Source organism: Streptomyces sp. NPDC007164, from assembly GCF_040634135.1.
In the GTDB taxonomy this organism is placed as follows: Bacteria; Actinomycetota; Actinomycetes; order Streptomycetales; family Streptomycetaceae; genus Streptomyces; species Streptomyces sanglieri.
In genome coordinates this window covers 1-54,062 of the sequence record NZ_JBEYFB010000045.1, presented here as the reverse complement: position 1 = coordinate 54,062, position 54,062 = coordinate 1, and the positions used below count along the sequence as shown (strand labels likewise).

General features: G+C 70.9%; 54 protein-coding genes, 1 other RNA gene and 1 pseudogene (1 of these 56 running past the window's edge). 29 read left to right on the top strand and 27 right to left on the bottom strand.

The features are described from left to right. Positions 1-877: the 3' portion of an NADP-dependent oxidoreductase gene (locus ABZ622_RS34445; RefSeq protein ID WP_360550062.1), read on the top strand. It extends 50 nt beyond the left edge of the window; 877 of the gene's 927 nt are visible here — the last part of the coding sequence; its start codon lies off the left edge, out of view; it ends in the stop codon at positions 875-877. A 113-nt stretch (positions 878-990) separates the two neighbouring features. On the opposite strand, the gene ABZ622_RS34440 is transcribed toward ABZ622_RS34445, so the two are convergent. Beyond that, positions 991-1,974 (bottom strand): acyltransferase domain-containing protein, encoded by a 984-nt coding sequence (locus tag ABZ622_RS34440; RefSeq protein WP_360550060.1) that lies wholly within the window; start codon positions 1,972-1,974, stop codon positions 991-993. Between the two features lie 227 nt (positions 1,975-2,201). Here ABZ622_RS34440 and ABZ622_RS34435 point away from each other — a divergent pair, with 227 nt between their 5' ends. Beyond that, the gene (locus ABZ622_RS34435) at positions 2,202-2,942 is read left to right on the top strand and encodes a TylF/MycF family methyltransferase (RefSeq protein ID WP_360550058.1); all 741 of its coding nucleotides are present in this window, start codon (positions 2,202-2,204) and stop codon (positions 2,940-2,942) included. Between the two features lie 34 nt (positions 2,943-2,976). After that, on the top strand, positions 2,977-4,152 hold the full coding sequence (locus ABZ622_RS34430; RefSeq protein ID WP_360550056.1) for a class I SAM-dependent methyltransferase: 1,176 nt from the start codon (positions 2,977-2,979) through the stop codon (positions 4,150-4,152). Positions 4,153-4,171: 19 nt separating this feature from the next. On the opposite strand, the gene ABZ622_RS34425 is transcribed toward ABZ622_RS34430, so the two are convergent. From ABZ622_RS34425 to ABZ622_RS34415, 3 genes are all read right to left on the bottom strand, one after another. After that, positions 4,172-5,296 carry an alpha-hydroxy acid oxidase gene (locus tag ABZ622_RS34425; protein WP_360550054.1) on the bottom strand — a complete coding sequence of 375 codons (1,125 nt, stop codon included), beginning with the start codon at positions 5,294-5,296 and terminating at the stop codon, positions 4,172-4,174. Between the two features lie 44 nt (positions 5,297-5,340). After that, entirely contained in the window at positions 5,341-6,177 is an 837-nt protein-coding gene (locus ABZ622_RS34420; RefSeq protein ID WP_360550074.1) for an AfsR/SARP family transcriptional regulator, read from the bottom strand. A gap of 244 nt (positions 6,178-6,421) precedes the next feature. After that, on the bottom strand, positions 6,422-7,516 hold the full coding sequence (locus ABZ622_RS34415) for an aldo/keto reductase (RefSeq protein ID WP_360550052.1): 1,095 nt from the start codon (positions 7,514-7,516) through the stop codon (positions 6,422-6,424). Positions 7,517-8,174: 658 nt separating this feature from the next. Between ABZ622_RS34415 and ABZ622_RS34410 the strand changes: the two genes are divergently transcribed. Next, complete coding sequence (locus tag ABZ622_RS34410; RefSeq protein ID WP_360550050.1) at positions 8,175-8,726, top strand: hypothetical protein; 552 nt, start codon at positions 8,175-8,177, stop codon at positions 8,724-8,726. A gap of 116 nt (positions 8,727-8,842) precedes the next feature. After that, positions 8,843-9,442, top strand: coding sequence for a hypothetical protein (locus ABZ622_RS34405; protein ID WP_360550048.1), 600 nt, complete (start codon positions 8,843-8,845; stop codon positions 9,440-9,442). A 67-nt stretch (positions 9,443-9,509) separates the two neighbouring features. On the opposite strand, the gene ABZ622_RS34400 is transcribed toward ABZ622_RS34405, so the two are convergent. Next, on the bottom strand, positions 9,510-10,745 hold the full coding sequence (locus ABZ622_RS34400; protein ID WP_360550046.1) for an AI-2E family transporter: 1,236 nt from the start codon (positions 10,743-10,745) through the stop codon (positions 9,510-9,512). Positions 10,746-10,891: 146 nt separating this feature from the next. Between ABZ622_RS34400 and ABZ622_RS34395 the strand changes: the two genes are divergently transcribed. The 4 genes and pseudogenes from ABZ622_RS34395 to ABZ622_RS34380 form a co-directional block, all read left to right on the top strand. Then, entirely contained in the window at positions 10,892-11,830 is a 939-nt protein-coding gene (locus ABZ622_RS34395) for an FAD-dependent oxidoreductase (protein ID WP_360550044.1), read from the top strand. A gap of 67 nt (positions 11,831-11,897) precedes the next feature. Next, positions 11,898-12,479 carry a hypothetical protein gene (locus ABZ622_RS34390; protein WP_360550042.1) on the top strand — a complete coding sequence of 194 codons (582 nt, stop codon included), beginning with the start codon at positions 11,898-11,900 and terminating at the stop codon, positions 12,477-12,479. A 114-nt stretch (positions 12,480-12,593) separates the two neighbouring features. Beyond that, positions 12,594-13,244, top strand: coding sequence for a DUF3592 domain-containing protein (locus ABZ622_RS34385; protein ID WP_360550040.1), 651 nt, complete (start codon positions 12,594-12,596; stop codon positions 13,242-13,244). Positions 13,245-13,386: 142 nt separating this feature from the next. Further along, positions 13,387-13,497, top strand: a pseudogene (locus tag ABZ622_RS34380) (GNAT family N-acetyltransferase); the annotation flags it as partial. A gap of 57 nt (positions 13,498-13,554) precedes the next feature. On the opposite strand, the gene ABZ622_RS34375 reads toward ABZ622_RS34380, so the two are convergent. The 3 genes from ABZ622_RS34375 to ABZ622_RS34365 all read right to left on the bottom strand — a co-directional run bounded on the left by ABZ622_RS34375 (position 13,555) and on the right by ABZ622_RS34365 (position 15,905). Next, positions 13,555-13,875, bottom strand: a complete 321-nt coding sequence (locus ABZ622_RS34375) for a hypothetical protein (RefSeq protein ID WP_360550076.1) — start codon at positions 13,873-13,875, stop codon at positions 13,555-13,557. Positions 13,876-14,278: 403 nt separating this feature from the next. Continuing rightward, on the bottom strand, positions 14,279-14,632 hold the full coding sequence (locus ABZ622_RS34370) for a hypothetical protein (protein WP_360550072.1): 354 nt from the start codon (positions 14,630-14,632) through the stop codon (positions 14,279-14,281). Positions 14,633-14,648: 16 nt separating this feature from the next. Further along, the gene (locus ABZ622_RS34365; RefSeq protein ID WP_360550038.1) at positions 14,649-15,905 is read right to left on the bottom strand and encodes a helix-turn-helix transcriptional regulator; all 1,257 of its coding nucleotides are present in this window, start codon (positions 15,903-15,905) and stop codon (positions 14,649-14,651) included. 347 nt (positions 15,906-16,252) lie between these two features. Between ABZ622_RS34365 and ABZ622_RS34360 the strand changes: the two genes are divergently transcribed. From ABZ622_RS34360 to ABZ622_RS34335, 6 genes are all read left to right on the top strand, one after another. Continuing rightward, the gene (locus tag ABZ622_RS34360; protein WP_360550036.1) at positions 16,253-16,543 is read left to right on the top strand and encodes a hypothetical protein; all 291 of its coding nucleotides are present in this window, start codon (positions 16,253-16,255) and stop codon (positions 16,541-16,543) included. Further along, positions 16,540-16,800 carry a putative ATP-grasp-modified RiPP gene (tgmA, locus tag ABZ622_RS34355; protein ID WP_360550034.1) on the top strand — a complete coding sequence of 87 codons (261 nt, stop codon included), beginning with the start codon at positions 16,540-16,542 and terminating at the stop codon, positions 16,798-16,800. The genes ABZ622_RS34360 and tgmA overlap by 4 nt, the downstream gene beginning before the upstream one ends. Before the next feature lie 5 nt (positions 16,801-16,805). Continuing rightward, complete coding sequence (tgmB, locus tag ABZ622_RS34350; RefSeq protein ID WP_360550032.1) at positions 16,806-17,765, top strand: ATP-grasp ribosomal peptide maturase; 960 nt, start codon at positions 16,806-16,808, stop codon at positions 17,763-17,765. Continuing rightward, positions 17,762-18,925, top strand: coding sequence for an ATP-grasp peptide maturase system methyltransferase (gene tgmC, locus ABZ622_RS34345; protein WP_360550030.1), 1,164 nt, complete (start codon positions 17,762-17,764; stop codon positions 18,923-18,925). Before tgmB ends, tgmC begins: the two co-directional genes overlap by 4 nt. Positions 18,926-18,942: 17 nt before the next feature. Next, positions 18,943-19,239, top strand: a complete 297-nt coding sequence (locus ABZ622_RS34340; RefSeq protein ID WP_360550028.1) for a DUF6087 family protein — start codon at positions 18,943-18,945, stop codon at positions 19,237-19,239. 348 nt (positions 19,240-19,587) lie between these two features. Continuing rightward, positions 19,588-20,022, top strand: coding sequence for a hypothetical protein (locus ABZ622_RS34335; protein ID WP_360550026.1), 435 nt, complete (start codon positions 19,588-19,590; stop codon positions 20,020-20,022). A gap of 196 nt (positions 20,023-20,218) precedes the next feature. On the opposite strand, the gene rnpB is transcribed toward ABZ622_RS34335, so the two are convergent. Continuing rightward, positions 20,219-20,620: RNase P RNA component class A (rnpB, locus tag ABZ622_RS34330), an RNA gene on the bottom strand. Positions 20,621-20,879: 259 nt separating this feature from the next. Between rnpB and ABZ622_RS34325 the strand changes: the two genes are divergently transcribed. Continuing rightward, the gene (locus ABZ622_RS34325; RefSeq protein WP_360550024.1) at positions 20,880-21,671 is read left to right on the top strand and encodes a MerR family transcriptional regulator; all 792 of its coding nucleotides are present in this window, start codon (positions 20,880-20,882) and stop codon (positions 21,669-21,671) included. Continuing rightward, on the top strand, positions 21,668-22,504 hold the full coding sequence (locus ABZ622_RS34320; RefSeq protein ID WP_360550022.1) for a hypothetical protein: 837 nt from the start codon (positions 21,668-21,670) through the stop codon (positions 22,502-22,504). The genes ABZ622_RS34325 and ABZ622_RS34320 overlap by 4 nt, the downstream gene beginning before the upstream one ends. 30 nt (positions 22,505-22,534) lie before the next feature. Here the strand turns inward: ABZ622_RS34320 and ABZ622_RS34315 are convergent, their stop codons facing one another. Beyond that, a complete protein-coding gene (locus tag ABZ622_RS34315; protein WP_360550020.1) occupies positions 22,535-23,977 on the bottom strand; it encodes an RNB domain-containing ribonuclease in 1,443 nt (480 codons plus the stop codon). Positions 23,978-24,106: 129 nt separating this feature from the next. On the opposite strand from ABZ622_RS34315, the gene yaaA reads away from it, so the two are divergent. Both yaaA and eda read left to right on the top strand, forming a co-directional pair. Further along, complete coding sequence (yaaA, locus tag ABZ622_RS34310) at positions 24,107-24,907, top strand: peroxide stress protein YaaA (protein WP_360550018.1); 801 nt, start codon at positions 24,107-24,109, stop codon at positions 24,905-24,907. Positions 24,908-25,082: 175 nt separating this feature from the next. Next, entirely contained in the window at positions 25,083-25,703 is a 621-nt protein-coding gene (eda, locus tag ABZ622_RS34305) for a bifunctional 4-hydroxy-2-oxoglutarate aldolase/2-dehydro-3-deoxy-phosphogluconate aldolase (RefSeq protein WP_360550016.1), read from the top strand. A 318-nt stretch (positions 25,704-26,021) separates the two neighbouring features. Here the strand turns inward: eda and ABZ622_RS34300 are convergent, their stop codons facing one another. The 4 genes from ABZ622_RS34300 to ABZ622_RS34285 form a co-directional block, all read right to left on the bottom strand. Beyond that, the gene (locus tag ABZ622_RS34300; RefSeq protein WP_360550014.1) at positions 26,022-27,281 is read right to left on the bottom strand and encodes a bifunctional RNase H/acid phosphatase; all 1,260 of its coding nucleotides are present in this window, start codon (positions 27,279-27,281) and stop codon (positions 26,022-26,024) included. After that, entirely contained in the window at positions 27,281-28,024 is a 744-nt protein-coding gene (locus ABZ622_RS34295; protein ID WP_360550070.1) for a C4-type zinc ribbon domain-containing protein, read from the bottom strand. The genes ABZ622_RS34300 and ABZ622_RS34295 overlap by 1 nt, the downstream gene beginning before the upstream one ends. Next, on the bottom strand, positions 28,021-28,863 hold the full coding sequence (locus ABZ622_RS34290) for a Nif3-like dinuclear metal center hexameric protein (protein WP_360550012.1): 843 nt from the start codon (positions 28,861-28,863) through the stop codon (positions 28,021-28,023). The genes ABZ622_RS34295 and ABZ622_RS34290 overlap by 4 nt, the downstream gene beginning before the upstream one ends. A gap of 131 nt (positions 28,864-28,994) precedes the next feature. Next, positions 28,995-30,035, bottom strand: a complete 1,041-nt coding sequence (locus ABZ622_RS34285) for an iron-siderophore ABC transporter substrate-binding protein (RefSeq protein WP_360550010.1) — start codon at positions 30,033-30,035, stop codon at positions 28,995-28,997. Positions 30,036-30,234: 199 nt separating this feature from the next. Here ABZ622_RS34285 and ABZ622_RS34280 point away from each other — a divergent pair, with 199 nt between their 5' ends. Next, positions 30,235-31,566 (top strand): hypothetical protein, encoded by a 1,332-nt coding sequence (locus ABZ622_RS34280; protein WP_360550008.1) that lies wholly within the window; start codon positions 30,235-30,237, stop codon positions 31,564-31,566. A 284-nt stretch (positions 31,567-31,850) separates the two neighbouring features. Then, the gene (locus tag ABZ622_RS34275; protein WP_360550006.1) at positions 31,851-32,018 is read left to right on the top strand and encodes a hypothetical protein; all 168 of its coding nucleotides are present in this window, start codon (positions 31,851-31,853) and stop codon (positions 32,016-32,018) included. 86 nt (positions 32,019-32,104) lie between these two features. Here the strand turns inward: ABZ622_RS34275 and ABZ622_RS34270 are convergent, their stop codons facing one another. The 3 genes from ABZ622_RS34270 to ABZ622_RS34260 form a co-directional block, all read right to left on the bottom strand. Next, positions 32,105-33,058 (bottom strand): 3-oxoacyl-ACP reductase, encoded by a 954-nt coding sequence (locus tag ABZ622_RS34270; RefSeq protein WP_360550004.1) that lies wholly within the window; start codon positions 33,056-33,058, stop codon positions 32,105-32,107. A gap of 40 nt (positions 33,059-33,098) precedes the next feature. After that, positions 33,099-34,175 carry a Zn-dependent alcohol dehydrogenase gene (locus ABZ622_RS34265; RefSeq protein WP_124717947.1) on the bottom strand — a complete coding sequence of 359 codons (1,077 nt, stop codon included), beginning with the start codon at positions 34,173-34,175 and terminating at the stop codon, positions 33,099-33,101. Between the two features lie 68 nt (positions 34,176-34,243). Continuing rightward, on the bottom strand, positions 34,244-35,116 hold the full coding sequence (locus tag ABZ622_RS34260; protein ID WP_360550001.1) for a MaoC/PaaZ C-terminal domain-containing protein: 873 nt from the start codon (positions 35,114-35,116) through the stop codon (positions 34,244-34,246). 278 nt (positions 35,117-35,394) lie between these two features. Between ABZ622_RS34260 and ABZ622_RS34255 the strand changes: the two genes are divergently transcribed. The 4 genes from ABZ622_RS34255 (at position 35,395) to ABZ622_RS34240 (ending at position 39,163) form a co-directional block, all read left to right on the top strand. Continuing rightward, positions 35,395-36,348 carry an ABC transporter ATP-binding protein gene (locus tag ABZ622_RS34255; RefSeq protein WP_360549999.1) on the top strand — a complete coding sequence of 318 codons (954 nt, stop codon included), beginning with the start codon at positions 35,395-35,397 and terminating at the stop codon, positions 36,346-36,348. Beyond that, a complete protein-coding gene (locus ABZ622_RS34250; protein WP_360549997.1) occupies positions 36,348-37,070 on the top strand; it encodes an ABC transporter permease in 723 nt (240 codons plus the stop codon). The genes ABZ622_RS34255 and ABZ622_RS34250 overlap by 1 nt, the downstream gene beginning before the upstream one ends. A 29-nt stretch (positions 37,071-37,099) precedes the next feature. Then, positions 37,100-38,374, top strand: a complete 1,275-nt coding sequence (locus tag ABZ622_RS34245; RefSeq protein ID WP_360549995.1) for a histidine kinase — start codon at positions 37,100-37,102, stop codon at positions 38,372-38,374. 156 nt (positions 38,375-38,530) lie between these two features. Next, complete coding sequence (locus tag ABZ622_RS34240) at positions 38,531-39,163, top strand: response regulator transcription factor (RefSeq protein WP_360550068.1); 633 nt, start codon at positions 38,531-38,533, stop codon at positions 39,161-39,163. Between the two features lie 114 nt (positions 39,164-39,277). Here ABZ622_RS34240 and ABZ622_RS34235 read toward each other — a convergent pair whose 3' ends face one another. Beyond that, the gene (locus tag ABZ622_RS34235) at positions 39,278-40,474 is read right to left on the bottom strand and encodes a lipid-transfer protein (RefSeq protein WP_360550066.1); all 1,197 of its coding nucleotides are present in this window, start codon (positions 40,472-40,474) and stop codon (positions 39,278-39,280) included. A gap of 38 nt (positions 40,475-40,512) precedes the next feature. Further along, on the bottom strand, positions 40,513-42,693 hold the full coding sequence (locus tag ABZ622_RS34230) for an acyl-CoA dehydrogenase (RefSeq protein ID WP_360549993.1): 2,181 nt from the start codon (positions 42,691-42,693) through the stop codon (positions 40,513-40,515). Between the two features lie 270 nt (positions 42,694-42,963). Between ABZ622_RS34230 and ABZ622_RS34225 the strand changes: the two genes are divergently transcribed. Then, positions 42,964-44,757, top strand: coding sequence for an MFS transporter (locus tag ABZ622_RS34225; protein WP_360549991.1), 1,794 nt, complete (start codon positions 42,964-42,966; stop codon positions 44,755-44,757). On the opposite strand, the gene pepE is transcribed toward ABZ622_RS34225, so the two are convergent. Both pepE and ABZ622_RS34215 read right to left on the bottom strand, forming a co-directional pair. Continuing rightward, on the bottom strand, positions 44,720-45,448 hold the full coding sequence (gene pepE, locus ABZ622_RS34220; RefSeq protein ID WP_360549989.1) for a dipeptidase PepE: 729 nt from the start codon (positions 45,446-45,448) through the stop codon (positions 44,720-44,722). The two genes, ABZ622_RS34225 and pepE, sit on opposite strands and share 38 nt — an antisense overlap. Positions 45,449-45,477: 29 nt before the next feature. Then, the gene (locus ABZ622_RS34215) at positions 45,478-46,305 is read right to left on the bottom strand and encodes an IclR family transcriptional regulator (RefSeq protein ID WP_360549987.1); all 828 of its coding nucleotides are present in this window, start codon (positions 46,303-46,305) and stop codon (positions 45,478-45,480) included. Positions 46,306-46,455: 150 nt separating this feature from the next. Between ABZ622_RS34215 and ABZ622_RS34210 the strand changes: the two genes are divergently transcribed. The 3 genes from ABZ622_RS34210 to ABZ622_RS34200 are packed head-to-tail and all read left to right on the top strand — an operon-like array spanning position 46,456 to position 50,122. Beyond that, positions 46,456-47,409, top strand: a complete 954-nt coding sequence (locus ABZ622_RS34210; RefSeq protein WP_360549986.1) for a DUF1177 domain-containing protein — start codon at positions 46,456-46,458, stop codon at positions 47,407-47,409. Further along, positions 47,409-48,797 (top strand): cytosine permease, encoded by a 1,389-nt coding sequence (locus ABZ622_RS34205; protein WP_360549984.1) that lies wholly within the window; start codon positions 47,409-47,411, stop codon positions 48,795-48,797. The genes ABZ622_RS34210 and ABZ622_RS34205 overlap by 1 nt, the downstream gene beginning before the upstream one ends. Continuing rightward, positions 48,794-50,122 (top strand): M20/M25/M40 family metallo-hydrolase, encoded by a 1,329-nt coding sequence (locus tag ABZ622_RS34200; RefSeq protein ID WP_360549982.1) that lies wholly within the window; start codon positions 48,794-48,796, stop codon positions 50,120-50,122. The genes ABZ622_RS34205 and ABZ622_RS34200 overlap by 4 nt, the downstream gene beginning before the upstream one ends. Before the next feature lie 135 nt (positions 50,123-50,257). On the opposite strand, the gene ABZ622_RS34195 is transcribed toward ABZ622_RS34200, so the two are convergent. The 6 genes from ABZ622_RS34195 to ABZ622_RS34170 form a co-directional block, all read right to left on the bottom strand. After that, the gene (locus tag ABZ622_RS34195; RefSeq protein ID WP_360549980.1) at positions 50,258-50,692 is read right to left on the bottom strand and encodes a VOC family protein; all 435 of its coding nucleotides are present in this window, start codon (positions 50,690-50,692) and stop codon (positions 50,258-50,260) included. A gap of 79 nt (positions 50,693-50,771) precedes the next feature. Continuing rightward, positions 50,772-51,401, bottom strand: coding sequence for a hypothetical protein (locus ABZ622_RS34190; RefSeq protein WP_360549978.1), 630 nt, complete (start codon positions 51,399-51,401; stop codon positions 50,772-50,774). A gap of 112 nt (positions 51,402-51,513) precedes the next feature. Next, positions 51,514-52,233, bottom strand: coding sequence for a hypothetical protein (locus ABZ622_RS34185; RefSeq protein ID WP_360549976.1), 720 nt, complete (start codon positions 52,231-52,233; stop codon positions 51,514-51,516). Positions 52,234-52,328: 95 nt separating this feature from the next. Beyond that, positions 52,329-52,544: a DUF397 domain-containing protein gene (locus tag ABZ622_RS34180; protein WP_360549974.1), complete on the bottom strand. Its 216-nt coding sequence runs from the start codon at positions 52,542-52,544 to the stop codon at positions 52,329-52,331. A 34-nt stretch (positions 52,545-52,578) separates the two neighbouring features. Then, positions 52,579-52,788 (bottom strand): DUF397 domain-containing protein, encoded by a 210-nt coding sequence (locus ABZ622_RS34175; protein ID WP_360549972.1) that lies wholly within the window; start codon positions 52,786-52,788, stop codon positions 52,579-52,581. Positions 52,789-52,793: 5 nt separating this feature from the next. After that, positions 52,794-53,666: a helix-turn-helix transcriptional regulator gene (locus ABZ622_RS34170; protein ID WP_360549970.1), complete on the bottom strand. Its 873-nt coding sequence runs from the start codon at positions 53,664-53,666 to the stop codon at positions 52,794-52,796. Positions 53,667-54,062: the final 396 nt, after the last annotated feature.

Here is a 54,062-nt window from a genome sequence, read left to right as displayed (position 1 = left end):
GGTGTTACGCGTGGTGGAGCGCGAGGTGCCCCGCCCGGGGCCCGGCCAGGTCCTGGTGGCGGTCCGCGCCGCCGGGGTGAATCCGCTGGACTGGCAGCTGCGCAGCGGCGCCGTCGCGGCGATGATGCCGGTGGAGTTCCCCTCGGTGCCCGGCGGTGATGTCGCCGGTGTCGTCGCGGACGTCGGCGCGGATGTGACCGACTTCGCCGTGGGCGACGAGGTCTTCGGTTCGATCGGCTCCGGCAGCTACGCCGAGTTCGCACTCGCACCCGCGGCGCAGCTCGCGCGCAAGCCCGAGGGTGTTTCGTGGGAGGTCGCGGCCGGGCTGCCGGTGGCCGTCAACACGGCGTACCAGGCGCTCACGGACCTCGGGGTGAAGTCCGGGGAGACCGTGGTCGTGGACGGGGCCGCCGGTGGCGTCGGGTCCGTGGCCGTGCAGATCGCCAGGCATCTCGGCGCGACCGTGATCGGTACGGCGAGCGAGCGCAATCACGCGTACCTGCGGTCGCTCGGTGCGGAACCCGTGACGTACGGGGAGGGGTTCGCCGAGCGGGCCCGTGCCGTCGCCGAGAAGGGTGTGGACGCGGCGTTCGACGCCGCCGGGAAGGGATCGTTGCCGGCCCTCGTCGAACTGACCGGCGGCCCGGACCGCGTGGTCACCATCGCGGACCACGGGGCGGCGGAGCACGGTGTGCGCTTCGTGTTCGCCGGCCCCGACGCGATCCGTGAGCGTCTGGAGCAGGCGGCCGAGCTGGTCGGGAACGGTGGGCTCGACCTGTCCGTGGCCCGGACGTACTCGCTGTCGGAGGCGGCCGACGCCCACCGGGAGAGCGCGGGCGGTCATGTGCGCGGCAAGCTGATCATCGTGCCCAACTGACGCCGGTACATCAGGTCCTGGTACGTCAGGTCCTGGTGTCACGCACCGGTGCGTGACGTCCCGGTGCGCCACGTCCCGGTGTTTCGCGTATGCGCGTGTCACGTACGGGCGTGTCACGTACCGGAGTGGAGCGCCGCGACGGCCGCCGCGAAGGCTTCGGCGTCCGCGGCGGTGCCCGCCCGTCCGCTACGGGCCAGCAGCGGGTGAACACTGCTCGGGCCGTGCAGTACGGCCCGGTGCCCACGTGCGGCGACCGCGAGGCTTCGGTCCGCGCTCGCGTCGAGCAGTACGAGCCCGGGGCCCAGGCCCTCGGAGTCGAGCAGTGAGCGCAGTGCGGGCCAGTACCGTACGGGGAGCGATATCTGGTCGGCCCAGAAGGCGGGGTCGACGGCCTGTCCGGCGCTCACCGGGCGTGCGGTCCTCGTGGACATGATGGTCGTCCGCGGCGGCCCCGGCCGGAGCCGGCCCAGGTCCTGCGCGAACCGCCGGGCGGCCGGAGCCATCACCGGGCTGTGGAAGGCGTGCCCCGACCCCAGCGTGCGCAGCGTGATGTTCCGCCGCTCCAGTTGTCCGCGCACCGTCGCGAGGACGCTGTCGGAACCGGCGAGCACGGTCTGCCGGGGGCCGTTCTCGGCCGCGACGACGGCCCCCGCACGCAGCTCCTCGGACAGCTCCCCGGCGGTGGCCGCGACGGCCAGCATGCCGCCGCGTCCGGTGTCGTCCAGACGCCGGACGTGGCCGGCCATGGCCGTCGCGAGCCCCTCCGGGGTGAAGACTCCGGCCAGGCACGCCGCGACGAGTTCGCCCACGCTGTGCCCCAGCAGCACGTCCGGCGCCCCGGCAGCCGACCGCACCGCGTGCCCGAGCGCGTGGCCGACGGCGAACAGCAGCGGTTGGGCGACCACGGCCTCGTCCAGCGCCCCGGCGGGCCCGCCCAGCCACAGATCCCGCAGCCCGTCGCCGTCGGCGCCGAGCACCGCGAACATCTCGTCCATCCACCGGGTGAACTCCGGCTGCACGCCGTAGAGCCCCGCCGCCATTCCGGCGCGCTGCGCCCCCTGTCCCGGCAGCAGCAGGACGACTCGTCGCCGTGTCACAGATCTCTCCTCCGCGTTCCCGTTCCGACGCGGGCGGCTCCCGCACGTTCCGGTGCGCCGCGCCGCCCGCGATGTCCCGCCGATCGACCCACACTCCGGCGGACTCCTGGTCCAACGGCCGCCGCCGAGCAGCTTCAGCACCGCTGGATCCCGCCTGGAGACCACCGCGACACCGTGGCCCCGGCCACCCGGCCACATGCCCGCCCACGGCGAAAGGCTGACCTCACATGTCGAACCACGGTGCGGATCTCTATCTGGACCTGATGAAGAAGGTGCTGACGAACACCATCTACGCGGACCCGGCGGTACGGGTGTGGGGCGAGGACAACGAGAAGGCGCGGCAGGAAGGGCGTGACTGGCCGAGCGTGGCCCACACCATGGTGGGCATGAAGCGGCTGGACAACCTGCAGCACTGTGTCGAGTCCGTTGTCCGGGACAACACACCCGGCGACCTGATCGAGACCGGTGTGTGGCGGGGCGGCTCGTCGATCCTGATGCGTGCGGTCCTCAAGGCGCACGGAGTGCTGGACCGGCGCGTCTGGCTGGCCGACTCGTTCCAGGGGATGCCGGTCGCGGACGACCGGGCACACCCCGACGACCGGCAGCTGCAGTGGCACCTGCACAACGACTTCCTCGCCGTGCCGCTGGAGCAGGTGCGGGAGAACTTCTCCCGCTACGGCCTGCTCGACGAGCAGGTCCGCTTCCTGCCCGGCTGGTTCGCCGACACCCTGCCGGCCATCGAGGTGGACAAGCTGGCGGTGATCCGGCTGGACGGCGATCACTACGACTCGACGATGGACGCCCTGGTGAACCTCTACCCCCGCCTCTCTCCCGGCGGCTTCGTCATCGTGGACGACCATGTGCTGCCCTCGTGCAGCGAGGCCGTCGAGACCTACCGCAGGAAGCACGGCATCACCGAGCCGCTCCAGCCCATCGACGGTGTGGCGATGTTCTGGCAGCGCGGCTGATCCGCACCGCTCCGACGACCACGAGGAAGACCGTATGACGACCACCAGGACCGAGCTCGTCGATTCAGTTCTGCACAGCGCCTCGGGAGGCTGGCGGCGCGTCACCGAAGTGGTGGAGCGCTGGGGGACGGACGCGGTCGCGACGGTGCTGGTGGACGAGATCCTCTTCCGCTCGGAGCCGGCGGCGGACTGTGCGACGGCCACCGTCGGGCTGGAGCTGACCCACGGACCCGCACGTCACATCACGACCCTCGGCGTCACCCAGGGGGCGCGGCCGGCGCGTACCCGGGCGGCTGCCGCCGATGCCGATGTGCGGCTCGAATGCTCGATCGCCGATCTGGCGCTGGAGCTGTACCGGCCCGATACCGGCCGGCGCCCGGACATGCGCGTCACCCGGTTCCTGCCCGGCGAGGACCACCTGGCTCCCGACACCGAGCGGCTGTACAGGATCGCGCGGGCCGCCGACGCGGTGGTCTCGGGCTGCACCTCACACAGCCCCGGGCTCGCCACCCTGGCCCTTCGGCACGATTCGGACCGGTGCAACAGCCTCCAGCTGTCCGCACCGCACTTCGAACGCCACTTCCGCGCGCTGCGCGGCCAGGAGGTCCGGCTGCTCGAACTCGGTATCGGAGGCTACGAGCGCCCCGACGAGGGCGGTGGGTCGTTGCGGATGTGGAAGCACTTCTTCCCGCGCGGTCAGATCTACGGGGTGGACGTGTTCGACAAGTCCCCCCTGGACGAGGACCGCATCACCACGCTCCGGGGACGCCAGGACGACCGGGAGTTCCTCGACCGGCTCTGCCGCGACCACGGACCGTTCGACGTGGTGATCGACGACGGCAGCCATTGCGCGGGCGACGTCCTGGCCGCGTTCGAGCATCTGTATCCGCGACTGCGACCAGGTGGCTGGTACGTCATCGAGGACCTGTCGGCCTCGTCGTGGGCCCGCCACGACGGCGACGCGGCGCCGGGCGATTCCATCGCGGCCGCTCTGGCCATGGTGAACTCGCTGCGGGACCGGATGGGCGACCGCGGGTTCGGCGCCGACGGCGGGGCCGCGGATCTCGCCGCTTCACTGGCCGGCCTGAATCTGCATCACAACATCGCGTTCCTGGAGAAGGGCGCCGGCGGCGCCGGCGCCCTTCCGCAGTGGATTTCCCGCAGGCCGTTCTGGAACGGCGTCACACCCCAGGTGCGCCCGGCCCGGTAGCCCCCGAAGGGCTGCCGGGTCAGGCCGGGACGGTGGCTCCGGCGAGATCGGCCACGGTCGGGGCGCCGGCGATCGCCATGGTGTTGCGCAGGTCCTCGACCAGATCCCGCAGCACGGCGGCGACACCGTCCCGGCCGCCCACCGCGAGGCCCCACAGGACCGGCCGGCCCACCAGCACGGCCGACGCTCCCCGGGCCAGCGCGACCGCCGCGTGACTGCCGCGGCGTATCCCCGAGTCGAAGTACACCGGCACCCGGCCGGCCACCGCCCCGGCGACACCGGGGAGCGCGTCGATACTGGTCACGGACCGGTCGTGCTGGTAGCCGCCGTGGTTCGACACCACGACCGCGGCCGCACCGGCCTCGATCGCGCGGGTCGCGTCCTCGGGGTGGAGCACGCCCTTGACGATCACCGGCAGCCGGGACCGGGCGATGAGCCGCTCCAGCTCCTGCCAGGTGCAGGCAGGGTTGGGGAACAGGGTGTCGATGACCTCCTGGGCGCTCGCCCCCGGCGTCGCGCGGCGCCGTTCGGCCAGTAGCCGGACGAAGTACGGCTCGTCCGCCACCGCCGGCTGCGCGGCGGCCTCCCGCAGCTCCTGGCTGGGGTGGTCGAAGACGTTGCCCGCGTCGCGCCGGCTCGCCCCCATGACCGGTACGTCCACCGTGCAGACGACCGCGTCGAAGCCGGCTTCCTCGGCTCCTTCGACCAGCGCGTCGGTGAGTCCGCTGTCACTCATGAGATACACCTGTCGCCAACGCACCTGCCGGCCCGCCGCGCCCGCGACCTCCTTCGGCGAATGGCTGGCGAACGTCGACAGGCAGAACCCGAGACCCAACTGCGCGGCGGCGGCCGCCGCCGCGCTCTCGGCCCCCTTGTGGTAGATGCCCTGCATGCCCATGGGAGCGACGAGGAACGGAGCGGCCAGCCGGCCACCGACGACCTCGGTCCCGGTGTCGATACCGGAGACATCGCGCAGCATCCGGGGCAGCAGCGACAACGAGTCCAGGCGCGCGGTGTTGCGTCGCACGGTGGACCCGTCCCCGGCACCGCCGCTCGCGTACTCGAAGGTCTCGGCGGGCAGTTGTCTGCGGGCCTCGTCCTCAGCGGTGCCGCTGCCGACGGGCGGTGTGGTGTCGGTTGCCACGGTGATCCTCCTCGGGAGAGCCCCTCGTCGAACAGGGCGGAGCGTCAATGTGCCAACCAGTCGCTGTGCTGCCGCTGCCGCGGCCGGTCGGCGTAACGGAAGTCGAGTGACGGGTCGGAGTTGAGCATGGCCTCGTGCAGTTGCTGGACCGCGCGCGAGGGTTCGAGGCCGAGCTCGTCGACCATGTTCCGGCGCAGGCACTGGTACTCCTGTATCGCGTCGAAGCGCCGGTCGGACCGGTACAGAGCGAGCATCAGCTGCTGGTACAGCCCCTCGGAGAAAGGGTGCTCCATGACCAACTGCCGCAACTCGCCGAGCACTTCGCGGTGCAGGCCGAGCGCCATCTCGGCCTCGACGGCCTGCTCCACCACGCGCAGCCATTCCTCGTCCAGTTTGGTGGCGTAGGCGCTGAGCGCCCTGCCGTGCCGGACGTCGGCGGCGAACGGGCCGCGCCAGCAGGACTGTGCGGCCCGGAGCAGGCCGGCCGCCTCTGCCATCACCCCACGTTCCAGGGCCCGTTTGCCCTGGGCGGCAAGGCTCTCGAACTGGCGGAGGTCGATGGACTCGGGCGGTACGTCGGCGACGTAACCGGCGTACGCGGTGCGCAGCCACTGGGGCTGGTCCGGCCCGGTCGGCCCGGGCTCCCCCGGCCCCGCATCCGGGTCCGCCGTATGACGGACCCGGATCGCCTTGCGCAGTTGGTAGATGTATGTGTGCAGGGTGGTCAGAGCGGTCAACGGGGGTTTCTCGCCCCACAGTTCGTCGATGAGCGAAGCCGTGTGTACGACGTGGCCGCTGTGGAGAAGCAGCAGAGTCAGCACGCTGCGCACCTTTGGTGCGGAGAGCGTCACCCGTCGTTCCCCATCGAAGACCTCTAGCATGCCGAGTAGGCCGAAACGCATGTCTGCTCCCACGGGCTGGTCGGAACCGGCGAGACGCCGTGTCGTCGCGCGAGGTGATGATCGATCGGCGTCACGCCCGGCTTGGTCGGTTGCCCCGACATGACGAAGAGCCGGACAGAGCGGTACGACGTCGTCGGCGTACCCGCAGCCCGGATGCGATGGCCACACGGGGAGACGGCCCACCGTCCGCCTCCGGCGGCACGGTGCCTGCGCTCCCGCGGTGTCAGTTGGTTCTCTGCTGATTCATCGGCGCCTGCCCGTCCTTGCCCGGATCGCCGGCTGGGGTGCCGTGGACCAGGTCCTGGAATTCCTGGGCCAGAAAGTCGTAGGGGTGGGGGGTGGACGGGGCGGACACCTCGTCGAGCGAGGCCATCACCCCGTCGGGGAACTCGGTGTTCGCAGCTTCCAGGTTGTCCAGCAGCTGCGCCCGTGAGGACACGCCGAGGGTGACGCTGGTGAGGCGGGGGTTGCGCAGCAGCCACGCCAGGGCCATCCGCGCGGGGCTTTCACCGGTCTGCTCCGAGAGTTGACCGAGGCGGGCGAGGGTGCGGTGGACGATGTCCTGGAAGGGGCTGACGGTGGCGCCCAGGATGCCTTCGGTCAGACGTCCGGCCCCTTCGAGGCGGCGTCTTCGCGAATCCACCCGGTACCGCCCCGTCAACAGACCTCCCGCCAGGGGGCCCCAGGAGACGAGACCGGTGCCGCCGTGTTCGGCGTACGAGAGGTACTCGTGTTCCAACGAGCGCGTGAGCAGGTTGTAGTTCAACTGCACCGCGGCGATCGGCGGGAGGCCCCTTCCCGCGCACAGCCCATCCGCGTAACCGAGGTACCAGCCGGGTACGTTGCTCAGGCCGAGATAACGGATCTTGCCCTGGGCAATCAAATCGGTCGCCGTCTCCAGCGTTTCCTCGATGGAGGTGACGCGGTCCCAGAGATGGACGTAATAAAGATCTACATAGTCGGTATCCAGCCGACTCAGCGAATTCTCGACTGCGGCGGTCATTGCCCGACGGCTGCACCCACCGCTATTGACATCGCGCTGATCGGTGCGATAGCCGAACTTCGTCGACAGAACCACTCGGTCACGAGCGGAGCGCCGCTTCAATGCACGGCCGAGCCATTCTTCACTTTCCCCGTCGTTGTAGGCGTTCGCAGTGTCGAACAGATTGATTCCCCGCTCCAACGCGGTGTCGATCAGCGCGTCGGCCTCGGCCGGCGCCATCGACCAGCGCGGCCCCCAACGAGACCCCAAAGTGGCCGTACCCAGGCTCAACGCAGAGACGCGGATGCCTGTCCGGCCGAGCCTCCGGTACTCCACAGCACGATCCTCCCTGAGATGGGGCGAGAGAAGCCGACACGGATACGGATGTGACGACTCCGGTTGAAGACCGCCACCACCGACCGATACGGCTAACTTATTGGAGAATATTTACCTGTCATTTACACTGCCTTCCGAGTGGACGATCCCGCGGGCAACGATCTTGCACACGTCAGTCTTCATGAGTCCGCTAGCACTATCAACAGGCCCCGAACGGGAGGGCCGAAAGCAACCCCTTGAGGGGTATGGATATGCGCGAATAGTTGGCGAATCGGACGGATACCTCAATACATAGACAGCAGGCATCGATCCGGTCCTCCACTTCGACCACATGGCCACACGCGGCAAGACACTCTGGCCAGGCTTTTTGGTGTACGCGCCACTGAATATACGGAATTTCGCGTTCCGTAACCGTTCGGGGTCGATTCCCTGATTTTCCCGGCCAGATTTCGGATTCCCCTGGTCCGGTGGCAGTTGCCCCCGCGTGCGGCGCGGGAGACAGTGAAGAGGGGCACGGCGGAGAGGAGGAAGACACGCGGTCGCCGGCCGAAGGCACTCCTGGTAGAGCGACAGCGGCCGCCCGCTCGTCAGCTCCCGCAAAGCCTCCGGCCACTCTTCGTTTCTCGGAAACCGGCGAAAACCGGCGAACGGAGGAGCCATGTCGACCGAGACCCTCATAGCGATCATCGCCGCGGTGGTGGTCGTGCTGCTGCTGTGCGCGCTCGTGACGTGGAGAGTCACGCGCAGACGTCACCTGAGAGAACAGTTCGGCCCCGAGTACGAACGGGTCGTGGAGGAGGAAGGAAGCCGTTCGGCCGCGGAACGGGAGCTGCGGGAACGGCAGCAGCGCCATGACGCGCTGGAGATCAAGCCACTCTCGGCGACGGATCGCGAGAAGTACGCCCAGGGCTGGAGCAGGGCCCAGGAGGAGTTCGTCGATCACCCCGACGACGCGGTCCACGAAGCCGACCGGCTCGTGACCGCGCTCATGAGCGAACGCGGCTATCCGACCAAGGGGTTCGAGCAGCAGGTCAGCGATCTCTCGGTCGAGCACGGCCGGACGCTGGAGAACTACCGCACCGCCCACGAGGTGAGTGACCGCAGCAGCCGTCATCAGGCCACCACGGAAGAGCTGCGGGGCGCGATGGTCCGCTACCGGACCCTGTTCGACGAGCTGCTTCACAACGGCCATCGGCCACAGGAGCAGTAGCTCCGCAGGGCAGTGCCTGGGAGCAGTGCCTGGGAGCAGTGACTGAGAGCAGGCCCACATGCTCTCCCGGCCGGGCCGCACCGGCCGCAGGAGAGACCGGATGGAGGCAGAGCGAGATGGAGACGGGACACCGGGGCCCACTGGGGTCCGACACGAACGACGTGAACGACGTGAACGACACGAACGACGTGAACCATGTGAACGACGCGCGCAGTCTGTCCACCGATGATCTGAGCGGCGCCGGCGACACGAAGGCCGAAACCCGCGAACGCCCGGCCGAAGCTCCACCGGCCTTCCCGGGAGAAGCCACATCGGCCGACCGGCCCACGGGAGCCGCCGCCGGGGCGGAGCCCGCGAAGACACCCGGCGCCGGGCCTGACCGGGCCGCGGACAAGACCGCGGACGAGACGGCGGACAAGGCCGCGGACAAGGCGGTGGACGAGGCGGTGGACGAACCGCTCCTCGGCAGCGAGCAGGAGGAGTTCCGCGGCAGGTGGCAGCGGATCCAGGGCGACTTCGTGGATGACCCCCGGGAAGCGGTCGGTGCCGCGGACACCTTGGTCGCGGAGGTGATGCAGGCGCTGGCCCGGACGTTCTCCGACCACAAGCAGGCGCTGGAGGGCCAGTGGCAACGGGGCGAGGAAGTGGCGACCGAGGATCTGCGCGTCGCCCTGCAGCGATACCGTTCGTTCTTCAATCGGCTGCTGAAGACGTGAGCCCTCCCTCGCCGTTGGTACGGCCGGCCGCCGTGCCCGGCAGGAGTGCGCCGCACCGCACACCCGCTCACCGGCTCGCCCGCTCACCCGCCCGCCCGGACTCGCGTGCCCGGCGCAGGGCCTGATGGACCGACCAGGCGACCGACACGAGCGGTACGGCCACCACCGCGCCCAGTACGCCGGCCGCGATGGCGCCGCCGATCACCGAGAGCGCGACGACGACCGGGTGCAGCCGGACGGCCCAGCTCATCACGAGCGGGTGCAGGAGATGACCCTCGATCTGGCCGATGACCACGATCAGCGCGATGACGACCGCCGCCACGATCGGTCCCTTCGACGCCAGCGCCACCACGGCGGCGACGGCGAGCGCGATCGGTGAGCCGATCAGCGGAATGAAGGCGGCGAAGAACTCCAGCAGCGCCAGGGGAAGAGCCAGCGGCACCCCGAGGGCGAACAGGGCCAGTCCCACGAGTACGGCGTTGGTCGCCGCCACCACGATGATGCCGTGGGTGTACCCGGTGAAGGTCCGCCAGGCCGCCCGGCCCCCGATCGACACCCCGTCCCGGGCCGTCTCCGGAAGCTGGTCGCAGAACCAGTGCCACTGCCGATCGCCCGAGTGGATGAAGAAGACCGAGCAGAACAACGCGAGGACCAGGACCGTCACCACCGCCACCAGCCGGCCCAGCCCGCTGACGGCTGTGCTGACGATGGTGGAGCGATGGCTGGACAGGAACTCTCCGATACGGGACTGGATGTCGTCGAGCGTTCCCCGGTCGAGCCGGAACGGCGGCCCCTCCAGCCATTGTTCGATCCTGGCGAGCCCGTCGCTGAACTCCCGCTCCAGCCCGGCCTGCTCTCCGGCGACCGCCTCGCCGACGAGGCTCAGCACACCGAGGACGAGGACGATACTGCCGATCAGCGCCACGGCGACGGCGAGCGGCCGCGGCATCCGGCGCGCCAGCAGGTTCGCGACCGGTCCCAGCACCGCGGTGACGACCAGGCCGAGGAAGACGGCCGCCGCCACCTCGTGGAACCGCCCCAGCACGGAGAAGACCGCGTACACGACGGCTCCCACGACGAGAATCCGCCAGGCGTAGGCGGCGGCCGTCCTGAGCACCGGGTTCACCCCGGGCTCGTACCGCGGACCGGCCGGCACCTGCCGCGTTGCCGGGTTCCGCGCTGCCGGGCGGGTCATGCCGCGCAGCAGCGCCTGACGTGACGCGGCACGGATCCGGCGCCGTCGCCCTTCGGACGGTGCGCCGGGGTCCGTGTTGTCGGGCTGCGGATGTGTTGGCCTGGGCATTCCCTGCTGGTACCAGGAGGGACCGCGTCCTCCCGGTATCGCGCGGCGACATGCGCGGGATGTCACCCCAGGGGCGGAGTCGGGTGTCGGGCACGTGGTGGGACGACTCACTGCGTACGCGGGGGCCCCGGTGCTGGAATGGTCCCATGGCCGACACACCGTCCCGCACCGGATCGCCCGCGACCCACGACACCGACCTGATCGTCGTCGGAGGCGGACCGGCCGGCTGCGCCGCCGCCCGCATGGCCGCCGGCGTCGGCATGCGCTCGGTCCTGATCGAGCCGGACGCCCTGTGCCGCAACCTGTACCGCATCCCGGCCCTGAACAACGTTCTCGGCGGTCACACCAGCGGCCCCGCACTCGCCGACTCCATCACCGCGGAACTGAAGAGCACGGAGCCTTGCCGCCTGGCACTCGGCCGACGCGTCGTCGGACTCCGCGCCGCCGACGACCACGTCGCCGTCACCCTGGACACCGGTACTCGCCTGACCGCTCCGTACGTGGTCGTCGCCACCGGAGTCGGCCCCCTCCAGCCCCGCGACGTCCCCTGGGTCACTGCCCCCGACGCCCCCACCCTGTCCCCGCTCTGGCAGGCCGAAGCGGACGACGCCGAAGACCGCACCCTGCTCGTCCTCGGCGGCGACCGCCCGATCGGCACGTTCCTGCGCGCCCACCCGACCACCGCCACGCGCCTGCTCGTCGCCTACCCCGAGGCCGACGCATACAAGATCGAAGAGATCCGCGACGACGCCCGTGTCACGCTCCTGCCCGTCGAGCACCTGATCCTGTCCCCCTCCGAAGGGACAGCGGTGACAGCCGAAGCAGTGCGCCGGGACGGCGAACGGCACCCGGTCACGGCGGACGCCGCGTACGTGAGCATCGGAAACGCACCCACCGCCCCGCCCGGCGACCTCGTCCGAGGTCCGGACGGCTACTGCCCGCCGCCCCGCCAGCACCCCCGCGTCATCGTGGCCGGCGACCTGCGCTCCGCCCGCTTCCAGCGGATCATGACGGCCCTGGGCTCCGGCAGCGAAGCCGCGCTGCATGCCTACTACGCGGCGCGAGACCTCCCCGTCAGCGGCTGAGACACCCGCCGGGGCCACCGGAAGACCACCGGCCCCCTGGACCAGCCCCACTGGATATTGTGCGGATATGAAGATCACAGCGCTCGGTCTCGCGGTCGGGGTGGCGTTCGGGACGGCAACGGCGCTCGTCAACGCCCTCTCTTCCCCGTACTCGGAGATCGGGATGCCGTTGACCGGCACGATCGTGGGCAGGACGGCCAAGGTGCTGAGCCTGCTGCTGGACGCCGGCTGGTCGTGGGCCGCGCTGGCGGTCCTGACGGGCTGGCTGGCCAGGAGCCTTGCCCGGGGCGCGATCGCGGGAGCGCTGTCTCTGGTGGGAGCGACAGTGGCGTACTACGTCACGGACTCCGTCGTCGCGGATGCCAGTACGGACATGGGCGCCTGGGTGACGGTGGGTGTGCCGTTCGGGCTGGCCCTCGGCGCGATCGGCTCGGCCGTCAGACGCTCCGGGACGGTCGGTCTGCTTGCCGCGTTGGTGGTCCCCGTGGGGGCGGCGGCGCAGATGATCGTGATGCCGCCCAGGCCGCATCTCAGCGTGACCCCGTCCATCCTCGCCGCCGAGGTCATCGTCTGGACCGCCGCCGCGCTCGGCGCCGGGTGGGCGGTGCGCCGTTTCTGGACCCAGCGGAAAGTGGTCGGGACGGTTTAGCCCGCTGCGACGTCCTGGACGGGCGGAAGGTTCGGACGACGGGGGTGCGGGAAGCGCCTGAAAGCAAGTGTCACCGCGGTACCGCAGTGACTTCCGGCGGGGAGGGCGGGCGGCATGACGAATGCCAGGACACGCGTCGGGAATGTCGTGCCGCGCGTCGTACGGTCGGTACGGGGGTGGACGCCGCACCGGCCGCGCCTGGCGGGGGCGGCGATGGGCCTCGGCGCGGCGGCGGTGCTGGTGGGATGTGGGCTCGCGAACGCCGTGATCGGGCACGGTCGGCTGCCGGTGCAGGTGTCGCTGGTCGTGGTGTCGGCCGCGGTGGTGCTCGCTCTGCCGGTGATCGTCGCGCCGCCGGAGAAGCGGATGCTGGCGATGGTGCTCTGCCTGGTGGTCCTGGTGATCGCGATGCCGGCCGGTTTCCGCGACGCCGTACTGAGCGTCCGCGGCGAACGGACACCCGCGACGGTCACCGAGATCACCCGCTCCCCGAGGCCGCGCACCGGAGGCGATCAGTACGAGTGCACGATCCGGCTCCCCGACGGCCGCGAGACGTTCGTCGACGGCAAGGAGGTCTGCACCGCGTCCACCCGCGTCGGCGACCGCATCCGCGTGTACACCGACCCGTACGACCTGGTCACCGCGAAGGCAAAGGCCCCCGCGGTCACGTTCCCCATCCTCGGAACGGTCGTCGGTGTGGCCACGCTGCTGCTGGTCGTGGTGACGTCCCAGACGATGGGGCGCAAGCGCCGCGCCCCCGAATAGGACCTGGGGGCGCGGGAACCCCCGGACAGGCAGAACGGGAACAGGCAGGCCGCACGGACCCAGGCGGGTGCCACAACGTGCCTCACCGGCAAGGCCCTTCACCTGTGCGCCCGCAAGGATCGCTGCCATGCACATCCAGCCCCGCGATCTGCGGTCCCTGCACCTTGTGGCGCTGGTGCAGGAGTTCGGTCCGACCTGTCTGGTCGCCCGCGACGAGGACGGAATCCGCGGACACGTCATCGGGTTCGTCACCGCCCCCATGCTTGACCAGCGAACTCGCCGTCACCGCATCCGGAAGGACGGCGGCTGCTCAGCCGATGGCTTTCACCGACAGAGGGCTCTGATAGGCCACCGCCCGGCCAGGGGCCAGATCCCCGGTGTGGTTGGAGCAGTTCGCGTCGAAGTAGTAGCTCACCGTCTTGGTCGTCTCGTTGGAGAGCAACTGTGCACGGACCTGAAGAGTGAGGCAGACGCCGTCCGGTGGGTTGGAGATCTGGAACTCCTGTTGAGCGGCGTTCCAGTACCGGATCCTTCCCGGGGCGGCCTGCGCGTTGGCGGTCAGGCCGACCGCAAGCACGACTGCGGTGCCGACCGTCAGACCGAGCCTGCCCAAGTGTGCGAATCGGAGCATGAGAGGTGTCCCCTTTCCTGTGTGACACGGGCTCTTTGTGTTCAAGCCCTCCAGGAGGGACATCCCACCGACCGGCGCCATTCAGAGGAGATCCACGCGAATCATCGCCAAACGAGTGATAGTTCATGTAACCGGATCGTCTGCTTCGACGGTTACCGTTCGGCCTCTTCCACCGCCTGCATGACCATGCCCTGCACAGAGAGTTCCACGGCCGGCTGCGCGGGCGGGTCCGCGAGGGCCTTCAAGGGGCAGACGAGTCGGGCTGTACGCCGGGGACTGTCGGCGCAACGCTATGACCTGCACAAACGTGCAGGGATGGTGCTTCCGTGGCTACTTTGATGGCTACGTAACAAGACATCCCCGCCCGGATCGGCCCGGACGGGGACGTCGCCGCTCCTGAGATTCAGACGGTCCCTTCGATGCGTTCGAAGATGTCCGCGTCCGTCTCCCTCTGCCAGACCGGCAGGTCGGACCAGTCGGCAACATATCCGGGCTTCGGGTCTTCGAAATACCGGAACATCTGGGCGGTCCAGCAGATCGCGACGAATCGGCCCTTCTGCTCGCGGGTGAGCCTCGCCGCATGCCCGCCGCTGACCTCGATGAAGTCGCGCACCTGCCCGTACACGGCGGTAGCCGCTTCGCGCTCCCACTCGGGCGTGTCGTCCCACGGCGTGACGTAGCCAGGCTTGGGCTCACCGGGGTAATGCTTGTTCACACCGTCGATCCACGCCTCGCGGAAGATCCGGCCGTCATTCATGCGCGTGTCCCTCTCGTCATGCGGTGCGCGGAAGCGCCGCGATTCGGTGATCAAGAGTCGAGACTCGGTCATCGGACATGAGCGGGGCAAGACCCCCCCGAAGCCCGTCCAGCTTCCTGCCGATGAATCCCGAATTCGACCGGTCGGCCAGTCCGAGCGCTTGCTCCGTGTAGTACACGACCTGGTCGATGTCCCGTCTGTGCGCCCCGAGCACGGCGAGGTCGCTCAGGACGGCAGCGCGGCGACGCAGGGACAGAGGCTGGGCAAGGGCTGCGGTGAGCGCTTCGTCGGCGAGATCAGGGCGGCCCAGTTGGAGGTAGCAGGCCCCTCTCTCCTCTGCCAGGCGGGAGCCGTCGAAGCGGAGCCAGCCGCCGTTATGGGAGTGAGCGCTGTCGAGGGCGTGCACTTTCTCAGCTTCGTCAAGAGCCCGGTTGCACGCGTCGAGATCGCCCACGGCCGCGTACGTCTGCGCCTGGACGGCCGCGACCCAGTGACGGGTGGAGAGAGTGTCGTCGCCCCTCCGGGCGATGCGGAAAGCTGCCGCGAGCAGGGGCTGGGCAGCGTGCGCGCGGCGCGCGTACAGCTCGACGTACGCGTGGCGGGTCATGGCACAGGCCCACAGGTCGTGGTCGCCACCGGCGTAGGCCGCGTTGGCGGCCAGCGTGTAGCACTGCGCGGCGTCGGTGTACCGGTTGGCGTCGAAGAACAGCTCGCCGACGAGCTGGTAGAGGTCGGCCGTCATCCGACACAATCGGGACCGATCCACAGCAGTACGGGTCTCGGTCAATCCCTTCGCCATCACATCGAGCTGTGCGCGCACCGCAGGGAAGACGACCTGCTTGGCGTCCGATAGCGCGTAGACCTGCCAGAGGCTGCGATGCAAGGCGTCCCCCGTCTCCAGTAGCGTCGACGCTGCGCGCCCTCGGGCGGCATCATCGGGATCGGGAAGTGCGACCAGCGCACCCGTAACGGCGAGCAGACCCAGGACTTCGCGGCGCTTCATCTCGTCATCATCACCATGGAGGAGGGGTGGAGCAGCGGAGAGCCCGGCTGTCTCGGCCGGCTGTTCGTCGGAGAGAAGGGCTTCCAGCTCGGGGAGGGTCACTCCCAACAGCCCTGCGGTCTTCGGCCGTTGATGGGGACGCGGGGTGGCACGACCACTTTCCCAACGGACCACGGTGGACGCGGCCACCGAGAGCGCTTCTGCGAATTCCTCCTGAGAGTAGCCCCGGGCCGCGCGCCGTTCCGCAAAGTGCCTTCGCCTCGACGTCATAGGTCTCCCCTCACGAGAACTCTTTCACGCACTCATACCCGCCACGCGCCAACGCCTGGAAAACGCCCGGGTATTGCGCGAGGTCCGCTCTGGGAGAAGGTAACGGATCGTCGTTGACTGGTCACACGCCGCTCGGAGGCCGAAGGACCCTCCGGGCGGCCCCCGACGGAGAGGAGGGACCGAGTGACATCCTCCGGACTGCCCCGCAGGAACCCTGGCGCCAGTGGCCGTACGTACACGCCGCCGGAGCCCCGACCGGGTGCGCCGAGCCGGGCTCTTCGGGTGCGAGCGGCCGGCGGCTGGGAGAGGTTCATGCGCCGCATCGAGACCCAGCAGGAGCCGGAGGAGTGAACCCGGTCGGTTCCGACGGCTACGAGCACCACCCGCTCCTGGAGGAGCTTGTCCGTGACATCGCCTCGCGTGGGGAGGGTGTGCTCGTCGCCGTCACACACGAGCTCCACAGCCACGGCACGGTCCGCATCGCGCACATCCGGCCCGCGTCCGGAGTCGAATGGACGACCGCGGCCGACAACATCCAGTCCGCTCGCCCCCTGAGCTGCGGCCCGCAGATCGCCGTCCGCACCCCCTGGCGCAGACGGATTCCCGCACCACACCCTTCAACCCAAGGAGTCTCATGACCACCTCTGTCGCACTCCCCTCCCCCACGCGGCCGTGGGGTGCGGGCCGACTCGCGCCCTACCCGACGGTCATCCGCCGACCCCACGCCACGGTCGCCATCGACCCCACGACGCAGCTCGGGGTGTTCCGCGACCGCGTCGGGCGGGTGGTCGAGATGGGCAAGCACGGCACCAGCTCGGGCACCGAGACCTCCACGACGACGAACTCGGACTCCCGGAACGACCAGGGTCACGATCAGGACAGCACGCAGGACTGATGACCATGACCGAGGAGAGGCCGGTTCTGGTGGCCACCGAGGCGGACGACATCACCGCCGACATGGTGATCACCGAACTCAACCGGCGAGATGTGCCGGTGGTCCGGTTCAACCCCGCCGACATCGGCGAAAACCTCACGGTCTCGGCTCGGTTCGGCACCTGCCCGGCCCCGGTGGTCGGGCAGGTGCGTACCCCGTCGAGAACCGCTGATGTGACCCGGGTCCGGTCGGTGTACTGGCGCCGCCCGGAATGGCCCACGTTTCCCCACCTGTCCGCTGACGACTCTCGGTTCGCGGCGGCGCAGGTCCGCTACGGACTCGGTGGCACCCTCTTCGCCCTGGGCGGCCCGCTCTGGGTCAACCACCCCCTGCGCATTGCCGCAGCCGACTACAAACCCGCGCAGCTCGTACTCGCCCAGCAACTCGGCTTCACCATCCCTCCCACCCTTGTCACCAACGACCCGGACGAGGCCCGCGAGTTCGTCCAGGCTCAAGGACAGGCGATCTTCAAGGCGCTGCGATGGACCCCCTACACGCGTGACAGCGTGCCGATGACGGGATGGACCGCCCCCGTCACCCCCGGCGAGATCGACGACAGCGTTCGGGGCGCGCCCCATCTGTTCCAGGCCCGCGTGGACAAAGTCGCCGACCTTCGCGTACTGCTCGTAGGCCGGCACACGTTCGCCGTACGCATCGACTCCGACCTCCTGGACTGGCGCAAGGACTACAGCGCCCTGACTTACACCGTGGAGCACCTTCCCGACCGGGTGGCCAAGGGACTGCATGCCTACCTGGACCGGCTGGATCTGGTATCGGGAAGCTTCGACCTCGCGGTCGACCGGGCGGGGGCCTACTGGTGGCTGGAACTGAATCCCAACGGACAGTGGGGGTGGCTGGAGAACGAGACTGGCCTCCCGATGTCCGCTGCCTTCGCCGACCTACTCGCACAAGGAGATCGCCGATGACCGACCCGGCATCCGAGCGACGCCGCATGGCAATCGTTCTCATGAATGAAGGGGTCCTGAAATCCCCCTGGCTGCGTGAGGCCATCGAGTCCGTCCCCCGCGAGCGGTTCCTCCGCCCGGGAGTCTTCCTGGACGAGGGGCGGACCTGGCTGCCCGTCACCGCCACCGACACGAATCCGGACGAGTGGCTGAAGATCGCATACAGCGTCGACACCCTCACCACCCAGCTCGACGGCCACCTCACCGCCGACCAGGCCGACGAACCCGTAGTGGGTGTGCCCACGTCCTCCTCGACCGACCCGGCCACCGTCGTCGGCATGATCGAGATCCTGGACCTCGTGACGGGCCACCGAGTCCTGGAGATCGGCACAGGCACCGGCTACTCCACAGCCCTGATGTGCCACTACCTCAGCGAGGACAACGTCGCCACGGTCGAGGTCGACGCGCAGGTGGCCGCACGCGCCGATGCCGCTCTCGAAGCTGTCGGCTTCTCGACGTGGACGGTGACGGGCGACGGGCTCCTCGGCCACCCGTACCGGGCACCGTACGACCGGGTCATCGCCACCTGCGCGGTTCGCCGCATCCCGTACGCCTGGATCAGGCAGACGAACCCTGGAGGCATCGTCCTCGGCACGGTCGGCTCGTGGCCGTGGGGAACCGGCCTCGCGAAACTGACCGTCGGCGATGACGGCACCGCCGGGGGCTCGTTCGTCGGGCGCTCCTCCTTCATGCAGGCGCGTGCCCAGGCAGTGGCCCCCGCGGCTGGCGATCTCTCCGCCCGGACCGCGTACGCGGACAGCGAGCGGCGCACTCAGGTGTCTCCTCTTGTCCTGGAGGAGTGGATGCCCGCCTTCCTTGCGCAGTTGGCGGCGCCCGGCGTTCAGTTCGTCCGCGCGACGGGCGGTGACGGCTCGCCCTTGCGGTATCTGTTCGATCCAGAGAAGGAGTCGTTCGCCGAGTTCCTCGCCGACGGCGAGAACTGGACCGTCCGCCAAGGCGGTCCAGTGGCCCTGTGGGACGACGTGGAACGTTCCCTCGTCGCCTGGCGGGGCGCCGGGGCGCCGGAGATCGACTCCGTACGGCTCCACGTGACGCCCACGTCCCACCGGTACTGGATCGACCAGGCGCCCTCCCTGCGCTGGGAACACCGGATCACCTGACTCACTACGCTCCGGACATGGACGACGAACCGCTCTCCCAGTGGGCCGAGCGTCGCGATGCGAGGATCGGGCAGTTCCGCGCCGTACCCCTCGTCACCGGCGACGGCCCGAGGGCATCGCATCTGAACCCCGATGCTCCCCGCGCGATCCAGCGGTGGAACGGCCATCTGTGGGAACCGCACAGCTTCTCGGCGAACCTCGCGGAAGCACGACGCATCCTGTTTCCCCACACCGAGGCTGCCTCCACCCGTGAGGCAACACCGAAGCTCGGCCCCGGGACCGGCAGACATCGGAAGCCTCCGACTTCCTCATGATTCTCTGGCGTCCAAGCCATACCTCTGAAACCGGCCCCCAGTGGTAGACCACCTGCGGCACACTGGCGCCCTTGAGCACCGACATATCCGATGACCCATGGGCACAGCGGGTATTTGACGTGGCTGGCCCGCGATACTCGCTACGCTCTGGCAGCCCTGAACGCCCTGGTTGGCTATACGCAGACCACTCCGGTACCACCAGCCGCCTGGGTCTGCTTCGAGGACTTCCTTTCCTTCGCGGGAAAGGTCTCCCGGACTCTGTGGCCAATAGGAAAGAGCCCGAAAGGGACCGTTGAGGGCCTGAAGTGGCGGACGAAGCGAGGTGCGTTTCTACGAAGGATTCTTGAGGTGGAGGACTCGTCCCCACTGGAGGCCCGCGAAGTCCGTGACGGAAGCGAGCACTTCGACGAGCGCCTTGACGAGTGGATCGTCAGCCTGCCTCGCCCCACCGTCGAGGAGTGGCAGGCAGGCACCAAGCCCACATACCCAGCTCCCCCCATGCGCCTTATCAACGTAGAGGCGGGCACGATCCAAGTCGCCGGCGCGGACCTGGATCTGCGTTTCATGGCTGCGGAACTTCAGCGACTCCTGACCAAGATCGAGGAGCTTGAGCCGTCGGTGGCCGCACTCCCCGCTGACATGGCGGCTCTGCTGTCCACCTCGCCCCCGTTTCCGATCATCCCGTTCGACGCACCCGCGCAGAACCCTGGCGGCATTCATGCCTGGCTTGACGAGCAGAATTCCCCCGGACCCGGCCCCGGGACCGCAACAGCGGACACCTAGGCGTATACGCATCACACGGAGGGCCCCCCGACTCAGCCAACACCCATACCAAGCCGCCCAGCATGGCTACCTTCATGGCTACCTTCATAGCCGCGAGGTCCGGTTAGATCCGGTATGGAACGGGGTGAGGTGACGCCCACGATTCCATGAGAAAAGGCCCCTGGCCTGCAATATTGCAGGCCAGGGGCCTGAGCGGCAGACGAGTCGGGCTGTACGCCGGGTTCTGTCGCCCGGTCGCCTCGCGGCGGCCGGGGAGACGGCCATCCATCTAGGACCGGCATTGCTGCCGGTCTCGTGCGGTCTACCCGCGAACTCGGGCGGGCAGCCCTCGATCATTCGCGCAGGGCCGTCTTGCGACGGCCCCTCTTGACCTTGCTCCGGGTGGGGTTTACCTAGCCGCCTGAGTCACCTCAGGCGCTGGTGGTCTCTTACACCACCGTTTCACCCTTACCGAGGACCGAGGTCCCCGGCGGTCTGTTTTCTGTGGCACTGTCCCGCGGGTCACCCCGGGTGGCCGTTAGCCATCACCCTGCCCTGTGGAGCCCGGACGTTCCTCGGGGAGATCCGAGGATCCCCACGCGGCCGTCCGCCCGGCTCGTCTGCCGTGCCGACCATGCTACCCGCCTGACGGGGGCCGCCGGCCGGGGACCGCCTGCGTGAGCGGTTCGTGCGGCTCGGCAGTCAGGTCACACACCTTCCTCGGTCGCCCGCCGGGCTGCGGGGTCGGTGGATCAGCTGTTCGCGGAACAGGGAGTGATTCCCTCGGGCGTGGCAGCGGGACCGCGCGAGGCTGTCGGATGCGGAGGGGCGCGGTGAGCGCTTGACCCTGCCGCGGCGTCAACGTTTCTACTGGCCTCATGCGTATCGGAGAGATCGCCGCGCTCGTCGGGGTCACCTCGCGGGCCATCCGGCACTACCACCACATCGGTCTGCTTCCCGAGCCCGGGCGCCGGGCGAACGGTTACCGCTCGTACGGCGTGCGGGACGCCGTGGTGCTGGCCCGGATCCGGCGGCTCACCGAGCTGGGGCTCGGGCTGGACGAGGTGCGGGACGTGCTCGGGGACACAGCGGGCCGTGAACTCATGGAAGTACTCGCCGAGTTGGACGCGGACCTGGCCCGGCAGGAGGCCGGGATCAGGGAGCGGCGGCGTCGGCTGGCCGAGTTGCTGGAGGCGCCGGTCTCCGACGAGGAGACCGTGCCGCCCGCGCTCGCCGAGCTGCTGGGCACGGGGCCGGCCACCGGTTCGCCCTCGGCCGACAGGGATCGTGAGCACCTGACGCTGCTGGATACGTCGGGCATGGGCGGTGAGGTCCGGGCCGCGTTGATGAGGCTGGCCGATGACCCGGCCGTACCCGTTCTGTACGAGCGGCTGGACGCGCTGTCCGGGGCGCCGGTGGGCGATCCGCGGATCGCCCCGCTCGCCGCCGACCTGGTGGCCGCCGTGCCGGACGAGGTGCTGGCGGCGATCGGGGCGGACGGGCCGGTCGTTCCGGGGTTCGGCGAGGCGCTGCTCGACGACTGGGCGCCCGCCCAGGCCGAGGTGGTGCGCCGGGTGATGGCCGGTCTGGCCGAGCGCGTGGCGGGGGCCGGGGGCGAGGGACGTGCGGGAGACGAGGAGCGTGCGGGAGACGAGGGGAGTGCGGGATGAGTGTGCGGGTTGCGCGATGGGCCGTGGGGGGTGTGGTGGTGGCCGAGGTGGTCCTGGTGGGCTGTCTGTCGGCCGGGGTCCAGGTGCCCACGGTGGTGCTGCTCGGGGCCAGGGCGTCGGCGGTGGTGCTGCTCGGGTTCGAGGCCGTGGTCCTGGGGCGGCTCCTGCGCGCGGGACGCCGTGCCGGGCTCGGGTGGCGGGAGGCGACGGCGGCGGCGCTGCGTACGGTCGTACCGGAGCGGGCGCGCCGGCTCACCGCGCACGAGGTGCGCGCCCTGCACAGCCTCGGGCTGTGGGTGCGGGGGCGGCGGCACGGCGTTCCCGAGGGTGCCGTCGCCGTCGCGTACACGGGCCCGCAGACCGCGATGATGTACGGCCTGCTCTTCGTCTCCGTGGTCGAGACGGTGATGCTGGCGCTGCTGGTCCCTTGGCCCCTCGTGCACGGGATTCTGCTGGTGCTGGACGTGTACGGGGTGGTGTTCGTCCTGGCGCTGCACGCCTCGTGCGTGACCCGGCCGCATGTGGTGGCTGCCGACGGGGCGCTGCGGCTCCGCTACGGCGGGCTGTTCGATCTGCGGATCCCCGCCGACGCGGTCGCCGGGGCGCGGATCGAGCGCCGGTTCCCCGAGGGCGGCCCGGTGCGGGCGGGTGCGGACGGGGTGCTCGATCTCGTCGTGGGCGGGCAGACCACCGTGAGCGTGGAGCTGACCGCTCCGGTGGAGTTCGTGCGGCTGCTGGGGAAGCGGGGGCAGGCGCGGACGGTCCGGTTCCACGCGGATGATCCGGGCGCCGTGGTGGCCGCGCTCGGGCGGGGGCGCGAAGACGCCGGGTGACCGGGCCGGGGACCGCCTCTCCCCTCCTGCTCATACCGGGGCGAAGAGCACCTTCGACGAGCCGGGGTCCGCCTGGGTCAGCCTGACCCGCAGCCGCTCCCCCAGCGGGAGTTTCGTGTCGCCGCCGTCGATCCGGGCGACCACCGCCGGGTCGTCGATGTGGACGGTGCCGGTGGTGGGTTCCTGGTCCGCCACGTCGACCACGTACGCGTCGAAGATCTCGCCGATCCGGTCCTTGAGCAGCGCGGCCTCGACCAGGTCGACGCACTCGCGCTCGACGGTGTTGGCGCGTCTGGTGCCGTCCGCCATCTCCTTCGGCAGGCCGGGCAGTGCGGCACTGACCCACTCCGGCGGTTCCTGTTCCGCGACTGCGGCGAGGCAGAGCTCGGCCGCGTACCGGTCGACCAGGCGGCGCAGCGGGGCGGTGCAGTGCGTGTAGAGGTCGGCGACGGCGGCGTGGACGGCGGGGGTGGGGAGTTCGCCATGGTCGAAGACCGTGTAGCCGGCGCCGCGCAGCAGGGTGGTGCACTCCTGGAGGAACGCGGCGTGGTCGGCCCTGTTCGGGTCGAGGGAGCGGACGACCTGGGCGTACGGGACGTGGTGCGGCCAGTCGATGTGCAGTGCGTCGGCCGAGCGGCGGAGCCGGGCCACGGCGCCGTCCGGGGCGACCGGCAGCGTGCGCAGGATGCCGGTGCCGGTCTCGGCCATGAGGTGGGCGGCGGCCATGCCGGTCAGCAGGGAGAGCTGGGCGTTCCAGCCGTCGGCGGGCAGCGGGGCGCGGTATTCGAGGCCGTACGTGCCGTCGTGCGCGACGATCTCCTGTTCGGGCACGTTGAGGGAGATGCCGCCGCGGGCGACCTCCTGTTCCTCGCGGAGCCGTCCGATGTCGCGGAGCAGGGCCAGGGAGTCCTCTGCGGTGCCGGTGTCGATCTGCCGCTGGACGCCCGCGTAGTCGAGTTTGGCGCGGCTGCGGACGAGGGCCCGGCGCACCGAGGTGGCGACGACCCCGCCCTCGGTGTCGAGGTCGATCCGCCAGAGCGCGGCGGGGCGGGTCTGCCCCGGCAGGAGGCTGGCGGCGCCCTCGGAGAGCAGGGTGGGCTGGAGGGGCACCTTGCCGTCGGGGAAGTAGAGGGTCGTCACCCGGCGGTGGGCCTCGGTGTCGAGCGCTCCGCCGGGGCGCACGAAGGCGGCGACGTCGGCGATGGCGTAGTGCACCCGGTAGCCGTGCCGGCGGCGTTCGAGGTGCATGGCCTGGTCGAGGTCGGTCGAGGTGGGCGGGTCGATGGTGAGGAACGGCAGGTCCGTCGCGTCCTCGTGGGCCGATACCGCCGGGTCCTTCGCCGCCTGTGCCGCTTCGGCGAGGACCTCGGCCGGGAAGTCGTCGGGAAGGCCGAGCTCGGTGCGCAGTTCGCGCAGGGACGCCCTCAGCGGGGAGTCGGCCGGTCCGGTCATGCGGAGATGGCGGCGGGGCATGGACCGAGCGTAGGTCGGGGCGGGGCGGGCGGCATCCCGGGCGGCGGCCCGGACGGCCCCGCCGCCCCCGTACGCTGGCGCGGGGGAACCGGTCCCGCCCCCTGACCGTGCGTACGAAGGAGAACCGCCGTGCTCGTGCTGTTGCCGCCCTCCGAAGGAAAGGCCGCCTCGGGGCGCGGTGCTCCCCTGAAGCCGGAGTCGCTGTCGCTGCCCGGTCTGGCCGAGGCGCGGGCGGCGGTGCTCGACGAGCTGGTCGAGCTGTGCACGGCGGACGAGGAGAAGGCCCGCGAGGTGCTCGGGCTGAGCGAGGGGCTGCGCGGCGAGATCGCGAAGAACGTGGAGCTCCGGACGGCCGGGACGCGTCCGGCCGGGGAGATCTACACGGGCGTGCTGTACGACGCGCTGGACCTGGCCTCCCTGGACGCGGCGGCCAGGCGGCGGGCAGGAAAGTCGTTGCTGGTCTTCTCCGGGCTGTGGGGCGCCGTGCGGGTGGGCGACCGGATTCCGTCGTACCGCTGCTCGATGGGCGTGAAGCTGCCGGGGCTGGGCGCGCTCGGGGCGTACTGGCGTGACCCGATGGCGCGGGCGATGCCGGAGGCGGCCGGCGACGGGCTCGTCCTGGACCTGCGGTCCTCCGCGTACACCGCTGCGTGGAAGCCGAAGGGCGAGGTGGCGGAGCGCACGGCGAGCGTGCGGGTGCTGCACTCCCAGTTGGTGGACGGGGTCGAGAAGCGGTCGGTGGTCAGCCACTTCAACAAGGCGACGAAGGGGCGGCTGGTCCGCGATCTGCTGGTCTCCGGCGCACGACCGAAGGGGCCCGCGGAGCTGGTGGAGACCCTGCGCGGGCTCGGGTACGTGGTGGAGGCCGAGGTTCCGGCGCGGGCCGGGCGGGCGTGGTCGATCGATGTCGTGGTGACGGAGATCCACTGAGCCGACGGCCTCCTCCGGGTGGGTCGTCGAATCGTGAGCGTTGCATCGGTCGTCGAGTCACGCGTGCCGCATCGGTCGTCCGGTCGAACGTGTCGCATCGGTCACCCAATCGCGCATGTTGCATCATGTGCAACGCTCGTTGCGTACAGTGCGTTCGGCGCGGCAAGATGAGCGCATGACCTCCTCTGTGCTGGATCTCGCCCCTGTCGTGCCCGTAGTCGTCCTGGAGGACGCCGCCGACGCGGTGCCGCTCGCCCGGGCCCTGGTCGCGGGCGGGCTCCCGGCCATCGAGGTGACGCTGCGCACGGCCGCGGCGCCGGACGCGATCAGGGCGATCGCGGCCGAGGTGCCGGACGCGGTGGTCGGCGCCGGCACCGTGATCTCCGGGCGGAACGTCTCCGACACTGTCGCCGCGGGCGCCCGGTTCCTGGTCAGCCCCGGCTGGACGGACCGGCTGCTGGACGCGATGAAGGCCTCGGGGGTGCCGTTCCTGCCGGGCGTCTCCACCACGTCCGAGGTGGTCGCGCTGCTGGAGCGCGGGGTCACCGAGATGAAGTTCTTCCCGGCCGAGGCGGCCGGCGGCACGGCGTACCTGAAGGCGCTCTCCGCGCCGCTTCCGCAGGCCCGGTTCTGCCCGACCGGCGGCATCTCGCTCGGCTCGGCGCCGTCCTACCTGGCGCTGCCCAACGTCGGTTGCGTGGGCGGCAGTTGGATGGTCCCAGCGGATGCGATCGCGGCGAAGGACTGGGCGCGGGTGGAGCGGCTGGCGTGCGAGGCGGCGGCGCTGCGCGGCTGATCTCCCCCACCCGCCCCTTCCCGGAACCGGGGCTCGGCCCCGGACCCCGGTGGGTGTGGGCGAGGCGCGGGGCACTCCCGCGCCCCAGCAGAAACGGCGGCTTCACGCTGCCGGGGAAGCCGTTCCGCTGCCCCGCCGAAGCGGAAGGCCCTCTGCTGTCCCGCCGGGAGGTTGCCGCATCCGCGCGGGATCCTCCGCTCGCCGCCTCACCCCAAGAGCGACGTGTCACTCGGCACCCGAACTGTCACGTTCCCGCCCACGCACCACATCACCGCCGACACCGGAACGAAAACCGGGCGCCACTCCCCCGCCCCCGCCTCACCGCAAATGCGATGTGTCGTTGAGCAGCCTCACCGACGCGTTGCCGTCCGCGTAGTACGCCACCGCGGAGACCGAGGCCGCCGAGAGTTCCATCCGGAACATGGCCTCCGGCGGGGCGCCGAGTGCCAGCCGGACCAGGGTCTTGATCGGCGTCACATGGGTGACCAGCAGGACCGTGCGGCCCGCGTAGCGGGTGGTGAGGCGGTCGCGGGTGGCCGAGACACGGCGGGCGACCTCGGCGAAGCTCTCGCCGCCGCCGGTGGGGGCCACCTTCGCGGAGGCCAGCCAGGCGTCCAGGTCGGTGCCGTACCGCTCCCGTACCTCGGCGAACGTCAGCCCCTCCCAGGCACCGAAGTCCGTCTCACGCAGGCCCTCCTCGATCCGGACCTCCAGACCGAGCCGGGCCGCCACCGCGGCCGCCGTCTCGCGGCAGCGGCGCAGCGGGGAGCTGACGATCTCCTCGACCGTGCCGCGGTCGGCCAGCGACCGGGCGATGCACTCGGCCTGGTGGCGGCCGGCCGCCGAGAGTTCCGGGTCGCTGCCGCCGCTGCCGGAGAACCGCTTCTCGGGGGTGAGGGCGGTCTCGCCGTGCCGGAGCAGTACGAAGGTGGCGGGCGCACCGAGATCGGGCGCCGCGCCCCAGCCGACCTGCGGGGCCGCCGGGGAGGCCGCGGCCGGCCGGGAGGCCAGGGCCGCGCGGGCCTTCGCCGCGCCCGCCGCCGCGTCACCGGGCGGGCCGGAGACCGGCGGCAGGCCGGAGGCCGCCGAGGACCGGGGGGTGTCGAGGGAGGCCGTCGAAGCCGACGGCTCCCACTGCTTGCCGCGCTTGCCCGCGTCCATCGCCTCGTTGGCGAGCCGGTCCGCGTGCTTGTTCCTCTCGCGCGGGATCCACTCGTACGTGACGGCGGAGGCCGGCAGGATCCTGGCGGCCTCCGCCGCGAGCGGCTTCATGTCGGGGTGCTTGATCTTCCAGCGGCCCGACATCTGTTCCACGACCAGCTTCGAGTCCATCCGGACCCGTACCCGGAGCGCGCCGTCCGCCGAGGCGTCCGGCACCAGCGCCTTCGCCGCCTTCAGGCCCGCGATGAGGCCCTTGTACTCGGCGACGTTGTTCGTCGCGACGCCGATGTACTCGGCCGCCTCGGCGAGGGTCTCCCCCGTCGCCGGATCGATGACGACCGCTCCGTAACCGGCGGGCCCGGGATTGCCCCGGGATCCGCCGTCGGCCTCGATGACGAACTGGCGCGGCTGGGTCATTACAGGCCCGACTCCGACGTACGGACCAGGATGCGGTGGCAGTTCTCGCAGCGCAGGACGGTGTCCGGGGAGGCCGCCTTCACGTCGTTGACCTCGGTGATGTTCAGTTCGAGGCGGCAGCCCTCGCAGCGGCGCTGGTAGAGGCGGGCGGCGCCGACCCCGCCCTGCTGGGCGCGGAGCTTGTCGTACAGCTTCAGCAGGTCCGCGGGGACGGAACCGGCGACGACCTCGCGCTCCTTGGTGACAGTCGCGGCCTGCTCGTCGAGCTCCTTGGTCGCGGCGTCGCGGCGGGCGGTCGCGTCGTCGGCCTTGGCCTGGACGGCGGAGACCCGGTCGGACAGTTCGGTGACGCGCTCCTGGGCGGACTCGCGGCGCTCCATCACTTCGAGGACGACGTCCTCCAGGTCGCCCTGGCGCTTGGCCAGCGAGGTGATCTCGCGCTGGAGGCTCTCCAGGTCCTTCGGCGAGGTGACCGCGCCGGAGTCGAGACGCTGCTGGTCGCGGGCGGAGCGCTGGCGCACCTGGTCGACGTCCTGCTCCGCCTTGGTCTGTTCGCGGGCGGTGTCGCTCTCCTCGGTCTGCGAGGCGACCAGCAGGTCGCGCAGTTGCGAGAGGTCGCTGGTGAGCGACTCGATCTCGGCGTGCTCGGGCAGCGACTTGCGCCGGTGCGCGAGCTGCGACAGGCGTACGTCGAGGGCCTGGACGTCGAGGAGTCGGATCTGGTCGGCGGGCGCGGCGTTCAGTTGGGGGCTCCAGAAGAGTGGTGGGTGGTGGTGGTCCAGGGGTCGGTGACCTGCTTCGAGACGTGGACCCGCAGGTCCCATCCGTGGCGGTCGGAAATCGCGTCGAGCTGCGCCGCGGCCTGTTCGCACCAGGGCCATTCGGTGGCCCAGTGGGCGGCGTCGATCAGGCCGAGCGGGGAGTGCTGGACGGCTTCGGAGGCCGGGTGGTGGCGCAGGTCGGCCGTGAGGAAGGCGTCGGCCCCCGCGGCGCGCACCGCGTCGAAGAGGCTGTCGCCGGAGCCGCCGCTGACCGCGACGGTGCGCACCGTCGCCGCCGGGTCGCCGGCGAGCCGGATGCCCTGCGCGGTGGCGGGCAGCCGGGCGGCCGCGCGGGCGGCGAATTCGGCCAGGGTCTCGGGGTGGTCGAGCACGCAGATCCGGCCGAGGCCACGCCGGCCCTTCGGGTCGGACGGGTCCGGTACGAGGGGGCCCTCGACGCGCAGGTCGAGTGCGCCGGCCAGGGCGTCGGAGACGCCCGGGTCCGCGGTGTCGGCGTTGGTGTGCGCGACGTGCAGCGCGATGTCGTGCTTGATGAGGGTGTGCACGACCCGGCCCTTGAAGGTGTCGGCCGCGACCGTCGTCGTACCCCGCAGATAGAGCGGGTGGTGGGTGACGATCAGCTGGGCGCCGAGCCGGATCGCCTCGTCGGCGATCTCGTGGACGGGGTCGACGGCGAAGAGCACGCGGTCGACGACGGCGTCGGGGTCTCCGCAGACGGTGCCGACCGCGTCCCAGCCTTCGGCCCGCTCGGGCGGCCAGAGGGCGTCGAGCTCGGCGAGGACATCAGACAGACGGGGCACAAGCAAAGGCTACCTGCCCTCCGTGCCCCGTCGCCCATGGCTGTGGCGGTCCGTGCGGACCGCCACAGTCCGCTCGGGACCGGCCGGCGGTGCCGGTCACCGGGACCGGTCACCGATCGTGGATGAAGCCGTTACTTCACGAGGTCGGCGCGGAGGTCGTCGAGGACCAGGTCCGCGGCCGTGACACCGAGGCCGAGGTACCAGGTCTCGTCGGAGACGTTTTTGGCCCGGCCCTCCTTGACGGCCTTGAGGTTCTTCCACAGCGGGTTGGCCTGGGTGGTGTCCCGCTTGGTGGCCTTCACGTCGCCGTAGACACCGGTGAAGATCCAGTCGGCGTCGGCCTCGTCGATCTTCTCCGGGCTGATCTCCGCGGCGAGGTCGTCGATCTGCTGGTTCTCGGGCCGCGGCAGACCGGTGTCGTCGAGGATCGTGCCGATGAAGGACGCCTTGGCGTAGAGGCGGATGCGGTCCGGCAGGTAGCGGACCATGGAGATGGTCGGCTTGTCCGGGCCGATGTCCTCGCCGAGCTTCTTCGCCTTCGCCTCGTAGGCGTCGAGCTCGCTCTCGGCCTTGGCGGTCCTGTCCAGCGCCGCGGCGTTGAGGAGGTAGTTCTCCTTCCAGGTGAAGCCGGGACGGATGGAGAACACGGTCGGCGCGATCTTGGAGAGCGCGTCGTACTTGTCGGCGGCGCGCAGCTGGCTGCCGAGGATCAGGTCGGGCTTCAGGCCGGCGATCGCCTCAAGGTTGAGGTTGTTGATCGTGCCGACGTTCTTCGGGTTGCCCGCGTCCTTCTTCAGGTACGAGGGGATGGCCGCGTCGCCCTCGGAGGGGGCGTAGCCGACCGGCTTCACACCCAGCGACACGACGTTGTCGAACTCGCCGACATCCAGCACGACGACGCGCTTGGGAGCGGACTTGAGCTCCGTCTTGCCCATGGCGTGGGTGAGGGTCCGGGGGAACTGGCCCGCCTTGGCGTCCGTCCCGTACGCCGCCGTCTTCTTCGCGGCGTCGCCGAAGTCCTTGCCACCCGTGGCGACGGCGGCCTTCTTGTCGCCGCCCTCCGACTTGGCCGAACCGCCCGACTTTCCGTCGTCGCTCCCGCAGGCCGAGAGGGAGAGGGCGGCGGCCACCACCAGGCCGACTGCGGCGGTGCCGCGGCGACGAAGGGACATCACTTGCTCCAGTTGTAAAGGTCGCACAGGTATTGCTTAGGGCTGCCTAACCTTATGCACCCGCCTCCCGCCCAGCACAGCCACCCCCTCCTTCTCAGTCGAATCCGGGCATCGCCACCCTTATGTGTGAAGAGGTGGGTCTCGTGTTGTTCGGCAGGAAGTGCGAAAACTAACTTCGGTTGCCGGAGGTGACCAGCCCATGACTGCCTGTGCCATCGAGAACGAGGCCGCGGAGGCGTCCGGGGTCGCCCCGGACGCCGAAGGCGCCGGGAGCACCGGAGAAACGGTCCTGGAGGACAGCGCGCCGGACGACCCGCCGGAAGACCCCGGTGGACCCGGCGGCGCGTCCCCGGGGACGTCTCTCGCCGCGCTTCCCGGCCCGCCTCCCGTCGCGCCCGCGTTCACGCTCTCCGCGGACGGCGCGTACGCGGCCCGGCTCGCGCTCGCGAATGTGACGGCGGATCCGTCCGACGGGTCCGGTGGGGCGGGCGGGGCGTGGTTCGTGGAGCGCTGGACGCTCGACGGGCCCGAGCCGTACGCCGTGCCGCTCCCCCTGGACCAGCCGGAGGAGCCGGACTCCGAGGTGCTGCCGCTGGCCGACGGGCGGGTGCTGATCCGGCGCCGGGTGGCGGACCGGCACGCGATGTCGCTGCTCTATCCGACCGGCCCGGGGACCGGTGAACTCCCGCTCGGCGCCGTCGAATGCGCGGAGCTGACCCTGCTGCCGCCGTCGCCGGACGGCGTGAGCGCGTACGCGCTGTCGGCCGGTCCGCGCGCCACCTCCGTCTGGCTGGTGGCGGGCGGCGCCTTCGGGCCCGAGCTGGTCGCGGAGGTCCCGGGGCGCTGCTCCGGCGGCGTCTGGCTGGACCGGGCGGGCCGGATGCTGGCCCTGGACCGGGAGATGCCGGGCGGCGGCCCGGTCAAGGCGGTCGCCGTGGACCTGGAGCGGGGCGGCGAGGTGACGCCGCTGCTGCAGATCGCCCCGGACAGCAACGACCGGCTGCTGCTCGCCGACCCGGACAGCGGGCTGCTGCTGATCCGCTCGGACGCGCCGGGGCACGACCGGTTGGGGTGGGGGGTGCTCGGCAGCTGTCTGCCGGTGCGCTTCCCGGAGTGCCTGCGCCCGGCCGATGTGACGGTGACGCCGTTCGCGGTGCAGCCGGGTCAGATGCTGATGCCGGAGAGCTGCGCGGTGGCGCTGCGGATCGACGGCTCGGCGGGCAGCTGGGTCGGGGTGTGGCGCCCGGCCGGACGCCGGCTGCATCAACTCGCCGCCCCCGCGGGGTGGCAGGCCGGACGCGGCGTGTGGACCCGGGACGGCGTGCTCGGACTCCCGTACGCCGACGGGAACGTGGCGTGCGGCGTGGCCCTGCTGGAGGCACCGGCGGACGAGGAACCCGGCGCGCGGCCGTGGTCGGGATGCGGCGCGGGAAGCGGTAGGCAACCGTCCGGCGGTGCCAGGCCTCTACCCGTGTGCAAGCCGGTTCCACTGGGGCAGGCGCCTCTCACGGGGCGCATGGTGCCTGGTTAAGACCGACCGGCAATTGGGGGGGTGGGAGAAGGAGCGGGGCTGGGTGCGTGCGGCTGCAAGGCGGAGGATTGAGGCATGGCAGAGCCATGGTGATTGACGACAACGCCGCAGACGCGCGTGCCCGGCCCCGCGACGCCGCCCCCCAATTGCCGGTCGGTCTAAAATCTGGGTCCGGGCTACGCAGCCGTGTCCGACGGTCGCCGGCGGTGGCCGTGCCGGGCGCGGCCGGCGTGATCGGCCCCGGGACACACATGTAAGCGATCACAACGGGGTGACTTCCCATCATGTCTGAAGCCCGAACCGACCCGGCCCAGACGCGTCCGGCGGACGCCGACCGGGCCGAAGACGGCGGCTACGGAAAGCATCGAGGGGGTGAGTCGATGGACGACACGTCTGCACAGCCGCACGGCCGCCACCGCCGCCCCTCCGAGGGGGACAGCCGGGCGGCCTGACCGCGCGGAACATCGACGGACGAGGGACGGGTGGGCCCCGGCGGCCGGACGGCTGCCGGGGCCCACCCGTTCCCCCGACGCGGTGGTCAGCCCCGCTTCAGGCCGAGCACCTCGGCCGCGGCGAAGGTCTCGTTCGGCGGGCGGTCCTCGTAGTACGGCGAGATCAGCTCGTCCAGTTCGTCGAAGGAGAACGTCTCCTTCGAGGAGTCGAACTTCGCCGCCACCCTGGGGCGTTCGACGATCGCGACCATCCCGCCGTGCACCACGAGCAGCTGCCCGTTGACCTTGGCGGCGGCCGGGGAGGCCAGATAGCCGACCAGCGGCGCGACATGCTCGGGGGCGAGCGCGTCGAGCCGGCCGTCCGCCGGTTCCTGGAAGCCCGCGAAGACGTCCTCGGTCATCCGGGTGCGGGCCCGCGGGCAGATGACGTTGGCGGTGACGCCGTACCTGGCCAGGGCCAGGGCCGTGGAGGTGGTGAGGCCGACGATGCCGCCCTTGGCCGCCGCGTAGTTCGGCTGGCCCGCCGAACCGGCCAGGAACGCCTCCGACGAGGTGTTGACGATCCGTCCGTGCACCGGGCCGCCGGACTCCTTGGAGCGGGTGCGCCAGTGCGCGGCGGCGAAGTGCGTGGTGTTGAAGTGACCCTTGAGGTGGACCCTGATGACCGAGTCCCACTCGTCCTCGGTCATCGAGAAGATCATCCGGTCGCGCAGGATGCCCGCGTTGTTGACCAGGATGTCGAGCTTTCCGTAGGTGTCGACGGCCAGCTCCACCAGGGCGCGGGCCTGTTCGTGGTCGGAGACGTCGCCGAGGTGCGCGACGGCCCGGCCGCCCGCGGCCCGGATCTCCTCGGCGACCTCCTCGGCGGGCGTCGAGGACGCCTCACCGGAGCCGTCGCGGCCCGGCTGCCCGTAGTCGTTGACGACCACGGCCGCGCCCAGCCCCGCCAGTTCCAGCGCTTCGGCGCGTCCGAGGCCGCGGCCCGCGCCGGTGACGATCGCGGACATGCCGTCCAGGGGACGTGACAGGGGAAGTGGCATCGGAATCTCTCCAGTCCTCTCGGGAGGGGCGGGGCGGTGGTCAGAGCTCGACACAGGTGCGCAGCGACTCGCCGGTCCGCATCTGGTCGAGCGCGTCGTTGATCCCGTCGAGCCGCACCCGGTGGGTGATCATCGATTCGAGGTCGATCCGGCCGGCCCGCCAGAGCGCGATGGCCCGTTCGTACGAGCGGAGCACGTCGCCTCCCCCGTACATGGAGGGCAGGATCCGCTTCTCGTCGAAGAACAGCTCGAACATGTTGACCTGGAAGTTGTCGTCCATCGCGCCCGCGCCGACGATGCACAGGGTGCCGCCGCGCCGGGTGTTCTCGTACGCCGTGCGGGCGGTGGCCGACTTGCCGACGACCTCGAAGACGTAGTCGAAGCCCTCGCCCGCGGTGACCCGCTGCTTGGCGTCGGCGAACTCGTCGGGCGACACCGCCTCGGTCGCGCCGAACCGCAGCGCCGCCTCGCGCCGGGAGGCGACCGGGTCCACGGCCACGATCTGGGCGGCGCCCTGCACCCTGGCGCCCTGGATCGTGGAGATGCCGACGCCGCCGCAGCCGATCACGGCGACCGACGAACCGGCCTCCACCTTCGCGGTGTTGATGGCGGCACCGAGCCCGGTGGTCACCCCGCAGCCGATCAGCGCGGCGATCTCGAACGGCACGTCGTCCGGGATCGGCACCGCGCAGCCCGCGCCGACGACGACCTCCTCGGTGAAGGTGCCGGTGCCCGCGAAGCCGAACACGTCGCCGCCGGGGCGCTTGAAGTTGGGGGTGCCCGCGTTCATGAAGCCGGCCAGGCAGAGCTGGGTCTGGCCGCGCTTGCAGGACGGACACGCCCCGCAGGCGGGCAGCCAGCAGACCAGCACCCGGTCCCCGGCGCTCAGTCCGGTGACACCGTCGCCGACGTCCATGACCTCGCCGGCGCCCTCGTGGCCCGGGATGAACGGGGCGGGCTGCGGCAGCACCCCGCTCATCGCGGAGACATCGGAGTGGCACAGTCCGGTGGCCCGGATACGGAGCCTGACCTTGCCGGGGCCGAAGCCCACCGCCTCGACGTCGTCGAGTACTTCGAGTTTGTCCTGGCCTATCTCGTGCAGTACGGCTGCGCGCATGGTGCGGCTCCCCTCATGGGCGGGTGGAACGTGGGCCCGCGGACCCCTTGGAGTCGGTCCGGGGCGGTTCAGGAGTGTTCGACGAAGGTGTCGCCGAGGACGGGTGCGTGGTCCCGCTCCACGGCCTTCACCTCGACCCGTACCTGGTTCCCGGCGGTCCACATCCCGATGCGGAGGGTCTCGCCGGGGAAGACGATCCCGGTGAAACGGGTGCGGCAGGAGCGGATCCGGGTCACATCGCCGCCCAGGACCGTGTCGGTGACGGCCTTGAGCGTCATGCCGTAGGTGCACAGTCCGTGCAGGATCGGCCGGTCGAAGCCGGCCAGCGCGGCGAATTCGGGGTCGGCGTGCAGCGGGTTCCAGTCCCCGGAGAGGCGGTAGAGCAGTGCCTGGTCCGGGCGGACGGGCCGCCGCACGACATGGTCCGGGGCGGTCTCGGGGTGGGCGATCCGTTCGGAGGGCCCGCGTTCACCGCCGAAGCCGCCCTCGCCCCGGACGTAGATCTGGGCGTCGTTGGTCCACAGCGGGCCCTCCTCGTCGGCGGCCTCGGTGCGCAGCACCAGCACGGCCGCCTTGCCCTTGTCGTACACCGCGGCGACCTTCGAGGTCTGTACGGCGCTGCCGCTCACCGGGATCGGCCGGTGCACCCGTACACTCTGCCCGCCGTGCAGGACGGCGGCGAGGTCGATGTCGATGCCGGGCGAGGAGAGCCCGCCGACGACGCCCATGCCGGCGCCCGCGACGGTGGCGAAGGAGGGCAGCACCTGGAGCCGGGACTCCAGTGTGTAGCGCAGCTCGTCGGGGTGGGTCGCGGCATCGGCCCGGTCGGGGTCGAAGCCGGCGCCGATCCCGAGGTGGTAGAGCTGGACGTCCTTGTGGCCCCAGCTGATCCGGGTGGAGCGGGGTTCGGCGGCGAGAGCCTTTTCGGCATCAATGGGCATGGGAGAGCTGCTCCTTGATGGTGGGAAGACCTCGGCGCGGCCGTCCGCACCGTCGGCCGCACCGAGGTCGCGCGGGACCGGCCACCACGCCCGTTCTAGAACGCGTTCTAGCCGATGAACCCATGTATAACGCAGCGCCCAGCAGTTGTGAAGACCGTCGCTGACGCCTCGTCAGATCCATTCCGTGGGCCGGCGGCCAGGCGACCCGGCCATGACATATGTCATGCCGAAGTCCGTACGCACCCACCTGCCGGGGCCCGGACGGCCTCCGTAACGTCATGGCCATGAAACAGACAACGGGGAGCGGAGCCGCGGTGGAACTCACCGGGGTGGTCAAGACCTTCGGCCGGGCGGGGCGCAGCGTACGGGCCGTGGACGGGATCGACCTGTCCATCGGCCGCGGTGAGACCGTCGCCCTGCTCGGCCGCAACGGCGCGGGCAAGTCCAGCACCGTCCGGCTGCTGCTCGGCCTCGACCAGCCGGACTCGGGCACGGTGCGGGTGCTGGACCGGACCGCGGAGCACGCGGTACGGGACGGTCTGGTCGGCGCCATGCTCCAGGACGGGCGGCCCATCCAGCGGGTCACCGTCCGCGAACTGGTCGACTTCGTCGCCTCGACGTATCCGGCGCCGATGCCGGTCTCCGAGGCGCTCGCGCTGGCGGGGGTGAGCGACTACGCGAACCGGCGCGTCGACAAGCTCTCCGGCGGCCAGACCCAGCGGGTCCGCTTCGCCGTGGCACTGGCCGGCAATCCGGAGCTGATCGTCCTGGACGAGCCGACCGCCGCCCTGGACGTGGAGGCCCGCCGCACGTTCTGGGACTCGATGCGGGCCTACGCCCGGCGCGGCAACACCGTCCTGTTCTCCACCCACTACCTGGAGGAGGCCGACGAGAACGCCGACCGGATCGTCGTCGTCGACCGGGGCCGGATCGTCGCGAACGGCACCGGCGACGTGATCCGCGGCTCGGCCGGCCGCGGCCTGGTCTCCTTCGACCTGGCGGGCGGCCCGACCGAGGGCCTGGAGCGGCTGCCCGGCGTGGTCACCGTGGAGGTGTCCGGGGACCGGGCGCTGCTGCACACCGACGACTCGGACGCCACCGTCCGGGAGCTGGCCCGTTTGGACGCGATCCGCGGCCTCCAGGTCTCCCGGGCCACGCTGGAGGACGCGTTCCTCTCCCTCACCGCACCCGCCGCGGCACCCGTGTCCGATTCCGAGAGGGAGACCGTCTGATGTTCCGCTACATCGTGCTCGAAATCCGCCGGACCCTGCGAGACACCTCCTTCCTGATCTTCGGGACCGGGATGCCGGTGATGATGTACCTGCTCTTCACCAACATCGGCGGCGGCAACGACGTCGACGGCTGGAAGACCGCCTCGATGGTCGGCATGGCCGCGTACGGGGCGCTGGGCTCCGCCATGTCGATCGGTACGGGGGTCGCCTCCGACAAGACTCTCGGCTGGCTGGAGCAGCTGCGGGTCACCCCGCTCGCCCCCTCGCAGGCGGTGGTGGGCCGCGCAATCAGCGGCTCGGTGACGGTGCTGCCGACGATCCTGACGGTGCTGCTGGCCGGCGGGCTGCTCAACGGGGTGCGGCTGGACGCCTGGCAGTGGATCGCGCTGGCGCTGCTGCTGTGGATCGGCGCGCTGCCGTTCACCATGCTCGGCCTCGGCAACGGCTACCGGCTCACCCCGCAGGGCACCGGGGTGGTCAATGTGGCCTGTCTGATGGGCTTCGGGATCGTCGGCGGGCTGTGGTTCCCGCTGGAGCTGCTGCCCGGGTGGCTGCGCTCCATCGGCAGGTTCACCCCGGCCAACCGCTTCGCCGACCTGGGCTGGGCCACCACCGAGGGCCACGCGCCCGGCGCCGGCACGATCGCGGTGCTGTGCGGATGGCTTCTGCTGTTCGGTACGTACGCCGTGGTCTCGTACCGTCGGTCCGCGAGAACTGTGTGATCCGCGAGGACCGTGTGACAGGAGTGGGGATGTCCAGGAACCGGACGGGTACGCCCGGGGGCGGGCGGCCGGGCCCGTGGCGGCGCCGGCGCAGGGGGGACGGGGAGCGGCGCCCCGGCCCGCCCGGCCCGTACGCCCTGCTGCCCTGGCTGCTGATGGGCCTGGGCTCCTTCTCCAATCTCTTCCAGGGCGAGGCGGCCAACCCCTGGCTCGGCGGTCTCGGGCTGCTCGTCTTCAACTCCCTCTACGTCTCGGTGGTGTTCCGCGGCTTCGACCGGAGGAAGCGGGAGAGCCCGGTGTCGTACTGGCTGCTCGCCGCGATGACCGCCGTCACCCTGGCGCTCGCGATCGGCTACGGCGGGAGCTGGCTGCTGTTCTTCCCGCTGCTCTCGCTGGCCTGCGGCGCCATCCTGCGCAACCGGCGGCTGGCGGTCGGCGTGCTCACGCTCGCCGCGGTCGCCACCGCCGTGGCGGTGTGGCGCGGCAACGGCGCCTCGGACCCGTGGACGATCGGCTACGGCACCTTCATCTCGGGCGCGGTGACCGCCGCGATCCTGACCCTCGCGGAGACCGTGATGGAACTGCGCGCCACCCGGCAGGAACTGGCCCGCACCGCCGTCGAGAAGGAGCGGCTGCGCTTCTCCCGCGATCTGCACGATCTGCTGGGCCACACGCTCTCCGTGATCGTGGTCAAGTCGGAGGCCGCCCGCCGGCTCGCGCCCCGCGACATGGACGCGGCGCTCCTCCAGGTCGCCGACATCGAGTCCGTCGGCCGGCAGGCCCTCACCGAGATCCGGGAGGCGGTCACCGGCTACCGGGAGGGCAGCCTGGCCACCGAACTGGACCGGGCCCGCTCGGCGCTGACCGCCGCCGGGATCGAGCCGGTGCTCCGCCGCTCGGGCCCACCGCTCACCCCGCAGACGGAGGCCCTGCTGGGCTGGGTGGTACGGGAGGCCGTCACCAATGTCGTACGCCATTCCCACGCGACCACCTGCTCGTTCGTGCTCGACGGCACGGCCGAACGGGTCCGGCTGACGATCACCGACGACGGCAGCGGCCCCGACCGGGACGCCCCGGCCACACCCGGCATCGGCGGCACCGGGCTGACCGGCCTCACCGAGCGCCTGGCCGCGTCGGGAGGCAGCCTCCGGGCGGGCCCGGCGCCGGGGCACGGCTTCGTGGTCACGGCGGAGCTGCCGGTGGACGGGCCGGGCCCGGCGGACGAGGGGACCGGGACACCGCAGGACGCCCGGCCGGCCCGGATGCCGGGGTCCGGATGCGGGGGTCCGGAGGCCGGGGTCTGAATGCGGGAGTCGTGATGCCGGGTTCATGAGCGGGCGAGGGCCGGAAACGGGGTCTGTTCCCGGAGCCGGGAACGGGCATGATCGGGTGCCGTGCCAGGCGTCGCGACCCCGGCCCCGGTCCGCCGGACAGGCCCTAATCTGTTCCCCGTGAACGAGATGCCGCAGGACCACCGCCCCGCCAAGTCCGTGCGCGTCCTGCTCGCCGAGGACCAGGGCATGATGCGCGGCGCGCTCGCGCTGCTGCTCGGTCTTGAACCGGACATCGAGGTCGTGGCGCAGGTGGCCGCCGGGGACGAGATCGTGGACGCGGCGCTGCTGGCACGGCCCGATGTGGCGCTGCTGGACATCGAACTCCCGGGCCTCAGTGGGCTGGACGCCGCCGCCGAGCTGCGTGAGCAGGTGCCGGACTGCCGGGTGCTGATCCTCACCACCTTCGGCCGCCCCGGCTATCTGCGCCGGGCGATGGAGGCCGGGGCGGCGGGGTTTCTGGTCAAGGACGGTCCGGTCGAGGAGCTGGCCGACGCGGTCCGCCGGGTGCTGGGCGGCGAGACGGTGATCGACCCGGCGCTGGCCGCCGCCGCGCTCAGTGCCGGGCCCAGCCCGCTGACCGCGCGGGAGCGGGATGCGCTGAACGCCTCGGTGGACGGGGCCACGGTCGCCGACATCGCGGCGAAGCTGCACCTGTCCGAGTCGACGGTACGGAACTATCTCTCGTCGGCGATCGGCAAGACGGGCACCCGCAACCGCATGGAGGCGGTGCGGGCGGCACGGCAGCAGGGGTGGCTGTAGGCCCCGGCCGGGGACGACGTGACAGCCGGGGCCGGCCGATGCCGTGCCCGGCGCTTCTTCAACGGCTCAGTGACAGGTCGGCGACAGCTCGGTGCCGGATCGTCGACCCGCCCCTCAGCGGCGCAGCAGCGTCACCACCGCCGCCCCGCCGAGCCCGATGTTGTGGCTCAGGCCGACCCGGGCGTCCGGCACCTGCCGGGGCCCCGCCTCGCCCCGCAGCTGCCAGGTCAGTTCGGCGGCCTGGGCGATTCCGGTGGCGCCGAGCGGGTGGCCCTTGGAGATCAGCCCGCCCGACGGGTTGACCACCCAGCGGCCGCCGTACGTGGTGGCGCCGGACTCGACGAGTTTCCCGGACTCGCCCTCGCCGCACAGCCCGAGCGCCTCGTAGGTGAGGAGTTCGTTGATGGAGAAGCAGTCGTGCAGTTCGATGACGTCCAGGTCGGCGGCCGAGAGCCCGGACGCCTCGTACACCTGGCGGGCGGCGGCCTGCGACATCGGCCGGCCCACGGCGTCGATGCAGGTCCCCGAGGCGAAGGAGTCGCCGGTGTCGGTGGTCATGGCCTGGGCGACGATCTCGACCGCCCGGTCGCCCAGGCCGTGGGTCTCGACGAAGCGTTCCGACACGACCACGGCGGCGGCCGCGCCGTCCGAGGTGGGTGAGCACTGGAGCTTGGTCAGCGGGCGGTGGATGGTCTTCGCGGCGAGTATCTCCTCGACCGTGTACGGGTCCTGGAACTGGGCGTACGGATTGTTCACCGAGTGCCGGTGGTTCTTGGCGCCGACCGCCGCGAGCTGCGCCTCGGTCGTCCCGTACCGCTCCATGTGCTCGCGGGCCGCGTTGCCGAATATCTGGGCGGTGGGCGGGCTCATCTCGAAGCCGTGGGCGGCGGCCATGATCCCGTAGTGCCGGGCGACGGGCGACGTCTTGAAGTCGGCGGCGCCGCCGTCCGCGCCGCCGCCCCCGAGCGCGCCGCGCGTCATCTTCTCGAAGCCGAGCGCGAGGACGCAGTCGCTGCCGCCGCCCTCGACGAACTGCCGGGCCATCATCAGCGCGGTGGAGCCGGTGGCGCAGTTGTTGTTGACGTTGTAGACGGGCACTCCGGTCAGGCCGAGTTCGTAGACGGCGCGCTGGCCTGCGGTGGAGGGCTGGAAGCAGTAGCCGACGGCGGCCTGCTGGATCTGCTCGTACGCGATCCCGGCGTCGGCGAGCGCCGCCGTGCCGGCCTCCTTCGCCATGTCCCAGTACTGCCAGTCGCGGGTCTCGGGCTTCTCGAACTTCGTCATTCCGACGCCGACGACGTACGCCTTCATGAGCTTCATGGGCCTCATGGGCTTCATGACAAGTCCCTTCAATCGCGCGGGAGGCCGAGGATGCGCTCGGCGACGACATTGAGCTGAACCTGGGTGGTGCCGCCCGCGATGGTCAGGCAGCGGGACATCAGGAAGCCGTGCAGGGCCCGCTCCCCCGGCCCCTCGCCGGCCGCGCCCGCCGGGCCGAGGAGTTCGAGGGCGAGTTCGGCGACCTTCTGCTGGTGGGTGGTCTGGACGAGCTTGCGGACGGAGGCGCCCGCGCCGGGTTCGAGCCCGGAGACCTGCTGCATCGTGGTGCGCAGCCCGATGCAGCCCAGCGCGTGCGCCTCGGCGGCGAGCGCTCCGATGCGGGCCCGGCAGGCGCCGTCGAGTTCGCCGGAGCGGGCGATCAGCGCCTCCAGGCCGGTGTCGAAGGTCATCTGGTCGGCCATGTGGACGCGTTCGTTGCCCAGGGTGTTGCGGGCGACCTTCCAGCCGCCGTCGGGCTCGCCGACGACGGCGTCGGCGGGCAGCAGGACGTCGTCGAAGTACACCTCGTTGAAGAGGGCGTCGCCGGTGATCTCCTTCAGCGGCCGGATGTCGATGCCCGGGGTGTTCTTCATGTCGACGAGGAAGTAGCCGATCCCCTGGTGCTTGGGGGCGTCCGGGTCGGTCCGGGCGAGCAGGATCCCGTGGTCGGCCCATTGGGCGGCGCTCGTCCACACCTTCTGTCCGTTGATCCGCCAGCCCTCGTCGGTCCGTTCCGCCTTCGTGCGGAGCGAGGCGAGGTCGGATCCCGCGTCGGGCTCGGAGAACAGCTGGCACCACAGGAGTTCGCCGCGCAGGGTGGGCAGCAGATAGCGCTCCTGCTGCTGCGGTGTGCCGTGGGCGAGGAGCGAGGGCACCACCCAGGTGGCGATTCCCAGGTCGCTCAGTTTCACCCCTTGTTCTCTCAACTCCTGTTGGATGACCAGTTGTTGTACGGGTCCGGCGCCCAGGCCGTAGGGGGCGGGGAGGTACGGGGCGGCGTAGCCGGTCGGGGCGAGGGCGCGGCGGGCCTCCTTCGGAGCGAGGCCGCGGGCGGCGGCGACGGCCTCGCGGGCGCCGGCCCGGTGGGCGTCGGCCCCGGCGGGGAGTTCGAGGGCGAGTGAGCGGCGGGCGCCACCCTCGGCCAGCCGGACGGCCCGCAGCCGGTGGCCGTCGCCGGTCCCCAGCAGTTGGCGGGCCACCAGGGCCCGGCGCAGATACAGATGGGCGTCGTGCTCCCAGGTGAAGCCGATGCCGCCGAGGATCTGGACGCAGTCCTTGGCGCAGCCGTACGCGGCGTCGAGGGCGTCCGAGGCGGCGAGGGCGGCGACCATGGACCGTACGTCCGGGTCCGTCTCCTCGTCGACGGCGCGGGCCGCGTCCCACACCAGCGCGCGGGCCCGCTCGACCCGTACCAGCATGTCGGCGCAGAGGTGCTTGACGCCCTGGAACTGTCCGATGGGGCGGCCGAACTGTTCGCGGACCTTGGCGTGTTCGGCGGCGGTGTGCAGCGCCCTGGCTGCGGTTCCGCAGGCTTCCGCGGCGAGGAGGACCGCGGCGAGGTCGCGGACGCGGGTGGTGTCGGTCCGTACGAGGCGGTCGGCGGGGACGAGTACGTCCTCGGCGTGGACCTCGGCGGTGGGCCGGGTCGGGTCGGCGCCGCGGTGCGGGCGGGCGGTCAGCCCCGCGGTGGCGGAGTCGACGGCGAACCAGAGGGTACCGGTGGCCGATTCGGCGGTCAGGAGCAGCAGATCGGCCTCGGCGCCGGAGAGGACGGGCGGTGCCGTGCCGTCGAGCAGATGGCCGTCCTCGTGCTCGACGGCGGTGAGGGTGCCGGGGCCGAGTGCCACCGCGCCGATCCGGGTACCGGCCGCGAGGTCGCGCACGAGGCTGTCCGGCCCCGCCGTGTGCAGTACGGCGGAGGCCAGGGCGCTCGGCAGGTACGGGCCGGGCAGCGGGGCCCGGCCGGCCTCTTCGAGGACCACGGCCAGATCGAGGAGCCGGCCGCCCCCGCCCCCGTGTTCCTCGGGCAGATGGATCGCGAGCAGTCCCTGTTCCGCGAGCCCGTCCCAGTACCCGGGGCGCACGCCGGGGGCACTTGAGGCGTCCGCGTCCAGGAGTGCGCGGATCTCCTTCGGTGGGACGGCGCGTGCCAGCCAGCCCCGTACGGCCTGCGCCAACTCCCTGTGTTCTTCGGTGATTCCGATGCCCATGCGGATCCTCGCCGGTCGCAGCCACTGGAACGGCGCAAGAGTAGAACACGTTTCATTCTGACGGAAGGTCAGATGACGGCCGGATCTCCGCGCGCTCCGGTCCGAGTGCGCCGTCGTGCCCCGTTCGCGGCGCGTTCACCGGAATACCGCGGGCACCTGGAAGGTTTCACGCTGCACACACTTGGCGGTGCGGGCGTTGCCCGCCCGCACCGCCCGCACCGCCCGCACGCCTCTTCAGACCCTCGATCACGCCGCCCGGAGGCCGCACGTATGCCACAGACGACGAACGAACAGCACGCCGGGGAACTCCCGGATCCGCGGCCGCGCAAGGCGGGCGGCGGCGGGGTCGTCCCCGTGCTCGCCTTCGCGGGTATCACCGTCGCGGTGATGCAGACCCTGCTCGTCCCCGTCATCAAGGACCTGCCCGTCCTGCTGCACACCGACCCGTCGAACGCCACCTGGGTGATGACCGCGACGCTGCTCGCGGGTGCCGTCGCCACCCCGATCATGGGGCGGCTCGGCGACCTCTACGGCAAGCGGAAGATGCTGCTCGCCAGCCTCGCCGTGATGGTGATCGGCTCATTGATATGCGCCTCCACCGACGATCTCGTGGTCATGATCGTGGGCCGCGCCCTCCAGGGCTTCGCCATGGGCGCCATCCCGCTGGGCATCGGCATCATGCGCGACGAGCTGCCGCGCGAGCGGCTCGGCTCGGCGATGGCGCTGATGAGCTCCTCGATCGGGGTCGGCGGCGGCCTGGCGCTGCCCGCCGCCGCGCTCATCGCCCAGCACTCCGACTGGCACACCCTGTTCCTCGGCGCGGCCGGTCTCGGCGTGCTGGCGATGGTGCTCACCGTCGTGGCCGTGCCGGAGCCCACGCTGCGCGCGCCCGGCCGGTTCGACCTCGTCGGCGCGCTGGGCCTGTCGCTCGGGCTGGTCTGCCTGCTGCTGCCCATCACCAAGGGCAGTGACTGGGGCTGGACCTCGGGCAGCACCCTCGGGCTGATCGGCGCCTCGCTGGTGATCCTCGTCCTGTGGGGTCTGTTCGAGCTGCGCAGCCCGGCCCCGCTGGTCGATCTGCGGACCACGGCCCGGCGCGAGGTGCTGTTCACCAACCTCGCCTCGATCATGGTCGGGGTCGCCTTCTACGCCGTCTCGCTGGTCCTGCCGCAGCTGCTCCAGCTGCCCACGTCCACGGGGTACGGCCTCGGGCAGTCGATGGTGGTCGCGGGGCTGTGCGTGGCGCCGCTCGGCCTGACGATGATGTTCGTCGCCCCGCTGTACGCCCGGCTGTCCGCCCGCCGGGGCCCCAAGGTCTCGCTGATGCTCGGCATGCTGGTCATCGCGATCGGTTACGGGGCGGGGCAGGGGCTGATGAGCGCCGCCTGGCAGACCGTGGTGATCGCGGTGGTGCTCGGGGCCGGTATCGGGCTCGCGTACTCCTCGCTGCCCGCGCTGATCATCGGGGCCGTCGACCCGTCCGAGACGGGGGCGGCCAACGGCCTGAACACCCTGATGCGGTCGATCGGCACATCGGTGTCGAGCGCCGTGATCGGCATGGTGCTGGCGAACACCTCGGTGCACGTCGGCGGGGCCGCGCTGCCCTCGATGGAGGGGTTCCGCATCTCGTTCCTGATCGCGACGGGTGCGGTGCTGATCGGGCTGGTGCTGGCCTCGCTCCTGCCGTCGCAGCGCGAGGCGATGCGCCCGGCGCTGCTGGCGAGCAGCGCCGAGGACGCCCCGGCGCCCACCGCCTCCCGCCCGGTGGCCGGTTCGGGCGGCTTCCGCGGCCGGGTGCTGGACGCGGACGGCGCCCCGGTGGCCCGCGCCAATGTCACGCTGATCGACCACCGGGGCCGGCAGGCCGGACTCACCGTGGCGGACGGGGACGGCCGCTACGCGCTGGCCGCCCCGCACGGCGGCAACTTCGTGCTGGCGGGGTCCGCCGCCGGGTACGCACCGAGCGCCCGCCCGGCCACGTACCGGGGTGACGGCCTGCCGGTCGACACGGATCTGGTGCTGGCGGTCAGCGCACCGGAGCGTCGAACCGCGGTGTCGTCGTGAGCAGATGAGAAACGTCCGACCCCGCCGGGAGCTCCTGCGGCTGCGCGCCGCGGGTGAACAGCCGGGCGGGGCGGGCGCCCTGCACCCGGGCCTGGCGCCCCTCGACCCGCAGCCACGATCCCTCGCGCAGGCCGAGCACCGGTACGTCGTTCTCCTCCAGGAATTCGGTGAGCCGCTCCTCGCGGGTCTCGCCCTTGTGGGTGCTGACCGGGTCCGGGTCCAGATAGTGCGGGTTGATCTGGAACGGGACGAGGCCGAGCGTCTCGAAGGACGGCGGCTGCACGATGGGCATGTCGTTGGTGGTGCGCAGGGTGGGCGCCGCCATGTTCGTACCGGCGCTGGCCCCCATGTACGGCAGTCCGCCCCGCACCGCCTCGGTCACGGCGTCCCGCAGACCGGTCCGGTACAGGGCGCTGAGCAGCCGGAAGGAGTTGCCGCCGCCGATGAACACGGCGTCGGACGCGGCGAGTTCGGCGACCGGGTCGGCGTTCTCGTGGACCCCGCGGACGGTGATGCCGCGGGGTTCCAGGGCCTCGCGGACGCGTGCGGTGTAGGCGGTGTAGTCGGCGAGCGCGTAGGGCACGAAGGCCAGCCGGCCGCCGGAGGGCAGGAACGCGGTGACGGTGTCGATGGCGTGTTCCAGATAACCGCGGCCGTGCTGGGTCGAGTTGGAGAGCAGCAGCAGATTCATGGGGTTCCTCTTGGTCCTCTTGACGGTCATCAGGCGGTACGGGGGCGACGGGTGCGGGGCTTCGGGCGCTGCGGAGGGTGGGTGAGCCGTCGTTCCAGCAGCTGGGCCGCGTGGCGCAGCGCGTCGAGCCGGTCGTCCGGCGCTCCCCGGAAGAGTTCCTCGGCGCCGCCCAGGCTGAGGCTGCCGTACGGTTCGCGCCCCAGGAAGACCGGTACGGCGACGGTCGCGATGCCGGTGTCGTACTCGCCGACCGTGAAGGCGTACCCCTGGGCGCGGACCTTGAGGAACTCCTCCTCCAGCCGGTCCGGGTCGGTGACCGTCCGGTCGGTGAAGCGGGCCATCGGGCGGCCCCGGAAGAGCCGGTGGCGCTGTTCGTCGGGCAGATACGCGTAGTACGACTTGCTGGTCGCCCCGGCGTGCGCCGGGTAGAGCTCGCCGACCAGCGGGTAGTAGCGCAGCGGACCGGCCTCCCCCTCCTCCGCGGCGACGCACCGCATGTGGAAGCTGTCCGGCAGACAGAACAGGACGGTGTCGCCGGTGACCCGGCACAGCTCCTCCAGGACCGGCCCGGCCAGCAGCTCCAGCGATCCGGAGCGCTCCCAGAGCCGGCCCAGGCGCAGCACGGCGGGGCCGATGCGGTAGCGGCGGGTGACCGGGTCGGAGACCAGGAAGCCGCGCCCGGCGAGGGTGGCGAGCAGCCGCTGGGCCACCGAGGTGTCCCAGCCGAACTCCTCGGCGACCTCGGTGACGCCCCAGTCGGGCCGGGTCCGCTCGAAGGCGAGCAGCACCAGGAGCGCCCGGTCGACGGTTTGCAGGGCTCCGGCGGGGGTGCGCCGGTCCAGATCGAAGTCCGCCATCGTCATCTCACCATTCAGACCTGAATTGCAAATAACGGGAAACAGTTGCGTTCAACGCTATCCGATCCCGAATGTGGCCTCAGCACCCCGCCCCGCGCATCCCCCGTCGAGCGTCGGCCCGGGTGCCCGGATGAGCGAGAAAGGCCCCCCATGTTGAAGTACGTGCTGGACATCGTCGATCTCCTGGACGATCCCCAGGTCAATGGCAAGACGGTCGTCGAGTACCTCGACTCCGTGAGCGGGACCGAGGGCTCGTCCGCGAAGGTCACCACGGTCGTCGGCGAGCAGGGCTCGACGGACTTCGTGATGGTCCGCATCCCGGGCGCCCGAGGGCGTACGTCCGGGGGCGACGCCCGCACGCTGGGCGTGGTGGGCCGGCTCGGCGGCATCGGCGCCCGGCCCGAGGTGACCGGCCTGGTCTCCGACGCCGACGGCGCGGTCTCGGCGATCGCCACCGCCGCCAAGCTGCTCGACATGCGCCGCCGCGGCGACGTACTGCCCGGCGATGTGATCGTCGCCACCCACATCTGCCCGAACGCGCCGACCGAGCCGCACGACCCGGTGCCGTTCATGGGCTCGCCCGTGGACATCGCCACCATGAACCGCCACGAGGTGACCGGCGAGATGGAGGCCGTGCTCTCCATCGACACCACCAAGGGCAACCGGATCATCAACCACAAGGGCCTCGCCCTGTCGCCCACCGTCAAGGAGGGCTGGGTGCTCCGGGTCAGCGAGCAGCTCGGCGAGCTGCTGGCCGTGGTGACCGGTGAGCCGTTGGTCACGTACCCCGTGACCACGCAGGACATCACCCCGTACGGTAATGGGGCACACCACATCAATTCGATCCTTCAGCCCGCCACCGCGACGGCCGCCCCGGTCATCGGTCTGGCCATCACCTCGGCCGCCGCGGTGCCCGGCTGCGGTACGGGCGCGAGCCACGAGGCGGACATCGCGTCCGCCGCCCGCTACGCCGTGGAGGTCGCCAAGGCCTACGGCAGCGGTCACCTGGACTTCCACGACGCGGTGGAGTTCGACAACCTCGTCAGCCGTTACGGGTCGCTGGCTCACCTCCAGACCCTCGGCCGCACACCCCAGGAGTCCTGATGGCAGCCACCCCGCAGGCCGAGACCGTGGCCCCCGAGGCCAAGGCCATCGGCAGCGACGACTACGCGCTCTCCCGTGTGCCGCGCGACAAGCGGTTCGGCTTCTGGTCGATGCTGCTCCAGTGGCTCGCCCAGTCCGGCTCGATCTCGCAGTTCACCCTCGGCGCCACCATCGGCGTCGGCATGACCTTCGGGGACGCCTTCCTCGCCTTCACGCTCGGCGCGGTGATCCTGGAGATCGTGATCTTCGCGATCGGCCTGGCCGGCATGCGCGAGGGCCTGGCGACGCCGATGCTGACCCGCTGGGTCGGCTTCGGCCGCAACGGCTCGGCGCTGGTCAGCTTCGTGATCGCGGTCAGCCTGGTCGGCTGGTTCGGCGTCCAGAACACGATCTTCGGCAACAGCGTCTCGGCGCTGGTCGGCGGCCCGTCCTGGATGTGGTGCGTGCTGGCCGGCATAGCCATCACCGCGCTGGTGATCTTCGGCTTCAAGTACATGGCCGTCTTCGCCAAGATCGTGACGCCGCTGTTCTTCGCGATGGTCGCCTGGTCGATCATCTCGACGCTGAAGGACCACTCGCTCAGCGAGCTGATCCACTCGCCGCCGCCCGGCCAGACCATCCCGCTCGCCGTCGCCGCCACCGCCATCGCGGGCGGCTACATGACCGGCGCGATCGTGTCCCCGGAGATGACCCGGTACAACCGCAAGGGCTCGCACGTCTTCCTGCAGAGCGCCTCGTCGATGATCCTCTCCGAGTACATCGTCGGCCTGACCGGTGTGCTCCTGGGCCACCTGGTCAAGAGCAACGAGGTCTCGCACATCGTGCTCTCCACCTCCGGCGCCTTCGGCGTCGTCGTGGTCCTGATGTCCACCGCCAAGATCAACGACTGGAACCTGTACGGCTCCTCGCTCGGCGTCGTCAACTTCTTCCAGGTCGTCTTCGGCAAGCGGATCCACCGCGGCGCGGTCACCATCGTCCTCGGCATCGCGGGCACGCTCCTGTCCGCGGTCGGGATCATGACCCACTTCACCGAGTTCCTGACCATCCTCGGCGTCGCGATCCCGCCGATCGGCGGCATCATCGTGGCCGAGTACTGGGTCGTCAAGAAGATGCGCAAGCCACTGGACGACACCCGGGAGTCCCAGACGCTGCCGAAGTCCTCGCCGACCTGGGTCCCGATGTCCATCGTCATCTGGATCGCGGCGTTCTGTGTCGGCAAGTTCTACGACGGCGGCATCCCGGCCCTGAACTCGCTGGCCACCGCCTTCATCCTGTACAGCGTCCTCGGCCTGCTGGGCTGGGTGAAGCCGTACGGCACCTCCACCCTGGACGACGAGGACGACACCGCCGCCCCCGCCGCCGCGACAACCCCTGTGGGAGCAGCATGACCACCACCGGCCCCACCGCCTCCTTCGTCCCGGCCTCGGCCGAGGCCCAGGACGAGGTCGTCGAACTCTGCGCCGAACTGATCAGGTTCGACACCTCCAACCCCACCAGCAACGAGCGCGCGAGCGCCGACTGGGTGGTGGGCCGCCTCGCCGAGGTGGGCATCGACTCCGAACTGGTCGAGTCCGCGCCGGGCCGCGCGAGCGTCATCGCCCGGATCGCCGGCCGCGACCCCGAGCGCGGCGCCCTCCTGGTCCACGGCCACCTGGACGTGGTCCCGGCCGACGCCTCCGAGTGGCAGGTCCCGCCGTTCTCCGGCGAGATCCGCGACGGCTACCTCTGGGGGCGCGGCGCGATCGACATGAAGGACACGGTGGCCGTCATGCTGGCCACCGCCCGCCACTTCGTCCGCACCGGCACCAGGCCCTCGCGCGATCTGGTCCTCGCCTTCCTCGCCGACGAGGAGGCGGGCGGCAAGTTCGGCGCCCACTGGCTGGTCGAGCACCGCCCGGAGCTGTTCGCCGGGGTCACCGAGGCGATCGGCGAGGGCGGCGGTTTCTCCTTCGCCATCGACGACACCCGCCGCCTCTACCCGATCGAGAACGCCCAGCGCGGCATGGCCTGGATGGAGCTCACCGCGACCGGCCGGGCCGGCCACGGCTCGTCCCCCAACGACGAGAACGCGGTCACCGACCTCGCGGAGTCGCTCACCCGGATCGGCCGCGAGACCTTCCCGATCCGTCTGATCGAGCCGGTCCGCGCCCTGCTGGAGGAGGCGGCCCGCCTCTACGGTGTCGAGTTCGACGAGAACGACATCGAGGGCAGCCTCGCGAAGCTGGGCCCGGTCTCCGACTTCATGCAGGTGGTGCTCCGCAACTCCGCGAACCCCACCATGTTCAACGCCGGCTACCAGACCAACGTCATCCCCGGAAAGGCGACCGCCCGGGTGGACGGCCGCTTCCTCCCCGGCCACGAACAGGAGCTGATCGACACCATCGACAAGCTGCTGCTCCCCTCCGTCACCCGGGAGTGGGTCAACCACGACATCGCGCTGGAGACGACGTTCGACGGCCCGCTGGTCGACGCCATGTGCGAGGCCGTACGCGCCGAGGACCCGGACGGCCACCCCGTCCCGTACTGCAACCCGGGCGGCACCGACGCCAAGGCCTTCACCCACCTCGGCATCCGCTGCTTCGGCTTCAAGGGCCTCAAGCTCCCGCACGACCTGGACTACGGCCGGCTCTTCCACGGCGTGGACGAGCGCGTCCCGCTGGAGGGCCTGCGCTTCGGCGTCCGCGTCATGACCCGACTCTGGCAGAGCTGCTGACCTCCACATCGCACCCCTGCCAGGGGCGCCCCGACCCGGGCTCACCCCACGTACGCCCCCGCCGAGCACGCATCGCGTCCGGCGGGGGCGTACGTCATTTGCGCCCGGAGCCGGCGTTGTCCCGTTGTCCGCGCATCACGCGGAGGCCGCGGCGACGCAGAACTCGTTGCCCTCCGGATCCGCCATCATCACGTGGTGCCCGTCGAACTTCTCCAGGACGCTCCCGCCCGCCCGCACCAGGCGTTCGGACTCCGCCTCGATCCGTGCCCATCGCTCGTCCGGACTGCCGTGTCCCGGCACTCGAACGTCGATGTGGAGCCGGTTCTTCGCCGTCTTGGGCTCGGGAACCTTGAGGATGCCCAGGCGGGGGCCGACGCCGTCGGGATCGCAGAGCCACGCTCCGTCGTCCACGGAGTCGTCCTCCGGCAGGTCGAAGGACGCGAACCACTCCGCGCGCGTCCTGAAGGGGGCCGGCGGTGGCTCGTCGACATAGCCGAGGGCCGTCTTCCAGAAAACGGCGAGGAGTTGTGCGTCCGCACAGTCAAACGTCAGATCAATTCTGGCTGCCATCGGGGGACCGTACTGCGCACCTCTGACAATCGGTTGTTGCCCGCGCGAAGGGACCTGAGGCCCCCTGGGCCGTTCGTCGTCATACCTTCGGTGGGGTGGAGCCCTGGCGGGCGATACGGTCGCGGACGATGTCGAGGGTGGTCATGGCCTGCTCCCGGACCTCCGGATCATTCTCCGTCCCGCTCACACAGGTCAGCAGCGGCACAAGCTGTTGCCAGTTCATGACGGACGCGGCGAGCAGGGCGTTCCGCCGGACCAGCGGCTCGGGGTCGTGAAGTGCCCAGCGCAGCAAGTCGTAAGAGACGCTGTCGAACTCTCTTCCCGCGTGGTTGATGCCCAGCCTGCGCAGCGCACGCATGAGAGCCGTCTCGTCGCGGGTACTCGCCGTCATGTCCGAGAGGGACCGGTCGGAGTGAAGGGGCAGTTCGCCGCGCAGCCACTCGGCGAACGACTCGTTCCGGTCTCCTTCGACCACGAGGTAGTCGACCTGGAAGCGGTGGTCCTCGACCCAGTGGACCACCACTGTTTCGACGTCCTCGGTGTCCTCGGGGCTGTCGGCGTCGACGAGGCCGAGAACCCACGCCAGTTCCTCGACGGACCCCTCGGGCTGCTTCACCTCCGCGGCTGTCCAGCCGTTCGCCTCGGCGTAGGTCTGGATGTCCTCGCGTCCGAACGGTTCACGGGGAATGAGTTGGATGAGGGGCGTCATGTCCCACTCTCCTGCTTGTCTGCGCGTCTCCGCGCCCGCACCTGCGCCTGCGCCCGGGGTGCACCGTCGAACAGCTCATCACAGCGTGATCAACCGGACACCCGACAGACTCTCAGTCGTCGAGCAGGTCGCCGACCCGCTGCTCGTAGTCCGTGAGCGCTTCGAGCACGGCCGGGACGTCACGGAAGTCCGACCGGGCCGCGTCCAGGTACTCCCGTATCTCGGGACCGAAATGCTGACCACCGATGTCGTCGCAGGGGATCGGCCAGGCCAGTCCGCGGGAGTCCAGGAAGCCGTCGACCGCGGACAGTTCCTCGATGTGCCGGGCGAGCTCCCCGGTCAGGCCGCGGTACATCTCCCCGGCCTCGGGAGACTCGGCGAAGATCTCCTGGTACCAGGTCTCGCACGTCCCCCCGCCTGGAGCGAACGCGGACGCCAGGGCGGTCCACACGGGGCGCGCGACGAGCGTCGAGAAGACGCGCCGGCCGAACAGCGTCGCCGCCGGGTGCTCCTCGGACGAGTCGCTGACGTTCCGCTCGAAGTAGGCCAGCAGGCACTCGATGTCCCGCGGCGGATTCCCGTAGTTGTCCGCGTACCCCGGGTCCATCACGAAGTCACCGGCCCGCGCACGGCGGTGAAAGTACTCCGCGACCAGATCGGTGTGGGGGTCCTCCGCGATACGGTCGATCGAGCCGAGCCGGTTGTACTCCCCGACGATGCCGAGGGTGAGCGGCCGGTACCGGTCACCGACCGGTCGCAGCCCGACGAGCACCGCGTCGGTCCCGCGCAGGCTGATCCCGGTGACGGCGCAACGAAAATCGTAGAAACCCATGCGCGCACCCTAATCAGCGCGGCCCGGCCCCGACCGCCCGCCAACGCGGCGAAGGCCCCTGCCCACTCGTGGCAAGGGCCTCCGTTCCGGGTTCATCAGGCAGCGGTGTCGCCGGACTTGACCTCGTGGACGAACGCGAGCCAGGCAGCGGCCGGGAAGACACAAACACCGTGCCCCGGGTCCTTGGAGTCGCGAACGGCCATCCGGCGCCCGTTGAGCCGGGCACCCTCGACGCACTGACCGCCCTGGTTGTTGCTGTAGCTCGACCTGAACCAGCCGGCTCCGCGCAAGGTCTTGGACGTGATGCTCATGAGTGTCACAGCTCCTTGATTGCCATCCGGATCATCAGGAAACGGTGTCGCCGTCCTTGACCTCGTCGACGAACGCCAGCCAGGCAGCGGCCGGGAACACACAGACGCCCCGCCCGGGATCCTTGGAATCCCGAACAGCCATCACCCGCCCGCCGAGCCGGGCACCCTCGACGCATTCACCGCCCTGGTCATTGCTGTAGCTCGACCTGAACCAGTGGGCACCGGCGGGCTCATGAGTGGTCATGTGAATCAATGCTCCTTGATCGCTTCTCTGATCATGCCGAGAGATTCCTGTGGTCCCACGGCAAGAATCTGGAGGTCGTTGAACGCCTCTTCGTACAGGGCCACATCGGCGCGCCTCCGTGTGACCGACGCCCCGCCGAGGTTCTCCAGATAGGCGATGGACTGCGCGTCGTCGAACCGCAGCAGCGTGAAGGCACCGTTCATCCCGGGGTGTGCGCCCACTCTGAAGGGGATGACCTGCACGCGCACCGAGGGCAGCTCGGCCACCTCCGCCAGATGCTCTATCTGCGCGCGCATGACGGCCGGACCGCCGACCCGGCGGTGGAGAACCGCCTCATTGATGACCGCCGCGAACTTGAGCGGAGCCAACTCGCGGTGGAGCGCCTCCTGTCGCGTCACCCGGACCGCGACGAGCCGGTCGATCTCGTCGGTGGACAATCTCTCGTGAGCGCGCCGGTGGATGGTTCGCACGTAGTCCTCCGTCTGGAGGAGACCGGGGACGAACTCGCCCTCGTACTTGTGCAGAGCCGCAGCCGTGGCCTCCAGCCCCAAGTACGCCTTGAACGTAGGCGTGATGGCAGGCCTGTACTCGGGCGACTGCCACCAGTCCTTCTTGGTCTTGGTGACGGCCGCGTACCCCAGCAGCAGGGCGCGCTTCTCGGGGGCCGCCCGGTAGATCTCGCAGAGCGCCATCACATCCGCGGTCTCCACCACCGCGTTCTCCCCCGTCTCCAGCCTGGTCAGCTTCGACGGGCTGCAAATCAGGGTGCGTACGACCTGGGTCGATGTGAGACCGGCTTCGTGCCGGAGTTGTCGGAGTTCGCGGCCTAACTGGAGACGGCAGAGTGCGGGCGTCGCCGACTCCACATCCGTGATCATCCTTCTGCCTCCCAGGGCTTGTTACCCAGTGTGACTGAGAATGTCCCGCTGCCGCAAGGAGCTTTCTGCGTCACGGCAGAAGGCCCCGTCCGGAAGCGTGAACGCATTGCCGCAGCACAGGACTTCACTCAGAAACCTGCTCGCAGAAACGCGCCGCAGCAGTTCCACGCTACCGCCCGCACTGTCACGATTACCCAAGGTTGCAAAAGTTGATGTGCAGGGCGACACCGAGGCGCAGCCCGTCCGCCTGCACCCCATGCCCCACGCCCCCACGCCCCCATGCCCCCATGCCCCAGGGCCAGGAGTCTCAATGATGAAGTCAAGCCGCTTGCGTGACAGGCGGAGCGGAGGTGAAGACTCGTCCGTCACGCAGCAAGGCCCACAACACGCTGGCTC

What these genes read in the sequence shown, in the direction of transcription:
- ABZ622_RS34410 (WP_360550050.1), top strand. Translation starts at nt 8,175, where the DNA reads ATGTCGACCGAGACCCTCATAGCGATCATCGCCGCGGTGGTGGTCGTG.
- ABZ622_RS34180 (WP_360549974.1), bottom strand. Translation starts at nt 52,544, where the DNA reads ATGAGCATCACGTCCAAGACCTTGCGCGGAGCCGGCTGGTTCAGGTCG.
- tgmA (WP_360550034.1), top strand. Translation starts at nt 16,540, where the DNA reads ATGACCACCTCTGTCGCACTCCCCTCCCCCACGCGGCCGTGGGGTGCG.
- ABZ622_RS34280 (WP_360550008.1), top strand. Translation starts at nt 30,235, where the DNA reads ATGACTGCCTGTGCCATCGAGAACGAGGCCGCGGAGGCGTCCGGGGTC.
- ABZ622_RS34405 (WP_360550048.1), top strand. Translation starts at nt 8,843, where the DNA reads ATGGAGACGGGACACCGGGGCCCACTGGGGTCCGACACGAACGACGTG.
- ABZ622_RS34265 (WP_124717947.1), bottom strand. Translation starts at nt 34,175, where the DNA reads ATGCGCGCAGCCGTACTGCACGAGATAGGCCAGGACAAACTCGAAGTA.
- ABZ622_RS34240 (WP_360550068.1), top strand. Translation starts at nt 38,531, where the DNA reads ATGCCGCAGGACCACCGCCCCGCCAAGTCCGTGCGCGTCCTGCTCGCC.
- ABZ622_RS34320 (WP_360550022.1), top strand. Translation starts at nt 21,668, where the DNA reads ATGAGTGTGCGGGTTGCGCGATGGGCCGTGGGGGGTGTGGTGGTGGCC.
- ABZ622_RS34340 (WP_360550028.1), top strand. Translation starts at nt 18,943, where the DNA reads ATGGACGACGAACCGCTCTCCCAGTGGGCCGAGCGTCGCGATGCGAGG.
- ABZ622_RS34260 (WP_360550001.1), bottom strand. Translation starts at nt 35,116, where the DNA reads ATGCCCATTGATGCCGAAAAGGCTCTCGCCGCCGAACCCCGCTCCACC.
- ABZ622_RS34435 (WP_360550058.1), top strand. Translation starts at nt 2,202, where the DNA reads ATGTCGAACCACGGTGCGGATCTCTATCTGGACCTGATGAAGAAGGTG.
- ABZ622_RS34225 (WP_360549991.1), top strand. Translation starts at nt 42,964, where the DNA reads ATGCCACAGACGACGAACGAACAGCACGCCGGGGAACTCCCGGATCCG.
- pepE (WP_360549989.1), bottom strand. Translation starts at nt 45,448, where the DNA reads ATGAATCTGCTGCTGCTCTCCAACTCGACCCAGCACGGCCGCGGTTAT.
- ABZ622_RS34375 (WP_360550076.1), bottom strand. Translation starts at nt 13,875, where the DNA reads ATGCTCCGATTCGCACACTTGGGCAGGCTCGGTCTGACGGTCGGCACC.
- ABZ622_RS34270 (WP_360550004.1), bottom strand. Translation starts at nt 33,058, where the DNA reads ATGCCACTTCCCCTGTCACGTCCCCTGGACGGCATGTCCGCGATCGTC.
- ABZ622_RS34400 (WP_360550046.1), bottom strand. Translation starts at nt 10,745, where the DNA reads ATGCCCAGGCCAACACATCCGCAGCCCGACAACACGGACCCCGGCGCA.
- ABZ622_RS34195 (WP_360549980.1), bottom strand. Translation starts at nt 50,692, where the DNA reads ATGGCAGCCAGAATTGATCTGACGTTTGACTGTGCGGACGCACAACTC.
- ABZ622_RS34170 (WP_360549970.1), bottom strand. Translation starts at nt 53,666, where the DNA reads ATGATCACGGATGTGGAGTCGGCGACGCCCGCACTCTGCCGTCTCCAG.
- ABZ622_RS34210 (WP_360549986.1), top strand. Translation starts at nt 46,456, where the DNA reads ATGTTGAAGTACGTGCTGGACATCGTCGATCTCCTGGACGATCCCCAG.
- ABZ622_RS34255 (WP_360549999.1), top strand. Translation starts at nt 35,395, where the DNA reads ATGGCCATGAAACAGACAACGGGGAGCGGAGCCGCGGTGGAACTCACC.
- ABZ622_RS34390 (WP_360550042.1), top strand. Translation starts at nt 11,898, where the DNA reads ATGAAGATCACAGCGCTCGGTCTCGCGGTCGGGGTGGCGTTCGGGACG.
- ABZ622_RS34205 (WP_360549984.1), top strand. Translation starts at nt 47,409, where the DNA reads ATGGCAGCCACCCCGCAGGCCGAGACCGTGGCCCCCGAGGCCAAGGCC.
- ABZ622_RS34175 (WP_360549972.1), bottom strand. Translation starts at nt 52,788, where the DNA reads ATGACCACTCATGAGCCCGCCGGTGCCCACTGGTTCAGGTCGAGCTAC.
- ABZ622_RS34385 (WP_360550040.1), top strand. Translation starts at nt 12,594, where the DNA reads ATGACGAATGCCAGGACACGCGTCGGGAATGTCGTGCCGCGCGTCGTA.
- ABZ622_RS34430 (WP_360550056.1), top strand. Translation starts at nt 2,977, where the DNA reads ATGACGACCACCAGGACCGAGCTCGTCGATTCAGTTCTGCACAGCGCC.
- ABZ622_RS34190 (WP_360549978.1), bottom strand. Translation starts at nt 51,401, where the DNA reads ATGACGCCCCTCATCCAACTCATTCCCCGTGAACCGTTCGGACGCGAG.
- ABZ622_RS34275 (WP_360550006.1), top strand. Translation starts at nt 31,851, where the DNA reads ATGTCTGAAGCCCGAACCGACCCGGCCCAGACGCGTCCGGCGGACGCC.
- ABZ622_RS34215 (WP_360549987.1), bottom strand. Translation starts at nt 46,305, where the DNA reads ATGGCGGACTTCGATCTGGACCGGCGCACCCCCGCCGGAGCCCTGCAA.
- tgmB (WP_360550032.1), top strand. Translation starts at nt 16,806, where the DNA reads ATGACCGAGGAGAGGCCGGTTCTGGTGGCCACCGAGGCGGACGACATC.
- ABZ622_RS34300 (WP_360550014.1), bottom strand. Translation starts at nt 27,281, where the DNA reads ATGACCCAGCCGCGCCAGTTCGTCATCGAGGCCGACGGCGGATCCCGG.
- ABZ622_RS34235 (WP_360550066.1), bottom strand. Translation starts at nt 40,474, where the DNA reads ATGAAGGCGTACGTCGTCGGCGTCGGAATGACGAAGTTCGAGAAGCCC.
- ABZ622_RS34185 (WP_360549976.1), bottom strand. Translation starts at nt 52,233, where the DNA reads ATGGGTTTCTACGATTTTCGTTGCGCCGTCACCGGGATCAGCCTGCGC.
- ABZ622_RS34200 (WP_360549982.1), top strand. Translation starts at nt 48,794, where the DNA reads ATGACCACCACCGGCCCCACCGCCTCCTTCGTCCCGGCCTCGGCCGAG.
- ABZ622_RS34325 (WP_360550024.1), top strand. Translation starts at nt 20,880, where the DNA reads ATGCGTATCGGAGAGATCGCCGCGCTCGTCGGGGTCACCTCGCGGGCC.
- ABZ622_RS34230 (WP_360549993.1), bottom strand. Translation starts at nt 42,693, where the DNA reads ATGGGCATCGGAATCACCGAAGAACACAGGGAGTTGGCGCAGGCCGTA.
- ABZ622_RS34285 (WP_360550010.1), bottom strand. Translation starts at nt 30,035, where the DNA reads ATGTCCCTTCGTCGCCGCGGCACCGCCGCAGTCGGCCTGGTGGTGGCC.
- ABZ622_RS34370 (WP_360550072.1), bottom strand. Translation starts at nt 14,632, where the DNA reads ATGAATGACGGCCGGATCTTCCGCGAGGCGTGGATCGACGGTGTGAAC.
- tgmC (WP_360550030.1), top strand. Translation starts at nt 17,762, where the DNA reads ATGACCGACCCGGCATCCGAGCGACGCCGCATGGCAATCGTTCTCATG.
- ABZ622_RS34365 (WP_360550038.1), bottom strand. Translation starts at nt 15,905, where the DNA reads ATGACGTCGAGGCGAAGGCACTTTGCGGAACGGCGCGCGGCCCGGGGC.
- ABZ622_RS34245 (WP_360549995.1), top strand. Translation starts at nt 37,100, where the DNA reads ATGTCCAGGAACCGGACGGGTACGCCCGGGGGCGGGCGGCCGGGCCCG.
- ABZ622_RS34420 (WP_360550074.1), bottom strand. Translation starts at nt 6,177, where the DNA reads ATGCTAGAGGTCTTCGATGGGGAACGACGGGTGACGCTCTCCGCACCA.
- ABZ622_RS34250 (WP_360549997.1), top strand. Translation starts at nt 36,348, where the DNA reads ATGTTCCGCTACATCGTGCTCGAAATCCGCCGGACCCTGCGAGACACC.
- ABZ622_RS34315 (WP_360550020.1), bottom strand. Translation starts at nt 23,977, where the DNA reads ATGCCCCGCCGCCATCTCCGCATGACCGGACCGGCCGACTCCCCGCTG.
- ABZ622_RS34395 (WP_360550044.1), top strand. Translation starts at nt 10,892, where the DNA reads ATGGCCGACACACCGTCCCGCACCGGATCGCCCGCGACCCACGACACC.
- eda (WP_360550016.1), top strand. Translation starts at nt 25,083, where the DNA reads ATGACCTCCTCTGTGCTGGATCTCGCCCCTGTCGTGCCCGTAGTCGTC.